The organism is Blastocatellia bacterium, from assembly GCA_025054955.1.
Lineage (GTDB): Bacteria > Acidobacteriota > Blastocatellia > HR10 > J050 > JANWZE01.
Genome location: JANWZE010000025.1, coordinates 1 through 57671, shown reverse-complemented (window position 1 = coordinate 57671; position 57671 = coordinate 1). Strand labels below are relative to the sequence as shown.

At 55.9% G+C, this 57671-nt stretch carries 43 protein-coding genes (1 of these 43 running past the window's edge); 38 read left to right on the top strand and 5 right to left on the bottom strand.

From position 1 onward, the window contains the following. The 8 genes from NZ823_02455 to NZ823_02420 all read left to right on the top strand — a co-directional run. A protein-coding gene (locus NZ823_02455; protein MCS6803989.1) for a pilus assembly protein crosses the window boundary here: on the top strand, window positions 1-373 show its 3' portion. The gene continues 101 nt to the left of window position 1, outside the view; 373 of the gene's 474 nt are visible here — the last part of the coding sequence; the start codon falls outside the window, past its left edge; the stop codon is at window positions 371-373. A 479-nt stretch (window positions 374-852) separates the two neighbouring features. Next, complete coding sequence (locus NZ823_02450) at window positions 853-1272, top strand: pilus assembly protein (protein ID MCS6803988.1); 420 nt, start codon at window positions 853-855, stop codon at window positions 1270-1272. 28 nt (window positions 1273-1300) lie between these two features. After that, the gene (locus NZ823_02445; GenBank protein MCS6803987.1) at window positions 1301-2491 is read left to right on the top strand and encodes a VWA domain-containing protein; all 1191 of its coding nucleotides are present in this window, start codon (window positions 1301-1303) and stop codon (window positions 2489-2491) included. 17 nt (window positions 2492-2508) lie between these two features. Next, window positions 2509-2985, top strand: a complete 477-nt coding sequence (locus NZ823_02440) for a pilus assembly protein (protein MCS6803986.1) — start codon at window positions 2509-2511, stop codon at window positions 2983-2985. Window positions 2986-3047: 62 nt separating this feature from the next. Beyond that, complete coding sequence (locus NZ823_02435) at window positions 3048-3251, top strand: hypothetical protein (protein MCS6803985.1); 204 nt, start codon at window positions 3048-3050, stop codon at window positions 3249-3251. A 422-nt stretch (window positions 3252-3673) separates the two neighbouring features. Next, window positions 3674-4951: a VWA domain-containing protein gene (locus NZ823_02430; GenBank protein MCS6803984.1), complete on the top strand. Its 1278-nt coding sequence runs from the start codon at window positions 3674-3676 to the stop codon at window positions 4949-4951. Window positions 4952-5186: 235 nt separating this feature from the next. Then, the gene (locus tag NZ823_02425; GenBank protein ID MCS6803983.1) at window positions 5187-7559 is read left to right on the top strand and encodes a hypothetical protein; all 2373 of its coding nucleotides are present in this window, start codon (window positions 5187-5189) and stop codon (window positions 7557-7559) included. Window positions 7560-7715: 156 nt separating this feature from the next. Then, a complete protein-coding gene (locus NZ823_02420) occupies window positions 7716-7946 on the top strand; it encodes an Lrp/AsnC ligand binding domain-containing protein (GenBank protein ID MCS6803982.1) in 231 nt (76 codons plus the stop codon). A 241-nt stretch (window positions 7947-8187) separates the two neighbouring features. Here NZ823_02420 and gatA read toward each other — a convergent pair whose 3' ends face one another. The 5 genes from gatA to NZ823_02395 form a co-directional block, all read right to left on the bottom strand. Continuing rightward, window positions 8188-9654 (bottom strand): Asp-tRNA(Asn)/Glu-tRNA(Gln) amidotransferase subunit GatA, encoded by a 1467-nt coding sequence (gatA, locus tag NZ823_02415; GenBank protein ID MCS6803981.1) that lies wholly within the window; start codon window positions 9652-9654, stop codon window positions 8188-8190. 14 nt (window positions 9655-9668) lie between these two features. Then, window positions 9669-9965: an Asp-tRNA(Asn)/Glu-tRNA(Gln) amidotransferase subunit GatC gene (gatC, locus tag NZ823_02410; protein ID MCS6803980.1), complete on the bottom strand. Its 297-nt coding sequence runs from the start codon at window positions 9963-9965 to the stop codon at window positions 9669-9671. Window positions 9966-10052: 87 nt separating this feature from the next. Then, on the bottom strand, window positions 10053-10496 hold the full coding sequence (locus tag NZ823_02405; protein ID MCS6803979.1) for a DUF721 domain-containing protein: 444 nt from the start codon (window positions 10494-10496) through the stop codon (window positions 10053-10055). Window positions 10497-10655: 159 nt separating this feature from the next. Next, a complete protein-coding gene (locus NZ823_02400) occupies window positions 10656-11888 on the bottom strand; it encodes a hypothetical protein (protein ID MCS6803978.1) in 1233 nt (410 codons plus the stop codon). A 374-nt stretch (window positions 11889-12262) separates the two neighbouring features. Then, the gene (locus NZ823_02395) at window positions 12263-13663 is read right to left on the bottom strand and encodes a sigma-54 dependent transcriptional regulator (GenBank protein MCS6803977.1); all 1401 of its coding nucleotides are present in this window, start codon (window positions 13661-13663) and stop codon (window positions 12263-12265) included. Between the two features lie 929 nt (window positions 13664-14592). Between NZ823_02395 and NZ823_02390 the strand changes: the two genes are divergently transcribed. The 30 genes from NZ823_02390 to NZ823_02245 all read left to right on the top strand — a co-directional run bounded on the left by NZ823_02390 (window position 14593) and on the right by NZ823_02245 (window position 57339). Beyond that, window positions 14593-14799, top strand: a complete 207-nt coding sequence (locus tag NZ823_02390) for a hypothetical protein (protein MCS6803976.1) — start codon at window positions 14593-14595, stop codon at window positions 14797-14799. A gap of 68 nt (window positions 14800-14867) precedes the next feature. Then, window positions 14868-15791, top strand: a complete 924-nt coding sequence (locus NZ823_02385; protein MCS6803975.1) for a polysaccharide export protein — start codon at window positions 14868-14870, stop codon at window positions 15789-15791. 140 nt (window positions 15792-15931) lie between these two features. Then, window positions 15932-17449: a GumC family protein gene (locus tag NZ823_02380; protein MCS6803974.1), complete on the top strand. Its 1518-nt coding sequence runs from the start codon at window positions 15932-15934 to the stop codon at window positions 17447-17449. Then, complete coding sequence (locus NZ823_02375; GenBank protein ID MCS6803973.1) at window positions 17439-20021, top strand: AAA family ATPase; 2583 nt, start codon at window positions 17439-17441, stop codon at window positions 20019-20021. Before NZ823_02380 ends, NZ823_02375 begins: the two co-directional genes overlap by 11 nt. Before the next feature lie 125 nt (window positions 20022-20146). Then, window positions 20147-20911, top strand: a complete 765-nt coding sequence (locus NZ823_02370; protein ID MCS6803972.1) for a hypothetical protein — start codon at window positions 20147-20149, stop codon at window positions 20909-20911. Between the two features lie 144 nt (window positions 20912-21055). Further along, a complete protein-coding gene (gene asnB / locus NZ823_02365; GenBank protein ID MCS6803971.1) occupies window positions 21056-23092 on the top strand; it encodes an asparagine synthase (glutamine-hydrolyzing) in 2037 nt (678 codons plus the stop codon). Between the two features lie 41 nt (window positions 23093-23133). Continuing rightward, a complete protein-coding gene (locus NZ823_02360) occupies window positions 23134-23412 on the top strand; it encodes an acyl carrier protein (protein MCS6803970.1) in 279 nt (92 codons plus the stop codon). A 114-nt stretch (window positions 23413-23526) separates the two neighbouring features. Beyond that, window positions 23527-24522, top strand: coding sequence for a hypothetical protein (locus NZ823_02355; protein ID MCS6803969.1), 996 nt, complete (start codon window positions 23527-23529; stop codon window positions 24520-24522). Between the two features lie 88 nt (window positions 24523-24610). Then, a complete protein-coding gene (locus NZ823_02350) occupies window positions 24611-25657 on the top strand; it encodes a hypothetical protein (protein MCS6803968.1) in 1047 nt (348 codons plus the stop codon). A gap of 81 nt (window positions 25658-25738) precedes the next feature. After that, a complete protein-coding gene (locus NZ823_02345) occupies window positions 25739-27349 on the top strand; it encodes an O-antigen ligase family protein (GenBank protein ID MCS6803967.1) in 1611 nt (536 codons plus the stop codon). Between the two features lie 28 nt (window positions 27350-27377). Next, window positions 27378-29039 carry an O-antigen ligase family protein gene (locus NZ823_02340; GenBank protein ID MCS6803966.1) on the top strand — a complete coding sequence of 554 codons (1662 nt, stop codon included), beginning with the start codon at window positions 27378-27380 and terminating at the stop codon, window positions 29037-29039. A 226-nt stretch (window positions 29040-29265) separates the two neighbouring features. Continuing rightward, a complete protein-coding gene (locus NZ823_02335; protein ID MCS6803965.1) occupies window positions 29266-30690 on the top strand; it encodes a flippase in 1425 nt (474 codons plus the stop codon). Then, on the top strand, window positions 30687-31502 hold the full coding sequence (locus tag NZ823_02330; protein MCS6803964.1) for a hypothetical protein: 816 nt from the start codon (window positions 30687-30689) through the stop codon (window positions 31500-31502). The genes NZ823_02335 and NZ823_02330 overlap by 4 nt, the downstream gene beginning before the upstream one ends. A gap of 40 nt (window positions 31503-31542) precedes the next feature. Further along, entirely contained in the window at window positions 31543-32700 is a 1158-nt protein-coding gene (locus NZ823_02325; GenBank protein ID MCS6803963.1) for a glycosyltransferase, read from the top strand. Window positions 32701-32739: 39 nt separating this feature from the next. After that, complete coding sequence (gene wecB / locus NZ823_02320) at window positions 32740-33879, top strand: UDP-N-acetylglucosamine 2-epimerase (non-hydrolyzing) (GenBank protein ID MCS6803962.1); 1140 nt, start codon at window positions 32740-32742, stop codon at window positions 33877-33879. A 34-nt stretch (window positions 33880-33913) separates the two neighbouring features. Then, the gene (locus NZ823_02315) at window positions 33914-35074 is read left to right on the top strand and encodes a glycosyltransferase family 4 protein (protein MCS6803961.1); all 1161 of its coding nucleotides are present in this window, start codon (window positions 33914-33916) and stop codon (window positions 35072-35074) included. Window positions 35075-35258: 184 nt separating this feature from the next. After that, window positions 35259-36425: a glycosyltransferase family 4 protein gene (locus NZ823_02310; protein ID MCS6803960.1), complete on the top strand. Its 1167-nt coding sequence runs from the start codon at window positions 35259-35261 to the stop codon at window positions 36423-36425. A gap of 958 nt (window positions 36426-37383) precedes the next feature. Continuing rightward, the gene (asnB, locus tag NZ823_02305) at window positions 37384-39300 is read left to right on the top strand and encodes an asparagine synthase (glutamine-hydrolyzing) (GenBank protein MCS6803959.1); all 1917 of its coding nucleotides are present in this window, start codon (window positions 37384-37386) and stop codon (window positions 39298-39300) included. A 144-nt stretch (window positions 39301-39444) separates the two neighbouring features. Then, complete coding sequence (locus tag NZ823_02300; protein ID MCS6803958.1) at window positions 39445-40356, top strand: class I SAM-dependent methyltransferase; 912 nt, start codon at window positions 39445-39447, stop codon at window positions 40354-40356. Between the two features lie 109 nt (window positions 40357-40465). After that, the gene (locus tag NZ823_02295; GenBank protein MCS6803957.1) at window positions 40466-41392 is read left to right on the top strand and encodes a class I SAM-dependent methyltransferase; all 927 of its coding nucleotides are present in this window, start codon (window positions 40466-40468) and stop codon (window positions 41390-41392) included. Window positions 41393-41401: 9 nt separating this feature from the next. Continuing rightward, on the top strand, window positions 41402-43453 hold the full coding sequence (locus tag NZ823_02290; GenBank protein MCS6803956.1) for a heparinase II/III family protein: 2052 nt from the start codon (window positions 41402-41404) through the stop codon (window positions 43451-43453). Window positions 43454-43591: 138 nt separating this feature from the next. Beyond that, window positions 43592-44908 (top strand): UDP-glucose/GDP-mannose dehydrogenase family protein, encoded by a 1317-nt coding sequence (locus NZ823_02285; protein MCS6803955.1) that lies wholly within the window; start codon window positions 43592-43594, stop codon window positions 44906-44908. Further along, a complete protein-coding gene (locus tag NZ823_02280) occupies window positions 44892-46208 on the top strand; it encodes a glycosyltransferase family 4 protein (GenBank protein ID MCS6803954.1) in 1317 nt (438 codons plus the stop codon). The genes NZ823_02285 and NZ823_02280 overlap by 17 nt, the downstream gene beginning before the upstream one ends. Window positions 46209-46361: 153 nt before the next feature. Further along, entirely contained in the window at window positions 46362-48011 is a 1650-nt protein-coding gene (locus NZ823_02275) for a right-handed parallel beta-helix repeat-containing protein (protein MCS6803953.1), read from the top strand. Window positions 48012-48118: 107 nt separating this feature from the next. Continuing rightward, complete coding sequence (locus NZ823_02270) at window positions 48119-50329, top strand: ATP-binding protein (GenBank protein ID MCS6803952.1); 2211 nt, start codon at window positions 48119-48121, stop codon at window positions 50327-50329. Window positions 50330-50386: 57 nt separating this feature from the next. Beyond that, on the top strand, window positions 50387-51946 hold the full coding sequence (locus tag NZ823_02265) for a sugar transferase (protein ID MCS6803951.1): 1560 nt from the start codon (window positions 50387-50389) through the stop codon (window positions 51944-51946). A 170-nt stretch (window positions 51947-52116) separates the two neighbouring features. Then, window positions 52117-53172: a polysaccharide deacetylase family protein gene (locus NZ823_02260; protein ID MCS6803950.1), complete on the top strand. Its 1056-nt coding sequence runs from the start codon at window positions 52117-52119 to the stop codon at window positions 53170-53172. Next, on the top strand, window positions 53169-54359 hold the full coding sequence (locus tag NZ823_02255) for a GNAT family N-acetyltransferase (protein MCS6803949.1): 1191 nt from the start codon (window positions 53169-53171) through the stop codon (window positions 54357-54359). Before NZ823_02260 ends, NZ823_02255 begins: the two co-directional genes overlap by 4 nt. 176 nt (window positions 54360-54535) lie before the next feature. Next, window positions 54536-56737: a bi-domain-containing oxidoreductase gene (locus tag NZ823_02250; GenBank protein ID MCS6803948.1), complete on the top strand. Its 2202-nt coding sequence runs from the start codon at window positions 54536-54538 to the stop codon at window positions 56735-56737. Window positions 56738-56847: 110 nt separating this feature from the next. Next, window positions 56848-57339, top strand: coding sequence for a hypothetical protein (locus NZ823_02245; protein MCS6803947.1), 492 nt, complete (start codon window positions 56848-56850; stop codon window positions 57337-57339). The last annotated feature ends 332 nt before the right edge of the window (window positions 57340-57671 follow it).

Genomic DNA, 57671 nt, shown 5'->3' with positions numbered 1-57671 from the left:
CGAATTAGGCCGATTGTTCTTCTGTTACGTGACGATCCAACATGCTGCGCGAGTGGCCACGCGGGTCGCCGTCACAGGCAGAGGCGAGCTGGAAGGCACGCGCTACAATGCCATTGTCAGCGCGGCGCTCTCGCGGGTGCAAAGCTTGAGTCCGGTTCCGCAAGTGATCGTGCAAAGTTGGCCCGGCATGACAGCCACTGGCCCAGGCCGACTGGGCAATCCGGGGCAACCGTGCGAATTGGTGGAGGTCGAGCTTCGGTACAACTATCGGCCCATTCTGCCATTCATCCGGCGTCTGATGCCCAATCAAGGAACGATTCAGTTGCGCGGTCGGGATCGCAAATTGAACGAACCGTGGATTCCCTGTCCATGAGCGCGTGGAGCGTTTTGAAGGGGTGACAACACCGAGCAAGCAGAAGATACGAGACCGCCTCTTGTCATTTCATCGCTCAGCAACGTTGCCACCCCTCACGTCGCTCACATTCACGCTGTTCCCTCAGTAACTCACGCCCTGTCGGTGTAGGCCGGCACACCCTGTGCCCACCACCTTTACCACCATTCTCCCCTCACAATAGCCGCACGTTGCACAAATTCATTCCGGAGTCTTTTAGCAAAAGGGTTACGAAAGGCACGAACAGTGCCAACACACGGCCTCTTCATGTGAACTGGTATTGAAGTCGTTGCTTCCTCCGTAATTCTAAGTTGAGAAGTAGGTAGTCCTGCCGATTGTGAGACCTGGTGCGTTTTGGGACAATCTGGTGTGGATTGTTTGAGCGCGCCAAGGGCATTGGTCATGTAGAGGGCTTGGCCGGTTGAGGCTAAGCAACGATGTCCTAAAAGGCAGGGTGCAATATGCAGGCAACGAATCGCAAGAAATCACAGCAACGGCATGCGGAAACAGGTGGCGCACTGATTGAACTGAGTCTGTTGCTGCCGATCATCCTGATCATATTGGTTGGCTTGGTCGAAGTGGGAAATGGCTTGAATGCTTATTTGACGGTAGCCGAAGCTAGCCGAGACGGAGCCCGGCTGATCGTTCGTGAGGGTCCGACGGCGAACCTGAACGGATTAGTGCAAACATTGGCTGAGCGGCTGCCCACATCCACACTCACTTCTCAAGCAACGTATGGCTTTGATAGTCGAGGCAACCGGACGGTGACAGTAGTGGTGAATTATGATTACAGGTTTATTTTCGGCAATATTCCATTGGTTAGCGAGCTGCTGCCCAATCCGCTCAGGCTTAGGGGCACCTCAACGATGCCTATCCCGTAGCGGGCGCGGTCGGGCCCGTGGTCAAGTTTTGCTGGCCATCGCGGTCGCCTTGCCGGTCGTGTTAGGGATGACGGGATTGGCCGTTGACATGGGACGAATGTATGCCGCCAAGGCCAGATTACAAGCAGCCGTGGATGCGGCGGCGCTGGCTGGTTCGATGTATCTTGGTTCAGACCCACAACTGAGAAACGGCATAGTTGCCAATGTTGTTACTGAATACCTTGTCAACAACTATCCGGGCGCGCTCGTCACAGCGTTGAGCCCGTTAACGCAGGTGCGTGGCGTGTGCGTCTCGGCTCAGACCGATGTGCCCATGACGTTCATGAAAGTGATGGCCCTCAGCTCTCGAAGTGTGAGCGCGCGTTCATGCGCAGGGTTTAATGACCTTGAGGTCGTTCTGGTCGTTGACAATTCTGGCAGTATGAATGGACGGCCCATTGCCGAAGTGAAGCAAGCAGCGATCAAGCTGGTGGACCTGATGATTCCCGACGGCGGCGCTCCTTCAATCAAGGTTGGTCTTGTGCCGTTTCGCGGCAAAATCCGGCTGCCTGATGGCGTGGATGGCAAGCCGGCCGGTTGTCGCAATGCTAATGGCTCGGTTAATAATTCCAACGTCAATCCTCCCGATTATTCCTGCCGGGATGCCGCGTTGCCGCCGGTTTTTGGACTCTCTTACAACAAGTCCAGCATTAAACGCGCGATTCATACGATGAATGCCGGGAACTCACCGAGCGATACGTCGGGCACCATTATTGCCGAAGGGTTAAAATGGGCACGGCATGTATTGACGCCGGAAGCGCCGTTTGTTGAAGGGGGTTCCAAGGACCGATTTCGCAAGGTGATTATCCTGCTCACCGACGGAGATAACGAGGATGGCACATGTTCAGGTCAGTTCGGCGGACGCAGCCCTCGCACAGATCCACAATCAACCTATCGGCGCAATGCCTATTTCCAGATGGGCGTGACCAACTGTGGGTGTAATGATTATGGCTGCCTGGATCAAGCCATGTTGGAGGAGGCGCGGAAAGCGAAGGAGGAGGGTATTGAAATTTTTGCCATTCGCTTCGGCGTGTCCGACGCGGTGGACATCGCGTTGATGAAGGCGGTGGCATCATCGTCACAGGGCACCGATGATCATTACTATGATGCCCCGTCGGTCAATGACATTGGAACAGTGTTTAACAGAATTGGGCGTCAACTTGGATTTCGATTGCTCTAAGCAGGCGAGGGTCGGTTATGGTGAACTATCACGATTATATGCGTAGCAGCCGCGGACAAGCGCTCACGGAGATGGTGCTGGTCACGCCCCTGCTGGTGGTGTGTCTATTTGGCGTCATCGAGATGGGGCGGCTGTTTCATGCTTGGGTCACGGTTCAACATGCAGCCCGCACAGCCGCGCGTGTGGCCGTCACTGGAGAAGGTGAGGAAGACGGCACGCGGTTGAGTCGCATCATCACAGCCGCTCAGAATGCGGTTGCCGGTCTGCCGGGCAATGCGCCGATTATCAGCGTGCGCAGCTATGCCGGTGTGACCACATCCGGCGGCGCCCGCGATAATCATCCGGGAGCGCCCTGTGACTTGGTCGAAGTCATCGTACGGTACACGTATCGGCCGGTGGTTCCCTTGATCAGCCGCATCATGCCCAACAGCGGCCAGATTGAACTGCAAGGCCAGGATCGCAAACTGAACGAACCATGGATTCCTTGCTCTTAGGCGCGGTGCTGACAGCGCCCTTCGCCACTTGAAGCCGAGTCCGGCATGGAAGGCGGTATCCAATGTTGGCAGAACTGTCAAAAACAGGCATGAAACACGCGATCAACGCACTGAAGGAATTTGCTTTTTCATCAATGTCGGAGCAACAACTCTTGCCATCAAGGCGCGCGGCCACAGCTACAGACCTGCCGACTCTTTCTTGTGGTGAGCGCAGCGCCTTGATGGTGGGAGGTGTTTTTGAACGCTTATGCTGGCAGGATGGTTGATGCTGTGACAATCTCATTGCAAGCGTGATCGGCGCTGCTTAACAGGCTTTTTCCTCGCACAATGGTCATCAAGTACCCTGTGATGGCCGCCAAGAGCTGAGTAGAATCCATCCTTGGCGGCCAATTTTTTCAGGCCTCCTGGTTAGCTCATGCTGCAAACGACGCGCCAGCCTGTATTCTTTGAACCTTCCATTCCTGTCTCTCACTCGCGCGTGTCGGAACGAGATACCAACTGTATTCTTTCCCGGCAAATTAAGTAATTCCCTCGATTGTTTGTCGAGCTGTCTTTTGCGACAATGAGCAGGCATCAGGTTGAGCCCCTTTAATGCGGTGGCCATGCCACAATCGGCCACCGCGCTCCACGACATAGTCCCACATGCTGCGGCCGAGAGACGGTCATCAGGTTGCAAGGGAGATGAGATATGGTAAGCGTAAACAATTCAGAGAAGAGCATGATGAAACGATTGGTTGTTTCTTCGACAAGGAGCGGGTCTGAACAGTATCTGGCGCGTCGGCGAGCGCGAGCGCGCGGCCAAGCGTTACTCCTGGTGACGATCACGTTCCCCATCCTTCTTGGCATGGCCGGATTCGCCGTTGATATGGGACGGCTCTATACGGCTCGCGCGCGACTGCAAGCAGCCGTGGATGCAGCGGCGCTGGCCGGGTCAATGTACTTGATGAGCGATCCTGACTGCCAAAATGGCGCCGTGGCCAATGCGGTCAATGATTATCTGAACAGGAATTACTCAGGCGCGACGGTTACCGCTCTTAATCCCGGCACTGGCGTTCGGAGCGTATGTGTGACAGCACAGGTGAATGTGGAAATGACGTTCATGAATGTGCTGGCCATTAGCTCGCGCGATGTCGCGGCGTCCGCTTGCGCCGGCTTCAATGATCTGGAAGTTGCGCTGGTGATAGACAATTCTGGCAGCATGGAGGGTGAGCCAATTGAATCAGTGAAGGCGGCGGCTCATCAGTTTGTTGACATGTTAATTCCCAACGGCACAGCGCCGTCTATCAAAGTCGGATTGGTAGCGTTTCGTGGAAAAGTGCGATTGCCCGCCGATGTGGATGGTCGGCCGGCCGGCTGCCGCAATGCCGATGGGTCGTTCAATCAACCGCTCAACCCGGCAGATCAATCATGCACAAATCCGGCGCTTCCGCCGGTGGCTGGACTCTCTTATAACAAGGGGGCCATTCATGCGGCGATTGCCAGCATGCAGGCGCAGGGCGGTACTCCGTATTCTTCTTGCACGACGATTGCGGAAGGCATCAAATGGGGCCGGCACGTGTTGACCTCCGATGCGCCGTTTACTGAGGCTGGCCCGCGGTCGCGATTCCGAAAGGTTATGATCCTGCTCACCGATGGCGATAACAATATCGGCGATGCGATGACAAATCCCAACAGCACCTGCCGCCGCAATGCCTATTTCGGCATGGGCGTGATGAATTGCGACGATGCTGATTATGGTTGCCTCGACCAAGCGATGCTCGCGCAAGCGCAGGCCGCCAAGGATGAAGGCATCGAAATCTTTTCGATTCGTTATGGGGTTTCCGACGATGTGGACATTGAATTGATGCAACGCGTGGCCTCCTCTAGGCCGGGCACGAATGATCATTACTTTGACGCGCCGTCGCTGGATGATTTACAAACCATTTTCAATCGCATTGGACGTCAGTTAGGATTTCGCCTCCTGTGATCGGCATTGGCTCAAGCGCGTGTCAGTCCCGGCGCGTAATTCCTGTTCATGAAATCCCTGAAAAGGACATTTCATAGATGAACAGCAGTGGGTGAGTAGGGATGGTCACAATGCCACCTCTCGCCCATGATAACTTCTCGGAGAGCAATGCTTATTGCGGATTGCCCCGGTCGTGCGCCCAGCGCGGCCAAGCGGAACGTCACTTGCTTTGTGTTCGAGCGGAGGAACTGTGTGTATGAAGATCAAACAGTGGTTGACTGCCATTTGGCTTCTCGTGTTAGTGGCATCAAGGCCCTGGGTCGTACAGGCGCAATCGTCAGGCACGTTCAAACTGACGCCCATGATCTCGACTGGCACGCCGGTGACAGCACCGGTCAATTTTGCTCAGTTTAATACGGTCGCCATCAACACACATGGTCACGTGGCGTTCATTGCTGGTGAGTACACCGGCTTGTATCTTCAAATCGGCAATAGCATCACTCCGATTGCATCCACGGCTGAGCCTGTGCCGGGGTTGAGTGGCGTCTATTTTGACGAGCTGTTAGGGCTGAGTTTGAATAACAATAGCGATGTTGCCTTCATTGCTACGACGTTTGGCGCGCGCGCTCTTAAAGGCATCTTCTTATATTCGGCGTCCACGCGGACGATTCGTTCAATTGTTTTATCGAGCGACCGTCCGCCGGTGCCCACGTTCTCGAGCTACCAGGATTTTCTCCATGTGTTGCTGAATGACAGTGGCCAGGTGGCCTTTACCGGAAGTTTATTTGCGACGCAGACAGCCGCGTTTCTCTGGGAGCGCGAGCGGGTGCAGGCGATTGCTGCGCCGACGCAGCCGGCTCCTTCGGTAGGAGGCCAATTCACGGCGGTGGCCGTTCGCTCGTTGACCAACAGCGGGAAACTGTTGCTTCAAGCGTCGGTCCGTAATGGCAGCGCCAGTTCGGTCGTTTTCCTCTATAGCGCCGGCACGTTTCGCTTGTTGTTGGCCACTGGTCAAGCTGCTCCTGTGGGCGGCACATTTGAACGGTTCAGTCAGACGGTGTTGATCAGCGAAGAGGGAGACTTAGCGTTCGTCGGCTTTGCCCTCAACGGCTACAGCGCATCAGTGAACCTCTATGCGATGATCGGCGGCAGGCTGGAGACCGTCGCTGTGGGGGGGCAGTCGGTGACGCTGTTAGTAGGCGAGAGATACGAGGACTTTCCCACGATCGTCAGCAATCAGCAGCGGGAGTTCGCTTTTCGCGCCGTGTTTGAGAGCGGACGTCAAGCTGTCCTTGTTTATTCGCGGGGAACCTTGAGTGTTGCTCTTTACTCGCAGAAATCGGTGGTTGGCGGAGTGGCCGACCGATTTGTGCCAACGGGTGACCTGGCCATCAATGCCGACCGGACCATTGCCTTTGTTGGCCACACGGTGAATCCGGGAACAGTTGGCATCTATCTGGTTAATGGATTGAATGTGACGCCGGCAGTCACATCACGCACATCAGTGCCCGGCGCGCGTCATTTGCTGCTGGGCAGCGACCTGGGCTTTAGCCCCAATGGGACCCTAGCGTTCAGCGGGCTAGTGACCGGCAACGGACGTGGCCTACATTTGAGCGATAGCGGAGCGATTCGTCCTTTGCTAGTTCCTGGGCAATCAGTCGCCAATAGCGGCAACGGGATCGTTTCGGAGATTCCCGACTTCGAGCCGAATCGCTTTGGCCTCAGCGACCAGGGAGGAACCGCCATGAGCGTTTCGCTGCTGGGCGGCGTTTCTGAGATTGGTGTCGTGCGCGTGTTAACGCGCGGGCCGGAAGCTATTGCCCTGTTCGGACGCGATGCGCCAGGCTTGCCCAATACGCTATTTGTCAGTTTTGAAGACGTGGTGATGAACCAGTCCGGCATGGTTGTTTTTAATGGGATTATTCGTCAAGGCTCAGGCGAGGATGCCACTGAGAAACAAGCGATCATTCGCTATGCGAACGGCCAGCATCAACTGGTCGCCGTCGAATCACAGCTTGCCCCTGGCGATGCTCGGTTTGTTTCATTCAATAGCAAAGACCTATGGATTAACAATGACGGCGAAATCGCGTTCATCGCCTCGCTCGATGATGGTGACGAAGGTGTGTTTCTGTGGTTGGGTGGACGGCTCACGCTCGTAGCCAAAGGTCAACGACAGGCGCCGGGGCTGGGTGGTCGCGAGTATGGTCAGTTTGAATCGGTCATGCTCAACGATCGCGGTGAAGTAGTCTTTCAGACATACTATGAGGATGATCAAGCCATCTTTCATTGGGCCAGTGGGCGGGCGTCGCTTGTCGCTCATACCGGCATGGAAGTTCCAGGCGATGCCGGCCGGCTGTTTCAATCGCTCGGCCAGGCGGTGATTAACAATGCCGGGCAGATTGCTTTTATCGGCACATGGTTGACGATCCGTCAGGGTGTGTTCATGTTCGACAAAGGGGCGCTCAGACCTGTCGCCACAACGCTGCAATCACTGTCCGGCGGAACAGGCCGATTTAGCCGATTCTACAGCCTCGGATTGAACCGTGAGGGGCACATTGCCTTCACAGCAGCAACAAACGGTTCATCCTTGCCCTCGGCCATCTATGTGGCGACGCCGGCTGGCAATTGAGATCAACTCGTGGCGCCCAGCTCATGATTCGCGCAAGGATTGGCTGTGCGGCGACGCCAGCTAATAACCAAGATTAACTGCGGTGAGTGAACGCATGGTTGGCATTCGTGCTATACTCTGGTGCGAATCAATGCAACAGAGCACGGAGGTCATCCTATGCCATTATCTGCGTACATCTTTCTCGAAACAGAACCCGGCAAAACGCCAACGGTGATCAAACGCGTGGCGCGCATTCCAGGGGTCCGGCAAGCGCACGTGGTGACCGGACCCTATGACATTATCGTGTTTGTCGAAGCCAACGATACGTCCGAGCTGGTCAACATGATTGTTAAAAAGATTCAAGGCATCAGCGGCGTCACCCGAACGCTCACCAGTGTGGTGTTGTAATAGCGACGAACAGCCGGCCAAATGCACTGACATCATCATCGTTGGTTTGACGCTCGTAGTGTGGTGTTGTAATCACGACGAGCAGAGACCCAACAGGGTCATGATTAAAACCCGCGTCGTGGCGTCGCCCCCGCTGTTAGCCGTAGCCGGATGGTCGCTGACCTGATTGATGTCATTCATGGGTGAGGCAGCGGCGGCTTCTGTTGAAACGCAGGGACAACGAAAGCAGCGAGGCCAACATTCATGGGTGAGGCAGCGGCGGCTTCTGTTGAAACGGATAGGCTCGCTCATACGCATGCGCTACACATAGCAGCCGCGCTTCATCAAAGTGGCGACCTAAAAACTGTAGGCCAATGGGCAGCCCGTCGCTCGACAGTCCGCAGGGAATGCTTATTGCGGGAATGCCAGCCAAATTCGCCGTGACTGTGTAAATGTCGGCCAAATACATCTGCAACGGATCATCGGTTCTCTCACCTAAGCGGAACGCGACCGTCGGAGATGTCGGCGCGACGATCAGGTGACATTGCTGGAAAGCGTCACGGAAATCGCGTTCTATAAGCGTTCGCACTTTTTGTGCCTTCAAGTAGTAGGCGTCGTAGTAACCGGCAGACAGAGCATACGTGCCCAGCATGATGCGCCGCTTGACTTCGGCGCCGAATCCTTCCTCGCGTGTGCGTTGATACATCTGGCGCAGGTTGGCGCTGCGGGCGCTGCGGCTTGTGTAGCGCACGCCGTCATACCGAGCCAAATTCGATGACGCTTCCGCCGTGGCGATGATGTAGTAGCAACTGATCGCATATTCGGTGTGGGGCAGCGAAATCTCAACGACATCCGCACCCATCTGGGCCAGCCGAGCGATCGCCGTATCAACTGCCTGTTTGACCTCAGCATCAAGGCCAGCGCCGAAGTACTCCTGGGGCACGCCAAGGCGAATTCCTGTCACCTCACCGGTGAGCGCCGCCCCGTAATCAGGCACAGGACGATTCGAGGACGTCGCATCATGCGGGTCGTGGCCAGCCATGACACTGAGCATTCGCGCGGCATCGCTGACCGATTTAGTCATTGGCCCAATTTGATCCAGCGATGACCCAAAGGCGACAAGCCCGTAACGCGAGATGCGCCCATAGGTCGGCTTGAGTCCAACAATGCCACAGAACGAGGCGGGTTGCCGCACCGAGCCGCCGGTATCAGTTCCCAACGCTGCCATGCACAGATCAGCCGCGACAGCAACGGCCGAGCCGCCCGACGAGCCGCCAGGAACGCGATCGAGGTTCCACGGATTTCGCGCTGGGTAATAACCCGAGTTTTCGTTTGATGAACCCATGGCAAATTCATCGCAGTTGGTTTTGCCAAGGATGATAGCGCCAGCGTCGAGCAATCGCTCGACAGCCGTTGCCTGATAGGGCGGCACATAGTTTTGTAGGATTTTGGACGCGCACGTCGTGCGCAACCCTTGTGTGCAAATAACGTCCTTAATCGCCACCGGAACGCCGGTCAATTTGTTCAGTGGCGCGCCCTGCTGAAGTTGCCGGTCGAGTTGTTCAGCCCGTTGAAACGCCTCGTCGCGATTGAGCGTGAGGAATGCGCCCAGAACGTCGTTGAACCGATCAATCCGCTCAAAGAATTGCTCACAGGTCGCCCGGATGGTCGTCTCACCGCGTTGTAGCGCCTGATGGAATTGGTCAATCGGCAGTTCGACTGGTGACATATATCGGCTTCCACTCATTCAATCACTTTGGGGACACGGAAAAATCCCTGCCAGGGGTCTGGCGCGTTTTGCAGCGCGCCTTGCTGACCCAAACCGGGCAGGACATGATCATCGCGTTGCGCAGCGTCCGGCTCTTGCTCGGCGCCAGCGTGCATCATCGGCGGCACATCAGTTGTCTCCAATTCATTCAGTTTCTCGATGTATTGAACGATTGAAGCCAGTTGGACGGTGAACAACTTCTTTTCCTCAGCGGTGAGTTCCAGATTGGCCAGTTCGGCAATCTTCTCAACATCTTGCTCTGTGATCGGCATTGTTCATCGGCCTCCATGCGAAGCGGGTAGTAAACTGGATGACGTTGAGCCTGTCAAGGTGTTGCGTACACCGAGTCTGGCTCTTCATCAAGAGCGGCGGGCCAAGGATTTGCTGGCAGCTCGCAGAAAGATGTCGCGCAATTCATCATCGGCGATCAGCTCAGCGTCGGCTTGCAATTCTGCGTGCCATTGTTCGAGTCGGTCAAAAACAATCGCCGGCCTCTCCTGCTGTCGTCTGGCCACGTATTGAGGATCAACCCGGTATTCAATGTAGGTGACCAACGGCGCGCCTAAGACGCGGCCGATTTTGAAGATGATTTCACTGGTCATCTTCTGCAATTGCGTTTTCCACGTTTTGTCAGACGTGATGACGATCAGGTGCTTTTCGTGCAGGCGGAACGGGACGCAGCGTGCTGCCACTGCTTTACCAACGACATGATTCCATGCAGCGAATGCCGCTTGCTCACACACATCGGGCTGATAACCGGATCGTTGTAAAATGGATGGCAACAAACTAACCAGCTCGTCCATATTGATCAACGCTCAGTGCTTGTGGTCCGTGATCCGTGATCCGTGGTTCGTGACTCGTGGTTCGTGAATCGTGACACGTGGTCCGTGAACTGTGGTCCGTAATTCGTGCTCTGTGATTCGTGAATCGTGGATCGTAGATCGTGGTTTGCGGTTCAATCATCAATCCTCATTCGTGGCTCGTGGTTCGTGACTCGTGGCCCCGGTCGCCGGTGTTGCGTTTGCCGTTCCCTCTTTGCTCATCTGTTCTCCTGCTTTGTTGATGGCAGCGCGCGCCTCACTGCGTAGTGCGGCAAAACGAGGATCATCCGGCACAACCTGATCCAGCGGAATATAGCGCGCCTTCAGATCAGCAAATCGTCCCTGTGGGTCGGTGTAAATGCGCAGTTCACCCAAGAAACGCCCTTCGTAGATACTGGTAGCCCACAGCTTTTTGCCGTAGCGCCGGATCGGTTGAAGATTCGGCAAGCGAAAGGCCGTCAGTAAGGCATTGTATGGAAGGCCGCTGCCAGCCAATCGCTGGCCGACAGCGCGCGAAAGATACCCCATGACCACAACGATGTCAGCTTTGGCGCTCACTTCCGGGATGACACGGTGCGCAACTTCCAACGGGTCTTCAATGGTGAATGCTTCCAGCGGAAGCGTGCCGACCTCGGTCAGTCCTACCAACGCCACTTTCAGCGGTCGCTTCAACCGTCCGCCACGCAGCGTTTGAATGAGGTAGGGCGGCAACGCCACATGAGCATTCGTCTTGGGTTTGACGTTGGCCGAGACGAATCGGGTCAGCACAGGCAGTTCACGGCGTTGCTTGGCGAAGACATCAGCAGCCAATGTGTGTCTCAGATGCACGAGGTCACGGAATGAGACGTTCACCGCCGATACGTTCAGTTCGTTGTAAGCGCGTAGAACCCACTCATTTCCCACTCTGACCGGCTCCAGCAAATTCATCGTCCCGAATTTGGTGCGCTCGCTCAGGCTGTGACCAAGATCAACATAGAGGTAGGGAATGCCTCGGTAGCGATTCTCAAACTCGTTGAGAAAACCCTTTTGCCGGGCAATGCCCCCCTGTGGATTTTGTGCACAGCCGCACACGTCGAGACTGCCGGTCAGGTCGCTTACAAAGAAAATCGAAGCGGCGAAGCCATCAGATGCGCCAAGCCGATCATCGAGCGTTTCACCTTGACCGAATGACGTTGAATCCGATGACGGTTGCGCTGAAAGCGAATCTGACGTCTCCTGTGCGTTCGTCGCAGTCGTGGATGGAGCATGTGGTTCGGTCGTCGCCGGCAACCTGTCAGAGCTATTGCTGCCGCACGAGCTAAACAAGCATAGACTGAATATCAGAGCAACAGTCGTGCCAACAAACTTGACCCACTGTAACCTCCATGTCCGCATGCCCGGCTATAATAGCGACACGTGGGTTTCACTGACAAGCGGTCGGAGATTGTGCTACAGCCGTTCCTTTGACGGGCGACTGGACACAACGGGCGGGATGGAAAAAGACGCCCTCCGAGAGTGCAGGATCGGGATTCGCAGGGTGACTGGACGCAGTGCACGGGAGGAAAGAGACGCGGTGAAAGAGTAGGGGACCAAGATCTGACGGGCGACTGGACGCAGTGCACGGGAGGGAAAAACATGGTGGGAGAGCGGAAGATCGGGTATGGTCAAAATAAACAGTGCCCGTCGGACATTGCTCATTGGTTCATACACCGCGTTATCCTTCCTGTGTCTCTCCCACCGTTCGAGTGACCACGAATCAAACCACGACCTCACTCGAGTTGACGAAATTGATTGGGGTCTATCCGATAACGTTTAATCTTTTGATAAAGATGACCCTCAAACATGCCGGTTGTTCGCGCCGTCTTGGCTACATTGCCGCGATTGAGCGAGAGATGATGCAGGATGTAACGGCGTTCAAATTCTCCGACGAATTCTTCTTTGGCTAACTTAAACGGCGCATCGAGCTTCTGTGTTGGAAAGCCTCCCGACGAGTCCGGTTGGGCGCTCGCGGTGATATATTCGGGTAGATGCTCAGGGCCGAGCGTATCGCCGTCGCACATAATGACGGCGCGTTCGATCACGTTTTGTAGCTCACGGATATTGCCTGGCCAATCGTGTTGTTGCAGTAGATGCAAGGCCACGGGAGCAATCATGGTCACAGGCTGCCCCAGTTCCTTGGCTGAGTTGTGTAAGAAAAAGTGAGCTAACGCCGGGATGTCATCTTTGCGTTGTCTGAGCGGCGGCAGTTGCAAATGGACGACATTCAGCCGATAAAACAAATCGGCGCGGAACCGTTGTTGCTGAACGGCCTGCATCAAGTCCTGATTAGTCGCAGCCAGGATGCGCACGTCTGTGCGGTAGGTTCGCGTGTCACCGACGCGATTGTATTCCTTCTGTTGAAGAATGCGCAGCAGCTTCAGTTGGAATGAATGGCTGATTTCGCCAATTTCATCGAGGAACACCGTGCCGCCGTTGGCAATTTCAAAATACCCGGCCTTGGCTTGTTCGGCGCCGGTGAACGCGCCGCGCGCGTGGCCGAATAGTTCGGTTTCCAGTAACGTCTCAGAAAGCGTCGCACAATTGACGGTGACAAATGGTTGATCCGCTCGACGACTCAATCGGTGAATTTCGCGGGCGAGTAATTCTTTGCCGGTGCCTGTTTCGCCGGTGATTAACATAGTCGCGTCGGTGCGCGCGGCCCGCGTGGCCATGGCCATGAGGGCTTGAAATTGCGGGTTCTGGGTGATGATGTTGGTCATCATCGGCCCTTGGCGCAGCGGCGTCGGCACTGATGGTGGGATCAGTCGTTCACCCAGCGCACGGGCGAGGCAGCCAAGCAGCTCCGGCTCCTGAAACGGTTTGATCATCAACTGAGAGTTGCCCAGCCGCGTGATCTCGCTCAGCACTCTGACCGGTGTATCTTCAGCCGCGATCACCACGGCGCTCATTTTCAACAGATCGCTACTGCTTTTATCAAGCGATTCAACGGTTGAGATACCGTGCGGCCCGATCTCCGTCATTACTACGTCAACTGGATGCTGTTGAAGCTGCTCCAAAGCCGAGGCTGTCGTATCGGCCAGCAGCAGTCGGTAGCCCCGCACCGATAACGTATTCATCATCACCCTCTCGGTCGAGAGGTCTTTTGTAACCAGTAGTACCGTTCGATTCACCGTGACCCAACCTCCTCTATTATTCACCCTTCTAGTTCCAGACCCTACTACATCTGTTTTTTCTCATCGCCCCTTCACTCATCTGAGGGGAGCGATTCGGTAGGTGGGCGCTCGCCGAAGCGAGATGTGTTGTTGTTGTCAGCCCAACCCGGCTACCCACAACCGTTCTTTTTTAGTGCCGCCCCTATTGTCTCCATAACAGGGGGTGAAAACAATTGGTGGTATCACCTAGCCACCTAGGTATTTTTACTTAGATCGGCGCTGGGAAATTACCTAGAAATGGCCAATCCTCTATTTGAGAAGAGGGCGAGCGTTGTTTTTCTATAGGGCATTTAACTGATTGTTCTCTCGGTCATTGTCTTGCTCAATCTATGAGCGCTTCCAAGGGCGGACTGCAAAAATGTAGAGGCCTCATCCATCTGAGCGAATCATTGAAGCTCATTGCAAATTTCGCAAAAGGGTTTGTTATCAGGTGCTTAAGTGCGCTCGCCTCGGAGTACATTGCGTTGGAACACTCATTGCAAATCAGCCCGGCGTCGTGAAGCAGTTCTTAGGAGGTTCGCTTGGCGGGCTTTGATGGTATCGGGCGATACCAGAAAAGCCCGCTGCCAAACAAGACGATGCACAACACGCGGGAACAGGCAATTTCAGAGGGATTGATGACCATGACAGAAACCTATTTTACATGTCCTCAGTGTGACTATTTTTCCAATGCCAAACTGCAGGAGCATTTCTGCTCCAATTGCGGGTCACGGCTACTGACGGCGTGTAGTGGTTGCCAGAGCGCAATCACCAATCCGTATGCCAAGTTTTGTTCGGTGTGCGGCCAGCGACTGAAGGAGTCTCTGGATACACAACGAAACCAGCGAGCCTATTTCCATTAGCCAGGCAGCGTGGTGATTCATCGGCAGCAACTCGGGCAGCTTACGATGAACCAAGATTTGACGCGGACCGGCAGGCCGTGTGAGCAACGCAATAGTAAACCGGAATCGAACGACGACATGAACCGACAGACCAACAGCAACGACGCCGGCAGCAGCCACCAACAGATCAACCTTGTGAGCTGGCACGCAGTGGGTTGGCGCGCAGGCGTAACTTTCATCGGATCGTTGCTGGGTGATCGTGTCGGTGTGTGAAGTCTGGTTTGATGGGGCTGAGTAGGGCCATCGCAGCCCCTGTAACAATGTGGTTGGAGGAACAGGCCATGAAAGAGAAGACGGTTGAAAAACCGGGATGGCGGCAGCCTGCATCGCTCGAGGGTGTGCAGTTACTGGATGCGCATTCGGAGTTTGGGCGTGTCGGCTTTCAAGCCGCCGCCGGTATGATCGGAAGGCTCGGTCGGCTGTGTCTGACAGGAATCAAGCGGAGGACAGGAATCAAGCGAAAGGTGTTACCCGGTATCGTGCTGATGTTGGGGCTTCAGCTCAGCGTGTCGGCTCAGAGCGCGTCGCCGTCGCTACCCTCATCCTCGACAGCAACGCCTGCGGGAGCCACTGAGCCAGACTCCACCATCGTGCAATTTGCTGGCGGCCCACCTCAACTGCGCACCTCCTCTGGTTATCAACTGCATCAGGGGGATAAACTCGAAGTCAAATTTTTCTATCAACCGGAATTGAATCAAGAAACGATTGTCAAGCCGGATGGTATGATTTCGCTGCCGTTGATTGGGGATGTGCGGGCTGAAGGATTGACGGTGTCAGAGTTGGAACAGAAATTGACCGAGCGATACGCCAAAGAATTGATTGACCCGCTGATTTCCGTCACACTCAAGGAATTCGTCAAGCCACGCATTTTCATCGGCGGCTATGTCGTGAAACCGGGCGCCTACGAATTGCGCGATGGCGACATGCTGGCGCAAGCCGTGTTGCTGGCCGGCGGATTCACGCCGCAAGCGCATCGCAAGCAGGTCATTCATCTTCGTCCTATCGGCGAGGGGCAGATGAGAGTCACCGTCGTTGATATGACCAAAGTTTATTCCAAGCGTCCAGACCCGTTTTTGAACCTCACGCTGCGAGATGGCGATCTGATCTACGTGCCGCAATCCAAACTGAGTCGAATCAATGATGCGCTTCGTGCGTTGCAAATTCAGTCGTTTGGGTTGTACACGGACCCGCTCCGACGGCGGTAACCTCGATGGAATATCGCGTCAACATAGCCCTGTACTGAAGGTCTTTGGAGGTAGGACGCAATGAAAGCTGGGGATGACCATCGGCGACCCTCCTGTGGATGGTTGATCCCCAGCTTGGATCGTTTTCAAGGAGTTCCGTTATGCAACGAGAGCCACTGAGTCTGCGCTATATTTTGACCGTCCTGTTTGCGCGCCGAAAAGTCATCCTGTTGATCACGTTACTGGTCTTGGTCATTTCTGTCGTTGGTTCCCTCTTCATTCCGCCTACCTATGAATCAACTAGTAAGATTTTGCTACGCCGCGGGCGGTCTGAACCAGTAGTCTCATCCGAAGTGGAAACCACGCGGGAATATGTCTCGGCGGAAGTCGGCGAAGTCGAGATGAATTCAGAGATCGAGTTGTTAACCAGCCGTCCCATTCTGGCCAAGGTCGTCGAGCAAACCGGCTTGGCCAAGCAATCCAACTCAGGTGGCGGCCTGCTCAGTCGCTGGTTTGACAGCTCTTATCGAAAAATTCACGATCAGCCCGATAAGGCTGCAGTGGATCGAGCCATACTGAACCTGAAGAAAAATCTGCAAGTTATCCCGATCAAAAAATCGAACGTGGTGCAGGTCAGCTATCGCGCTCGTGACCCGGAACTGGCCGCCAATGTGTTGAACACGCTGTCGCAGGCATACATTGATCGGCATTTGCAACTTCGTCAGGTAAGCAATGCGACGGCGTTTTATGAAGAGCAGACAGAGGCGCTGCGCAAGAAGCTGCAGGAAATTGAAGACCAGTTGAAACGGTTTGAATCCGGTCACGGGCTGGCCACAGCCGAAACGCAAGAACACCTGGCATTACAGAAGCAGGCCGAATTTCAGGCGCAACTAAACGAAGCCAAAGTTGGATTAAAAGCAGCCGAAGAGCAGGCCGCACTGTTAGAACAGTTTTTGGCCACTCAGCCTGAACGGATAACCACTGAAACACGAACAAAATATCAAGAAGGACTTGACACATTACGTGAAAAATTGGGAGAATTGCAACTGCGCCGGACCGAACTGCGGCAAAAGTACCAGCCAGACAGTCGGGTGGTCAAGCAAGTGGAAGAGCAAGTGGCGACTGTGACAGAGTACCTTGACCAACTAGAGAAGAAACCGGCTCAGGAAGTGGCGCAGGGCCTAAACGAGCTGCACATGGCGCTCAAAAGTGATCTGATGCGTGCCCGCGCTGAAGCCTCCATGCAACGAGAACGCATCAAGGCGCTCTCCAGTGTGCTGGGAAGTTATAGCGCCGGCGTGCGCAACATTCGTGAAAACAGCTATGAGCAGCGCAACTTGCGTCGAATGCGGGATGTGGTCGAGCAGACCTACTTAGCTTATGTGAAAAAGACCGAAGAATCGCGCTTGAGCCAGGCGCTGGATCAGCACCGGATCGTCAACGTCAACATTGCTGAGCCGGCGACCCCCAACTATCAGCCGGTCAGTCCCAATGTCATGTTGAATGCCATTTTGGGGTTGGCTGTCGGCCTCTTTTTCAGCATCGCCACCGCTTTTGGCCTGGAATACTTCGAGCATCCCGTGCGAACCGAAGAGATCATCGAGCGACAGCTTTCACTCAATGTGTTGGCCGCGCTCCCTGAAGAGGAGGGTGTAGGAGGATACGCTGATGTACACTGAGCATTTTGGATTCCGTGAAGACCCGTTTGGCGTAAGCCCCGACCCGCGATTTCTGTATTTGGGCCCCGGCCATCAAGAAGCGTTTGCCGCATTGATGTACGGCGTGAAAATGCGTCGAGGCTTTATCTGTCTGACCGGCGAACCTGGCACGGGCAAGACGACGTTGCTCTATGCGTTGTTGGAGCAATTAGAAAATTCTGTCCGAACCGTCTTCCTGCCCGGCACAGACCTGACGTTCAAGCAACGATTGCAATTCATTCTTGAATCGTTGGGCAGCAAACCGCAGGGCGGCACTGTGTTGAGCTTGACCCGACAGCTTCAGGATCTACTGGCTGATCAGTGGCGCTCCGGTAACAATGTTGTGCTGATTTTCGACGAAGCGCAGAATCTTTCCATCCGCGAGATGGAAGATATTCGCCTGTTGACCAATTTTGAGGTTCCGCAGGCGAAGCTGCTGCAAGTGATGTTGGTTGGTCAACCGCAGTTGAAATCCAAGCTGGGATTGTCAGAACTGGCTCAGTTGAAACAACGCATCACCGTCAATGTCAATTTGCGGCCACTGACCATGTCTGAGACAAGCGAGTACATCGAGCATCGGTTGCGGTGCACTGAATGGAATAAGCCGTTGCACTCGCTCATGAGCCGGCCTGTGCTGGCCGCTATTTACGAAGCCTCGCACGGGATTCCTCGATTGATTAACGCTGTCTGTCATAATGCGCTGCTGGTGGCGTATGCGGAGAATAAGTACCGCATCGAGCTGCCGATGGTCAAAGAAGCTGCTCAGGAGTTAGACCTGTTTGAATCAGTGCCGCTGATTGATCCTGTTGCTGCCTCGAAGGCGACTGACCCGGAAATGCAGCAATGGTTGGTGGCCATGTCTGCCGAAGCTGACGATCAGATGTCGTCCGAAGCCGACGCGCAGACAGTGGCTGCGCAGGTGACAAGGCAGCAGGCGGAACTGGTATCAGAAGCCGCACATTCGGGCGCCGCCTCAGCTCAGTCATCACCAATGATTGCGCCGCCCCCGGTGGTAACGCCGAGCGTCGCGCCGTCGGTCGCGTTGGCTGACGTCAGTCACGAATCGTGGTCGCAGCCGACACAACCTGAACCGGCAGATGGCGTCGCTCCACTGGCAACGGTTCCAGCTCAGGCCGCCACGCTCACCCCTGAAGTTGCAGTTGAAACGGCGCCGGTTTCTACACAGGCAGCAGTCGTTAGTTTGAGTGATTCAACAGCGTCGGCGCCGGTCGTATCGGTTGAGCCGGATCAGACATCAGAGCTTAGAAAGGATTTTGCTTCAGAGGCAGCGCCAGCGGTGACCGGGTCTGATGGGAAAACTTCCGATGAGTCCGACAACCAAGCGCCTTCAGCGGCTACCGCGCCGGCAAGCAAGGTTGGTGATGTAGCAGAATCATCCGAGAGCGGCTCCAATGTAACGCCGTTCAAACCAAAAGCCGCTGGCCGATTTCGTCCCGCCTATGGTCGTGTGCCTGGCGTGCCTGCGCCGTTGGTGGGCGCAGAGGCAGAGCGTCGCCCAGCGTTCGTTGGGTTGTCTGCTCCGGCGCGAGCGGTAGAGCCTGCGCTGGATATGCCGCCGGCGCCCGCGCCTGATACCGTGCCGGCTGTCACTCATGATAAGACCAACTCGTCCCCGGTTGAGCGTCCGTTGAACGTTCGGCTGGCGAACGAATATCCAAGCTCGCTGTCACGGCCACGATGGCAGCAAAGTCAACCGGTCGGGCTTTCGATGGATCAATTGTTGGATGAATTGGAAACATTCATTCAGGCGCGGGCAGGACGACCAACCACGGCGCATCAGGATGAACAACTATTGGCAGGCGTGCGCAGCGCGGCATTAGGAAAACTCATGGATGAGTCTGACGCGATGAGATCATTCTGGTCTGAGCCTACAGAAGCAGAGTTTGACAGGAACGTCCAGCCGTCTACTGACTCAGAACCGATTCCGCGTGTCAAACATGACTTTGCCATAGGAGCGACGCCTCAGACGTGGGATCACTCCTGGACGCGACCTGAACCGGTCCGTGTGCCGCTGTCGCGGATCGAAGTGCCGCAACATTGGTCTCGGCCACAATTGTTCGCTGCTGCGTTGTTTTTAGCCTTGTTTGCTCTGTGCGTAGGTTTGGTGGGCGGGTTTGTGATCACCAAATTCTATGGTGGTCAGATCACGGCATGGATGACTCATGGAGTCAGCCGCTGGCCGGTAAAGATGACAGCGGGGCAATTGGCCACGATGCCCGGCAAAACGGAAATCTCCACCTCGCCGCTGATGATCCCCACTGGGCCGCTGGCGCCGGCATCGGTCTCATCCGCACTGCCCGGCGGCGAGGCCAACCCGGCTGAAGCAACGCCTCACATGGTCATTGTCGGTCCAGGCGAGACATTACTGAGCATTATGCGCCGCGAGTATGGCGCTGTCACGCCGCGATTGGTCAACCGCGTGCGCGCCGCAAATCCTCACGTCTACAATTGGGACGAGCTGCCAAGCGGAACAGCGTTACTCTTGCCACCGCTGCCGGAAGCCGATGATGTTGAGCATCGCTCAAGCCAGTAGAGTCATCGCTGATGTCCAACTGCCTGCAATGATGTGACGGTTGGATTGCGACACTTATAAGAGGATGGAAGTCGGCAGTCAGAGAGGAACTGATCTGCGCTTAACCACCCATCATTGAGAGGGTCATGAGCAAATACGCCCGAGTCTTAGAACGCATTAGTGGCTCTGTTTCACGTTCGGCCGATCATGAGGCTAAGCGTGCGCAGCCTGGCGTGAGTGAGCCGGCGGTAACGGACACGGCGACGTCCGTTCCGTCCGGCATTCTGCCCCACACGGGGACGCGACGGCAAGAATTGGAGCGCCTGCGAGGGGCTGTGTTGTTGGCCAATCAAATGCAAGGAGTGCAAATCATCTTGCTGTGTGGCGCGCACGATGATGATGGCGCTGCGGCTGTTTCGGCTGAGCTGGCGTTGATACTAGCGGAATTGGAGCACACGCCGGTTGCCCTGGTGGACGTTTATCAAGGCGGCCCGGACATCACTTCGCATCTGAAGTCGGCGCTGCCGGGGCGGCCCTTGAAGGAAGTCTTTTCCCTGACTAACCAACTAACAGTGCAGCAAACTCGCGTTACTAATTTCTATTTGATTGGCGACGAGCAAGCAAGCATGCCTTTGATGTCGTTGATTCATCCGGCTGATGTATTGCGACGGATGCGCGAACGATTCAAGTATGTCATCGTCCATGCCGGCCCTGTATTGACCCATCCCGATACAGTCTTGCTGGCGACGAAAGTGGATGGTGTGATTATGATCGCTCAGGCCGATAAATCGCGGCTGGAGGAGCTGAGCGCCGCCAAGACCGAGTTTGAGCGCGTTCATGCTCACATCATGGGCGTGGTCTTAAGTCAGCGCAAACAACATCTGCCCAAAGCGCTGGCTGAGCGTGTTTAGTTGTTACTTGTCCTTGTCTGGTTCGTTCTTTTATCTGCATTCCCCTGTCATGGTTCGTTGGTGGTCATAGACTCTCACGCAGGTCAATAGCCGTTGTCCATGACATCCATCACGAGTGCATGAGGCAACAAGTGGAGACTTCTTATGTGTGGAATCGCTGGCATGTTTCATTTCAACGCCGATGAAGCGGTCAATCCTGAACTGCTGGCCGGGATGGTTGCGATGATCCGTCATCGTGGTCCTGATGAAGCTGGCATTTGGATGGATGAAAAAGTCGGTCTGGGCAGCGCGCGGTTGAGCATCATTGATCTAGAGACGGGGCAGCAGCCGATTCACAATGAAGACAAGAGCGTCTGGGTCGTGTTCAACGGCGAAATCTTCAACTACAAAGAGCTTCGCCGACGACTGCTGGCGCAAGGGCATCGGTTTTACACGCAGGCTGATACAGAGGTCATTGTTCACTTGTACGAGCAGGAAGGCGATGCTTTCCTGGAGCATCTGAACGGGCAGTTTGCCATCGCCTTGTGGGACACCGTGCGGCAACGACTCTTGCTGGCGCGCGATCGCATGGGGATTCGTCCGTTATTTTATGTTGAAGCCGAAGGTCGCTTGCGGTTCGCCTCAGAAGTCAAGTCGCTGTTTCTGGACGAGACGATCAAACGTCAAATCAATCTGCACGCCCTGGATCAAATTTTCACCTATTGGGTCACGCTGCCGCCGGAGACGATCTTCGCTGGCGTATCGCAATTGCCGCCGGGGCATTATCTGATTGCCGACCGTCATGGTGTCACCACGCGTCCCTACTGGCATCTGCGATTCCCGGTGGAGGGCGAAGCTCCGGCTCGCACAGAAGCTGAGTGCATCGAGCAACTGCGTGAGCTGGTGATTGACTCAACGCGGTTACAACTTCAAGCCGATGTGCCTGTGGGCGTCTACCTGAGCGGCGGCATTGATTCATCGGTGGTGGCCAGCGTGGTCAAGCACTACAGTGACAATCCGCTGACTACGTTCTCGGTTCGCTTCACCAACGATTTTTACGACGAAAGTCCCTATCAACGGCTCATGGTGGATTATCTGGGCGCCAATCATCAGGCAGTGGATTGTTCCAGCGAGGATATTGGGCGGGTCTTCCCTCAAGTGATTTGGCATACGGAAACGCCGGTGCTGCGCACCGCGCCGGCCCCACTGTTTTTGCTCTCCCGACTCGTGCGCGACAGTGGTGTGAAAGTGGTCTTGAGCGGCGAGGGCGGCGATGAAGCGTTCCTAGGGTACGATCTATTTAAGGAGACGAAGCTGCGGCGATATTGGGCGCAGCACCCGAACACGCGCCGTACCGTGCTCTTCCAGCGGCTCTATCCATATTTGACGCTGGCTCAGGTGCAATCGCCTGAGTACCTCAAAGCGTTTTTTGGCGCTGGCATGATGGACGTAGACGAGCCGCACTATTCGCATATTCCGACGTGGTCCAACACGGCCAAGACGAAGAAATTTTTCGCCGATGAAGTGAAGGCCGCGTTGAACGGGTATGATGCCATTGCTGCCTTCAAGGCGACGTTGCCGGCGGATTTTCATCGGTGGCACTACTTGTCTCGAGCGCAATACATTGACATGAAGATGTTGTTGGCCGGTTACCTGTTGGCTTCGCAAGGTGACCGTCAGGCCATGGCTCATTCGGTTGAAGGGCGGTTCCCGTTCCTCGATCATCGAGTGATCGAATTAGCCGCGGCGATGCCGCCAACGGTGAAATTGCAAGCGATGCGCGAAAAGAGCGTGTTGAAAAAAGCGTTCGCTGATATTGTGCCGCTCAGCATCCGTGAGCGCCCCAAGCAAGCGTATCGCGCGCCGAATATCGAGAGCTTCTTTGCCAACGGTCAGCCGCTGGATTACGTAGCCGATGTATTGAGCCCCAGCCGGTTGAAAGAGGCGGGCTGCTTCAATCCGGCGTTTGTGCAAAAGCTGGTGCAGAAGTTTCAACAGAAAGGCAAGGTGATGGGCGAGGTGGACAATATGGCGATGGTGGGCATCCTCTCACTGCAGCTCGTTTATCATCACTTCATCGCCTCGCGTCCGCGCCTGTCAAGTCGGCCATCCACGTGCCAGAACATCAAGACGTGGGATTTCCGTCAGTCCGCAGCGGCAGAACGACAAGTTCAGGAATTTTCTTTCATCGCCGGCGATTGATCACCGGTTCGATCATGACTCAATCAAGAGGAAAGTTGCTTATGAAGAGCACTCGACAAATCATTCGACAATTCATTTGTGATAATTTCATTGTCAGTGATGATGACTTCACCGATACCGATTCCATGCTGGATAAACAGATCATTGATTCCACAGGAATTTTGGAATTAGTGGCCTTTTTGGAAGAGGAATTTGGGATTCACATCGCCGACGAAGAGATGGTGCCAGAAAACTTGGATACCGTTAGTCGTATCTGCGCGTTTCTAGCTTGCAAATGTCCTGATCGTGTGGATCAACTGGATGTAGTAACTATCGGCTAGCCGCCAACGGCGCAGGCACAGCGCTGGGCAGTGGTACGATTCAGCGTTCATCCCCGCGCGAACTTCCCTCCTACGAACACACTCACGCCACTTCACCGACAGAGAGGGAGTTTTATGAAACGATGCCAAAATTGTATCTTGCCTGAGACGTTTCCCGGTATTCGCTTCAATGAAGCAGGCGTGTGCAACTATTGCCAAGCCTATAAGGGGAACGATTACATGGAAGGGCGCAGGGCAGAGATTCGCGCCGAATTCGAGAGGCTCGCGCAATCGTTTCGCGGTCGCGGCAGTTACGATTGTTTGGTGGCGTACAGTGGCGGCAAAGACAGCACTTATTTGCTGCACATGCTTCGCCGTGAGTATGCCATGCGCGTGTTGGCGCTGACGATGGATAACGGATTCCTCTCACCGCAAGCTGAAATCAATATGCAGCGCGTGACCAAGGCGCTGGGCATTGATTGGGTCGTGGTGCGTCCGCGCTCAGAGATGCTCGAAGCGATCTTCAAGCGTTCGTTGCAAGGGCCGTTGTTTGCCTCCAAGAGCGCGCAACGTGGCAGTTTTATCTGCATGTCGTGTATCGGGCTGATCAAGTTTCTCTCGTTGCGGTATGCCATTGAACTGAACATCCCGTTCCTCGCTTTTGGCTGGTCGCCGGGGCAGTTGGGGTACCGAGCGGCGTTGATGAAAAATACGCCGGCCATGATTCGTTCAATGCAGCGAGCCACGTATGAACCGTTGTATAACGTGGCCGGCGAAGAGGTCCGACCGTTCTTTCTTGAAGAGAGACATTTTCAGGCTGCCGACTCGTTTCCTTATTCGGTCGCGCCGCTGGTCTTCACCGATTACAATGAGCAAGAAATTCTGCCGACGATTGAACGGCTCGGTTGGGAGCGTCCGACCGATACCGATGCCAATTCGAGCAATTGCTTGCTCAACGCATTAGCCAATCAAGCGCACAAACAGCGATTCAATTATCACCCTTACGATTTTGAACTGGCGCAGCTCGTGCGCGAGGGGCGCTTGTCGCGTGACGAAGCGCTGGCCCGTATCATGGCTGAGGAAAACGCTGTTATTGTTCGTCGCGTCGCCGAGCAGTTGCATCTGCCATAGTGGTTTATTGATTTTGGTTGAATCGGTCGTTGGGTCTCACCAAGATGGCGCTCGCTCATGCGCCAATGAAGATGGGTAGTCAGACTGTATGGGATTTGCAATTCGCGCGATGCAGCCGGCTGATCTTGATGCCGTGAGCCGGCTGATGGTCAGAGTTTTTCCTCAGAGTCATTCGCCAGCTCAATGGGCAAAGATCATGGAGTGGATGTATTTCTCACCGAGCCTTGCGGATGGACGACCGCGAGCGTTGGTGATTGCCGACGCGCATTCAATTGTCGGGCATATAGGCTGCACTGTTTCGCCATTCACGGATGGGCGCCGTTATCTTCGGGTGGTGAATCCAGCCAATTGGGTTGTTGATCCTGACTGCAAAGCTGGGTTATTGGCGGTGCGGCTGATACTGGAGATCGGCGCGGCGGGCGACCTCGTGATGGTCATCGGCGGCGGTGAGCAGACCCAGCGCATCATCCCCAAGCTTGGCTACAAGGAATGGTTTCGGGTGGAGCGGTATATCAAGGTGTTGAAGCCGTGGCGATTGCTGGGCAGCGCGCCGACAGGCCGTGCAATGGCGCACAATGCTGTCAAGCTCGGCCTATATTGGACAGGGCGCGTGCAGGCGATGGCGCGTAATCGGCACGGACGCTCTACGCCTGTTTATCAATGGCGTGAGATGGATGAGCCGAAGGCGCCTGAGCCAATAGAGTCGTCAACCACCGTGATGCGAAATGCCCTCGATCCGCAGTTCTTGGCGTGGTTCAAGCAGTGCCCTGAAGGCAGCGTGCATGTGCTCGGTTTGTATGATGGACAACAGTTGATTGGGCACGTATCGGTGCTGATCATGGCGCGCGGTTCGCGGCGTTGGGCCAATCTGCTGGGAGCTGAGACGTGGATTGAGGCACCATCCGTTTGGAGCAGCTTGCTCAATGCGACGGAAGAATTCTTGCAAGGCCAGCAAGTGACCCATATCAACGCCGTAGGCTGTTACGCGCCGTGGTGTGAGGCGTTGCGACGTCATGGTTATACACGACTGAAAAGCAATCCGGTTCGTCTGCGCAGCAAGCCAGGCCAATTGAAGGATGTGGCCGCCTGGCATGTGACGGCGATTGAAGGAGACTTGGGGTATTTGATGGAGTAATTTGATGGAGTCGGCGGCCAGGCAACGCGAGCCTGGGACTTTAATGCGTCTCTGATTTGAAATCTTCGGTAGCAAAAACGTATGGCGACTCGTTCAGCAGCAAAGGTCCGTGTGCTCAATTCCCACTCGGCACTCAGCGAGCAGATGAGCATGTTACGCCACTGGCTCCTGCCCACCATAATGGCCATTGGCATCGGCATTCTGGTGTTGATGATTGGCGGGTTGCCAATGAAGTGGGGATTGCTGGTGATTGTGGGACTGCTGCTGCCAGCCGCGTTGCTGTTTGTCTCTGACCGGCGGCGACTCCTGGAAATCGGATTGATGTTGAGTTTTGGCCTGACGCTGGATGTGCATCTGGGTAATGATCCGACGCATGAAGTTGATCCAGCCGGCGTGCCGGTCTCATTGACGGGCTTGCTTGTCTGTGGGTTGGTTGGGTGGTGGGTTGCGAGTCGTATGGAGGATCAACGGTCTCCGGTGCACTGGGGTGGGTTGGGCTGGCTGATTGGAGGGCTGTGGGCCACGTCCATCTGGTCGGTGATTGGTTCATCTGAGCCGCGGTTTGGCGTCTATGCGCTGATCAACATGGCCTACTTCACGCTGATGTACGCCTATCTGGTCAATAACATCACCTCGCGCGAGCATCTGCGGCTCCTGGTAAACTGCCTGATGATTGCAGTGGTGACCACGAGCATCGTGGCATTGATGCAAGCCGTGTTTGGTCGGCCCGATGAGCTGATGGCGTTGGGCATGGTGGACAAAGATAAACGGCTGGCCATCGAAGATACCGACGTGATGCGCGTTGGTGGATTGATGGGCAGCGCCAATGGATTGGCGACTGTGTTAGTGCAGATGCTGCCATTGCTGTTGGCGTATCTGTTGAGCCCTCCCGCCGGGTATCCGACGTGGCTGATGGCGTCGGGATTTGGTATCGGTCTGGTCGCGCTGGTCGTGACCTATTCGCGGGGCGGCTGGCTCGCTTTTGCCGTCACCCTTGTGGTGATGATTCCAATCATGAGTTTGTCGCGCATCAATATCTTGACACGGAAGACGCTCAAGCAAATCGTTCTGGCCGCCTGCTTGATGGCGCTGCTGGCCGCGCCGTTTTACGGGAACATCGTGGCGCGATTGACAGCAGATGATCGCGGCTCGGCTTATAGTCGGATCATCATGGCCCAGGTCGCTTGGCGGATGATTCGCGACAACCCGGTGTTTGGCGTCGGGCTGGGCAACTACGAGAATGTGATGGATCGGTATGACAGCGGTCCCCAATATGCGCATAAAGATTTTCGTTGGCCGGTGCACAACATCTATCTGAATATCGCTGCGGAAGGCGGGCTCCTGGGCGGCCTCTGTTTTCTGCTGACCTGCATGATGGCTCTGTGGATCGGCTGGCAAGCGACGCGCGTTGAAGACGCCTTTCTGCGCGCCACGGCCGTAGGCTTGCTGGTGGGGTTGATAGGATTTTTGTTAGTGGGCATGAAAGAGCTTGGTCCGCTCGGCTCCGGTATGTATCGCTGGTTTTGGTTGGCTGTCGGATTGCTGGCGGCAATTCGTCGGCTACAACCGGCGGCGACGGCGACGAGTTGTGCGCCGGCAGTTGAGAGCGGTCGGTCGCCAGCAATCCATCAAAGCTGGTTGAGCCAGCGCGCGCGGCTGACTCGCTATAGTTGGCGCGGCCTTCAACGATGAGTGTTCAACGGACTTGCTGATGAGTCGCATGGTGAAAACGCAAACCCATCGCGCGTGGCTCATGGCCGCTGATAAGCTCGAGCGGCTGCGGGGCATTGGGCTACCAGTGATCGTCGCCGTTGGCGTTGGGACAGGCGTGTTGATGGTGGGCGGATTGCCGACGCGGATCGGTTTATTGATCCTTGGCGGATTGTTGTTGCCGGCGGCTGCGCTGTTGATGCCCTCGCCGCGCCGATTCCTGGAAATCGGTTTGATGCTCAGCTTTGGCGTCAACATGGACGTCCATCTGTGGAGCCAACCGCACATCGTTGATCCGATGGGCATCCCCGTTTCGCTCACGGGCTTGTGCACAGTGCTGTTGATCGGTTGGTGGTTCATCGAAGGCATCGGCACATACCAATCGCGAGGACGACTCTTTGGAGGACTAGGCTGGCCGATCCTCGGCTTGTGGGCGATGTCGCTGTGCTCACTGTTTGTGTCAACAGCGCCGCGCTTCGGCCTGTTTGCGTTGATCAATTTGGCCTATTTCACCGCGTTGTTTGTGTATCTGGCCAATGCGATCACCACGCGGGAGCATCTGCGTTCAGTGATCACGTGGTTATTGATTGCTGTTGGTTTGACCAGTGTTGCGGCCATTGCCGAGTACTCATTGGATCGAACCGGCGTGTTATCCATGCTTGGGTTGCTGGCCGAGGAAGATACCATGACGCTGGTCAGCACGGCCGAGGTCAAGCGCGCCGGCGGATTGATCGGCGCTGCCAATGGATTGGCGTCCGTGTTGGCACAACTGCTCCCGCTGATGCTGACGTTGTTCCTGACACCCGTAAGCGGCTTGCGCAAAGCGCCGTTGGCGCTTGGATTGGCTCTGGGCGTGCTGGCTCTGATTGCCACCTATTCGCGAGGCGGCTGGTTAGCGTTTGCCGTCGTCGTTCCAATGGCTATCGGGCTGATGAGCACAGGGCATGTCAGTGACGCGCAAAAAGCGTCGTTGAAAAAAGCCGTGCTCTTGCTGCTTATGCTGGCTGCGTTGGCCGCTCCGCTGTATGGCAACATCTATACGCGATTGACCGAAGATGATCTTGGCTCAGCGCAAAGCCGTTGGCCGATGATGCGCGTGGCCTGGCGGATGATTCAAGACAACCCGTTGTTTGGCGTGGGCCTGAGCAATTACGAAGAAGCGATGTTCCGTTATGATCAAGGCTCTGATCGCATTCATCAATTTTTCCCCTGGCCGGTGCACAACATCTACCTGAATATCACCGCTGAAATCGGGATCATTGGTGGGCTCTGTTTTTTGCTGGTGTGCGGCTTGAGTTTGTGGCAAGGCGTCCGCGCCATGCGCGCGCCAGACCCGTTTTTGCGAGCCACGGCCATCGGCTTGATGACGGGCTTGATCGCTTACTTGCTCATCGGATTGAAAGAACTCGGCCCGCTCGGTTCATCGCGCTACCGTCACTTTTGGCTGGCCGTTGGGCTGTTGGTGGCCACGCGAAAGATTGCTGAAACGCTTGCCCAGAAGCAACAGAGCGTCACGTTCGATCGCCTGACTGCGCAACAGATGAATCGAGCCGCAACAATGGCGGCGGCTGCCGCGATGCCGCCGCCGGTGGCCTCATCAAGGAGTTCCAATCTGAAGCATCAAGTCAGAAACGGCAAGCAGGAGGTATCTGCTCGTGGCCGTGATGAATGAACTCGGCGTGGAAGTTTGTTTGACCTGATCGTCGCAGCCGAACGGCTGGCTCGCGCATGTCATGAGCGACTGGCGCGATCGGTCGGGTGCTTGACGCAAGCATGGAAGTCGCTGTGTTGGACGATTGAATACTGGTCACAAAACTGATGGTCGCCGGACGCACGCTCAATCCAGCGACGATGTTCAAGGCTGGCGACCGATTTGATAATCAAACTGAGCACTCGTGATGATGTCAGTTATTTTGAAGAACACCGGATTCATGATGTGGTCAGGGGCGATGAGCATGATCAACAGCCTGCTGGTGTGGGCGATTGTGGCCCGCTATCTGGGGCCGGCGGCGCTTGGACAGTTCACGCTGATCATGGCCATCTATCTGGTGTTTTTCAATGTGTGTTCGCTTGGCCTTGGCCCATTGATTGTTCGAGAAGTGGCCAGTCGGCGGGGAGCAACCGGCGAGTTCCTCGGCAGCATGACCTCGGTGTTGAGTGTGGGTGGGTTGACCTGTGGCGGCATCATGGTGGGCGTCGGCTGGGTGGTGAGCCAGGACACGCTTGTGGTTCAATCGCTGATGGTATTGAGCCTTTCGGTGTTTGCCACGGCGTTGATCGTCGGTTGTGAATCGTGGTTGATGGCTCATGAGCGCGCCTCGATGATTGCCGCTGTCAATACGAGCGAGAACCTGTTGAAAGCGGTTGTGCCGTGGTTGTTGATTCATCTGGGATTCGGCCTACTGGCCGTCTCAGCGACGCTTGCGTTGTTGCGTGTGGGCGCATTGATTGTCTACGTGATGGCTCTGCGCCGTTCAGCGGTTTTGCTGGCGTCACCTAGCCGTCGTTGCATGCAAGAAATACTGAGGCAGACGCCAGCATTTTTATTCATCAATTTGTTGGCCGGTTTGCACTGGCAGTTAGGCACGTTGTTGCTCGACCGCCATCATGAGGCGACGGATGTGGCCATGTATGGCGTGGCCAGCCGATTGCTCGTGCCCTGGACGTTGATCTGCGTCAGCTATGCTGCGTCCATCAATCCGACAATGTGCCGGCTGGCGTCTCTGTCGTTGGCCGAGCTGGGTCGGTTTAGCCGCAGCAGTATGAGCAATCTGTTGGCATTATTACTGCCGTTGGCAGCGGGAACCTACCTGATGAGCGAGCAGGTGATTGGGCTGCTCTTTGGAGCGGGCTATGAGTCGGCGGCAGCGCCGCTGCGCGTGTTAATCTGGTCGCTCATCCCGCTGGGCATGGTCACGGTGCTGGCGCGCAGCCTGATGGCGACCAACAAGCAGCACGTTGACGCATGGGGCAATGCGCTGGCGGTGGCGGTCAATGTCGCGTTGAATCTGGTTTTGATTCCCAAATTCGGCGCCACGGGTGTGGCCATGGCGCAACTCATCTCGATTACGGCGCTGTGTCTGCTCGAATTTGCTTACGTTTCAGCGACGTTGTATCAGGTGTCGTTACTGCGGCTCTCAGGGCGATTGCTGGTGGCGACGGCTGTCATGGTGGTGATAGTTTATGGCTTGCGCGAGCAAACGATCTGGATGATTGTGCCGTTGAGCGTCGTGTGTTATGCCGCATGTCTCATGGCGCTGGGCTGGCGACCGGCGCTTGGCGACACAAGCGAGCGCGAGCTGAAATCGGAGGTGGCATCGTGAACGGCGCGCAAACAATTGGATTGAGCCGCATCGCTCCTCAGTCATTGACGAGGCTCATTCTTGATCGCGTCGTCAAGCAAACGCTGACGGTGTTGCTGACGACCACAGCCGCGCTCGTGCTGTGTCATGTGATGGCTGCGCTTGTTAACAATATCTATCCTAGCGACGCAACAGCCGTTTTGCGGGACTTCTTCGGGCTGGAACGAGAAGGCAGCGTGACGACGTGGTTTTCCAGTCTCCAATTGGCGTTGATCGGGTTGACATGTGGTGGTCTGTTTATCAGTGAACGGCTGCGAAGCGTGTCGGTCGCGCACGCCGTGGGTTGGTTGGCGTTAGCCGTCGTGTTTCTGTTTTTATCGCTTGACGAAGCTGCTCAAGTGCATGAGCGTTTTGATCAGGTGTTGAGCATGTATTCACGGCAGCTCGGTGTGGCGACGGTCACGGCCATCACGACCGATCACGTGTTCATCCAGGATGTGGGGCTGGCCGCGTATAGCTACATGTTGGTGTATGTACCGGTCTTTGTTGGGGTGCTATATCTGAGCCGACGATTCATCGCCGGACGCGGAGCAAGCCGCGCCACGCAAGCGTTGTGGGTAGCCGGCTTCCTGGGCTTTGCGGTGAAGCTCGGAATGGAGCCGTTTGAAGCCTGGTTGTGGCAGACGGTGTGGCTCGGCCACAACGTCATGGTTGAAGTCGTCATCATCCAGATGGCTGCGTTGTTAGTGGGTGAAGCGTTGATCTTGACCGCTGTGTTAGGTCATCTAGTCGGACAGGTTCGTCCGTCCGTTGGTTTATCTCACGTCGCCTGAGAGGGGTTAAAGGGGGGCGTGTGCGTATCGTGAGATGGATATGAAAGTTCTTTACTTGGTAGATGTCCAGGGCCAACTGGGCGATGCCATCCGCGTTTCCAAGATGTACAAGGCCTTAAAGAGAGCTGGCGCTGATGTGACCGTCGTCAATTTCAAAGAGACGCATCAACCGCGTTGGCGCCTGTTCACCCAGCCGTGGGTCTTGGCGCGATCCTGCGTCCACGCTGTGATGAATTGGCAGCTCAGTAAGCTGGCCATGCAAGCGAAACTGTATGCCTTGGTGGCGGAGAAGAAAATCCGCGCCGTCAAGCCGGACCTGCTGTGGTGTGAAACCGAATTGGTTGGTGGGGTGATGGCTCCACTGGCGCAACGACACGCCATTCCATTGGTCACCGATATTCATGGACTGACGACCGCCGAATATGCTGAAAATCCGTTTCAGAAGATTGTGCCGGCGCATCTGGATTACTTTCGCGCGATTGAACAACAAACCGTTGCCGGCAGTCAGGTGTTGATTACTGTCTCCAAACCGATGAGCGACTATTTCGTCAATCAACATGGGGTCAACGGTGAGCGACTCGTCTGCATTCCCAACGGCTCTGACCCATCGCCGGTGCAAGCGCGTTTTCGTGAGCCGTTGAAAGTCATCTATGGTGGCGCGCTGGTCTTCTGGGAGCATGTGGATGCCTTCCTCGACACGAGCAAGCGCGCCACGCGCCACGAATTCTATCTGGCCGGTTCCGGCTATCTGAAAGATCATCTGATCAACCGCATTGAAACGGAACAGATTCGGATGATTTACCTAGGCAGTGTGCCACGCAACAACATCATGAATGTGTTCGCTCGCATGCAAGTCGGCATGGCGCCTTCAACCGATGGGCTGACGCGCCGTGTGGCTTGTCCCATCAAGGTGTTTGACTATTTGGCCTGCGGGTTGCCCGTCATCACGCCACAGTATGGTGAGTGGGCCGATGTGGTCAAGCAGCATCGTTGCGGGATTGTGACAGAGCGCTCCGACGGGGAGCAGTTTCATCAAGCGCTTGAACAATTGACCGACCGGCCCCTGTGGGAAGAGATGTCAGCCAACGGCGTTCACCTGATTAAAACGGCGTGGAATTGGGACCGATTGACCGAGCCAGTGGCAATGATCTTAAAACGATTCGGCGCGCTGCGCGTCGCGCGTGGCGCTGGTTCGTAAGGCGCTGCAGAAACACATATCAACGCACGGAGGGGGTTCATGAAAGTAGCCGTCATTTTGGGAACGCGACCTGAGATCATCAAGCTATCGCCTATCATTCGTGAGTTGGAGCGTCAGCAGATCACGTTCTTCCTGTTACACACGGGGCAGCATTATTCCTATGCGATGGATCGGATTTTTTTCGACGACCTGAAACTGCCGGCGCCACGCTATAACCTGGAGACTGGCTCCGCCTCGCATGGAACGCAGACCGGGTATATGTTGAGCGCCATCGAGCCGATTCTGGAACGGGAAGAGCCAGACGTAGTCATCGTGCAAGGCGACACCAACAGCGTGCTGGCTGGCGCGCTCGCCGCCGTCAAACTGGGCATTCCGGTCGGGCACGTGGAAGCGGGCCTGCGCTCGTTAGACCGGCGTATGCCAGAAGAATACAATCGCATTCTCACCGATCATCTCAGCCTGTTGCTGTTTGCGCCGACAGAGATCGCCGTGCAGAACCTGCGCGATGAAGGTATCGGCAGCAAGCCGTTTCTCACGACGCGCGGTCGGCAACAAGCGCTCATTTACAACGTCGGCAACAGTGTGGTGGATGCCACGCAACAGAATATCGAAATCGCGCGCCAACGTGAAGCTGACGTGTTGCGCGAGTTTGACCTCGCTGCCAAACAGTATGTGTTATTGACTGCGCATCGCGCCGAAAATGTTGACAATCCGGCGTTCATTGCGCAGTTGAGCAAGCTGTTGGCCTACGTTCGTCAACAGTATCACCTGCCGGTTGTGTGGCCGATCCATCCGCGAACGGCGCACCAACTGGAGCAATTTCGTATCAAGCCGCCGGCGCTGCTCATTGAGCCGCAAGGCTATCTGGAGTTCTTGGCGTTGCAAGCGAACGCTCGGCTGATCATCACCGATTCGGGCGGTGTACAAGAAGAAGCCTGTGTCCTCGGCGTTCCGTGTGTGACGATTCGGAAAACGACGGATCGCCCCGAAACCGTCGCTGTCGGCGCTAGCCGCATAGGCGGCACTGAGCTGCCTGACATGAAGCGCGCGGTTGATCTGATGATGTGCAGCAACGGCCGATGGCCGATTCCCTACGTGTTGAATACGAGCCAAACGATCGTCCATCTCTTACGCCAGATGTTCAGTCAGCAAAGCGTGGAGGCAGCTCAAGCCGTCTGAGTGAGACATCTGGGACCTCGATGAGGAAAACGGTATGAACGTTGTCATGATCGCCAGCGGCGCATTAGAGTACACGGTCGAACTGGCCAACGCCATGAGTGATCATCATCGCGTCAACTTGCTGGTGCCGCGTCATGAATTTGCTCATCTTGAATGGGCGCTTGATCGGCGCGTTAACCTGCATGCATTGTGGTGGCCGCGTCAACGTGATCCGCGAAGCGCCCTGTTTTTGCTGGACACGCACCAGTTGATCGAACGACTCAATCCCGACGTGGTGCACATCTTGAGCTGTCAGACGTGGCTCAACGGATTGATGCCGTTGCTGAGTCACTGCGCGTTGGTTGCCACAACGCATGATGTCGTCCCGCATGTGGGCGATTCGGCATCGCGCAAAATACCGGTCGCGTTGAGTTCCTATTCGTTGCGCCGCGCGCATCGTGTGATCGTCCACGGCGAGAAGCTCAAAGCCGATCTGATCCGGCTCTATCACCTGCCGGCTGATCGCATTGACATCATCCCGCATGGCGTGCTGTCGCTGTATTGTCGGTTGTTGCCCGGCACCAATAGCAACGATCCCGCCTCGCTGCCGGCGGATGATCTGGCCGCCGCGCAACCGCCGACGATTCTGTTTTTCGGTCGCATCTACAAGTACAAAGGACTCGACTACCTGATTGACGCGCAGCCACACATCACACGCGCTGTGCCTGAAGCGCGCATCGTCATTGCCGGTCGCGGCGACGATATGAATCAGTACATCGCTCGATTTCGCCAGCCGGATCGGTTTGATGTCTACAATCAATTCATTGCCAACGAGCAAGTCGCCGAGTTGTTTCAGCGCGCTACTGTGGTGGTGCTGCCCTACATTGATGGCTCGCAAAGCGGCGTGCTGCAAATTGCCTATGCGTTTGGCAAGCCGGTTGTGGCCACGCGCGTCGGCAGCATTCAGGAAGCTGTTGATGACGGCCGGACGGGTCTGCTCGTGCCGCCGTGTGATGCGCGCGCGCTGGCCGATGCCATTATTGAATTATTGCGCGATCCGGCGCGGCGCGCGTTGATGCGTGAGCAGATTGGCCGGCAGGTCGCCACACGGTTTGCCTGGAGCACGATTGCGTTGGCGACGACAGAAACCTATCAACGGGCGCAGCAAGAGCGACGGCGGCTGACGGCGACTTCGTGTGCGGTAACAGAACGGTGACGCCCGGCATGAATCAGTTGGCTGGTCTGCGGTCGGCAAGGAAGCTCGTTGATCAATAATGCCATGGTCTGCTCGTACTTGCAGGATGACCGACAACGGGGGTCGGTTTTGTTCAATCAAGCTAACATGAGCCGTTCTGGGGGTGGAACGATTCCAAAACTGATGTAGGCTGAGTGTAGCGACTATGAAACCATACATTGTGATGATCGGGTCTCATCCACAGAAGGTCGTGGGCGGCATTGCCACGATGATTCAAACCATTCTCACCTCGTCGCTGACAGAGGAATTTGCGATTGAACACATTCCCTCGGTCGTAGATGGCTCGAAGCGGCAAAAGTGGTGGACCGTGACGCAGGCGCTCGCGCGGTTCATCGCGCGTCTTGCAACGCGACGTGTGGCGCTCGTCTACGTGCATATCGGCGGCGATAAAAGCATCTATCGGAAGTCAGCGTTCATCTGGCTGGCTACGTTGTTTGGCCGAAAATTGCTGTTGCACATTCACGGGGGCAATACAGCCCGCTACTACTACCAGCAAAATTGGTTGTGCCGGTGGTATCTGCGCGCAACGCTCCGTCGAGGTGACCGGCTGGTGGTCGTTTCAGAAGCGTTGCAAAGAGAATTATCGGGCTACCTGCCGGAGAAAGAGTTTCATCTGCTGCGCAACGCTGTCCCTGTGCCGGCCTCCGGCCAAGCAGCTCCGCGCGATGGTTCGGTGCGTGTGCTGTATCTCGGTCACTTCCTCAAGCTGAAAGGCATCTACGACCTGGTGAATGCGATTCCTCGGATTTGCGCTGCTGTGCCCAAAGCCAAATTCCTACTCTGTGGTCTTCATGAAATCGAGCAGGTGCGTGATCTCTGTCAACAGCGCGGCGTCATGTCGGCCATTGAGCTTCTTGGCCCGGTTCCATTCGAGCAACGTTGGGACGTGCTGCGACGGGCTGACATTTTCGTGTTGCCGTCTTATGAAGAAGGTTTGCCGGTCACCGTGTTGGAAGCGATGGCTGTCGGATTGCCTGTTGTGACGACGCCCGTCGGCGGCATTCCACAGGTTGTTGAGGATGGCGTTGGTGGATTCTTCATTAAACCGGGTGACGTGGATGCGCTGGTGACGCGCGTCATCCAATTGACTCGTGATGCCACGCTCCGGCAGCGCATGGGTCAAGCCAATCGCGCCCGGATTGCCCAAGAGTTCGACGTGGGAGCGTACATTGAAAAACTGGCCGGCCATCTCCGCAGTCTGACAAGCCGGACGCCTTCCGAAGAACAAACATCTCGTCACACTGGTCCAGCATTCGCGCGCGTCGCTCCACAGGAGGTTGTCTCACCCTCGTTACCGACAAAACGGCGTTGAACCGCTTTGCCGACGACTCGTGGGTGACCGCGCAAAATTACCTAGACTGGCATGTATGATTATCGAGTTTGCGCGAGGAAAACTACTGAGCATGATGCAAACTCTAATCGGGAGAAGGCGAGCCCTCTCATTTTGTAGAGGGCAGGTAGTGATTTGTATCACCAATGGTTAGGATGTTGAGTAAGCTGAGCCACCGTTGAGGGTCTCTAAAAGTTTAGAGGACGCAAGCAGCATGATCCATCGGTGAAGGTCGGACGACTCACACCAACTCTTTGTTTTGGAATAGATAGATGCTTGTACTGATGGGGTCACAAGAGGGGTATGCATCTTGCACTGTGGCGTCCCGTGTGGGACGCCTCGAGCGTCATGCTCACACCACGCGGAAAAGCGCGATGGCGGCAGCTTGTCTGGAGTGCTGCTGTCAGGAGAGGAGGAGGAGATATGATTTTCACGTGTCACGCGGTGAGGAGCAGCCAGCGCCAATGGTTGTTGTCACCGTATCTCCTTAACATCCCCTGTTTGAATCCCTCATTCCGTCTTCATTTTCATCGAACGATGCAGTCGCCCACTGTTCAGTGGGCTGCTGTGTCAACACGCCGTGCAGGTCGTTCATCGGCCGGTCGCTGGCTACGTTTGCCGGGGAGGCTTCTGCGGGCAAGCCAGTGTGTGTCCGGCGAAAGCCTACGGCGTGATGCGCGTCGTCGCACGCGCGATGAGAGGAACGCGCGCCGTGTGGCCTCGCCCAGTGGTGGACTATTTACGGCTTGGAGTAAAGATCACCGCTGCGTTATTCAACCTCAATCGAGCGACTACAGCCTGCGGTCTGCTTGCTCTCCGTCTCTCACACTCCCCCTGAGAGCACAGATTGTGTACCTGAGTGCCCAACTACGCAGGTTGCTCGGATGAGTCAAGAGGCAGCGCGTCGGTCTTTACTCCATCTCGTCAAAGGATACGTGCTATGTGTGGTATCGTCGGTATTCACGGATATGTAGACCCGGCCGTTCTTGAGCGGATGTCCGAAACGCTTCGCCATCGTGGCCCGGATGATTCAGGGATGTATCTGGCGCGGCGGCATGTGAGCTCGCCGGGTTGTGTGGGTATAGCCCATCGGCGACTCAGCATTATTGATTTGTCCGAACGAGGCCGCCAGCCGCTGGCCAACGAAGACGGCACAATACAGGTCATCTGCAACGGCGAGATTTATAACTTCCCGCAATTGCGCCGCTGGCTTGAGCAACGCGGGCATACCTTCCGCTCCAATTCAGACACCGAGGTGATCGTTCACCTCTATGAAGAAAAAGGCCCTGAGATGCTCACCGAATTGAATGGCATGTTCGCCCTGGCGTTATGGGATGATCGGCAGAAGCGACTGTTGATTGCTCGTGACCGCTTCGGCGTCAAGCCGCTTTACTATTATCAGGTCGGCGATGATTTCATGTTTGCTTCGGAGATCAAGGCGCTCTTGAAGCATCCGTTAGTGTCAGCTTCGGTGGACCTGGAAGCGTTGCGTTACTATGTCGCCTTTCGGTACGTGCCTGATCCGCTGACGATGTTCGAGGGCATTTACAAATTGCTGCCGGGGCACTACTGCCAGATTGATCGGCGTGGCGTCAAGTTTGTGCGGTACTGGCAGCCGGAATACATGCCCGACCCGATGATGAACGAGCAGGAATGCATTGAGGAGCTGCGCTTTCGCTTGGCCGAATCGGTGCGCCGTCAACTGATCGCTGACGTGCCGTTAGGCTTGAGCTTCAGCGGCGGCGTGGATTCCGGCGCGGTGCTAGCCATGATGCGTCAGGTGGGCGTGGAGGACATCAAAGCGTACACCATTGGTTATCCCGATCATGAATCGGACGTCGGCGGCGCCAAGAGCGATGTGACCTGGGCGCGACAACTGGGTCGTCAATTTGGCGTGCAATACCGCGAGATCATGTTTGAGCCGCCGATGCTGGCCGAGGTGCTGCCGAAAGTCATCTGGCACATGGATGAGCCGATTGCCGATAGCGGCGCGATTGCCAGCTTTCTGGTGGCACGCCGAGCTAAAGAGGAAGTGACGGTGCTGCTCAGCGGGCAGGGCGGCGATGAAATGTTCGGCGGGTATCCGTGGCATCGCGCGGCGCGACTGGCCGGCTGGCTGCGCCAGAGCCTGATCGGCGCGTCGCTGTTGCGATTGATCGGCCATTCGTTGCAGGCCGCGCCGATGGTGATCGGTGGCCGGCACGTCACGTTGCTGCGCCGATTGAAAAAATTCGCTGAGCATGCTCATAAGAATTTTGCTGAAGGTCACATCGGATTCATCAGCTATGCCAATGGCGAAGACCTACGCGCCTTGCTGGCGCCTCGGCTCAACGGTCGCGCCGATGCGCCGTTTGATATTTTTGTCAGTCACCTGCTTGGGCCCAAGGAGCTGGACCCACTGCATCGGGCGCTGAATCTGGACATGCACGCCTTTTTGCCATCGCACAACCTGCTGTATGGCGACAAAACCGGTATGGCACATTCGTTGGAACTGCGCGTGCCGCTGCTGGACAACGATCTGTTCGATTTCGTGGCCACTATCCCGCCTCATCTGAAAGTCGGCGTGCGTCAGCAAAAGTATGTGCTGAAAAAAGCGTTGGAAGGACTCTTGCCGCACGACGCGCTTTATCGGCGGAAGGCCGCTTTCGGCGTGCCGATACGATTTTGGTTAACGCATTATCTCCGCCCGATGGTTGATGAATTGCTCAGCGAGTCGAGCCTGAAGCAATTAGGCTACTTTGATCCATCGGCCGTTCGGCAGTTGATTAAAGCAAATGAAGCGGGAACGAAAGACGCCGGGCCGGTAGTGTTTTCGCTGCTCACGTTCGCGCTCTGGCATCAGACATTCATCAACTAAGCAGAGTCAGGGAAGAAGTCTATAGAGGGCAGCATCACCGTTGCTGTCGGGCAATCATGACACGGATTGATAACTTCACTTCTCGGAGGAGACAACACAATGGCAACAGCTTCAAATGTCATGAAAGGTTCAGGAGATCCCAACATGCCGCATATCAGCATTAGCGATGTGCAAGCATTCTGGAATGCGAATCCCTGTAATAGCCGCTACTCAAATCAGACAGATCGCAAAGCCTATTTTGATGAGCTTGAACAACGCCGCTACCGCGTCGAATGGCATATCCCGATCGTCGCGCAGTTTGACCGGTTCAAAGATAAAGATGTGCTGGAAATCGGCTGTGGCATGGGATGCGATGGATTGCAGTTTGCCCGGCACGGCGCGCGCTACACTGGGCTGGATTTGACACTGGCTGCCATCGAAATCAGCCGAGAACGGTTTTCACTCTATGGCGTCAGCGGCCATTTCAAAAATGGCAATGCTGAAGAGATGCCGTTTGAGGATAACAGTTTTGATCACATCTATAGCTTCGGCGTCATTCATGTGTCACCAGACACGCCGGCCATTGTCAAGCAGATGTATCGCGTGTTGCGGCCTGGCGGCACATTCACGGTAATGGTCTACAACAAGACCTCAATCAATTACTACATCGAGATCATGTTTTTGCGGAAGCTCTTCCGTTGGCTGTTGTATCCGGCGTTCATGCCCAGATTGTTGTCGAAGGTGTTTGGACTCGATTACTATGCCTTGAAGGGACACCACGAATTGCTGCGCACGCATCCGAAGATGAGCAATGCCGAGTGGCTCAGCCGTAACACCGATGGTCCGTATTGTCCCTATGCCAAGGTTTATGACGAGAAAGGGGTGCTCGAGTTGTTCAAAGATTTTGAAGATGTGCGAACAGACGTCTGGTATTTCGAGCCATCGCACTGGTCATTCATTGGGAAGATGATGCCGATGCGACTGGTCAAATTTCTTGGGCGTCATTGGGGATGGCATCGCATGGTCTACGGCCGCAAACCGTTGAATAGGCCGCAGACTTCAGACCTTCAGTCTTAGACGTCGGACCACAGACCTCGATTTCAAACATCAGACCCCGAACTATGAACGGGAGTCTGACGACTGATGCCTGATGTCTGAGCGCGATGTCCAATAGGGGGGTACAGCTATGGGGGTACAGATTGCCGATGTGCGAGCGTTTTGGGAGGCTCATCCATGCAACAGTTCATATTCAAACCGAACGGATCGTCGAGCCTATTTTGAAGAGATCGAGCGCCGGCGGTTTGAAACGGAGCCACATATCCCGATTGTGGCTCAATTCGACCAGTTCAAGGACAAAGATGTGCTGGAAGTGGGATGTGGGATTGGAACTGATGGGTTCCAATTTGCCCGGCACGGCGCGCGATATACCGGCATTGATCTGGCGCCGACAGCCGTGGCCATTACGCGGGAGCGATTTGAGCTGTTCGGTATTCCAGGGCGATTTGAAGTAGCCAATGCAGAGGAACGCATTCCATTTGCCGACGCCAGTTTCGATCATGTCTATAGTTGCGGTGTCATTCACCATTCGCCGGATACCGAGGCGATTGTGCGAGAGATGTACCGCGTGTTGCGACCCGGCGGCACACTCTGCGTGATGATCTACAACAAGACCTCGATCAACTATTACCTGCAAATCATGTTTCTGCGAAAGCTCTTTCGTTGGCTGTTGTATCCATCGTTCATGCCGGCGTTGGTGGCCAAGCTGACTGGTTTTGAGCGATGGAAGCTGGAACGGCATCGTGAAATCATGTTGACGCGTGGTCGGCTCAGCAAGCAGGAATGGATCAGTATGAACACCGACGGGCCGGATTGTCCGCTGGCCAAAGTCTACACGGCCGCCGAGGCATTGGCTTTGTTTAAGGATTTCACCGATGTGCGGACCGAGGTGTGGCACTTCAACCGGCTGCACTGGCCATTGATCGGGCGATTGTTGCCGGAGCGTCTCGTTCAGTTTCTCGGTCGGCGTTGGGGCTGGCACCGGTTTGTCTTTGGCCGCAAGCCACTGCGGGCGGCATCGCATGGTGACGTTAACAGGCTGGCGTCGGAAGTCTGAGGTTTGGACATGTCATCGTTGAATTGGTACTTGAGACGGTTGTCGCTGATGTCGTTGGAGGAGATCGGCCATCGCGCGCGGACGGCTGCCCGTCAGTGGCTGCAATGGCCCAAGCATGCGTTTAATCACAAGACCAAGCCGCTCAGCGATTACTTCCAGCTCACTGAACGCGAACTGAATGAGTATCTGGCGCGACCGCGTCCAACCCGTTTTCTGGAATTGCGCACGGCGCCGCCGCCAATGGCCATTTCGCGGGAATCGGCCATTGCACTGGCTGAGGACCTGCTGGAGCATCGGTTCACCTTCTTTGCGTTGCATCGAGCGCCACTGGGCGATCCGATTCTGTGGAACTACAACTACTATCATCATCGCATGTGCCCGCTCATCTATGCGCCGCGCGTAGATTATCGCGACGAACGGTTGGTCGGCGATGTGAAATACATCTGGGAGCTGAATCGGCATCAGCATTTCGTCCCGTTAGCCAAGGCCTATCATCTGACCGGCGATGAACGCTACGCTGCGGAAATTGTCAGCCAGATTCAAAGTTGGATCGAACAGTGCCCGTATATGATGGGCGTCAATTGGACGACTGCCGAGCAAGCGGCCATTCGATTGATCAGTTGGATTTGGGCGTATGAGTGGATTCAGCCGGCTTCGTGCGTCACTCCTGCATTCACCAGTCAATTGCTGCACAGCATCTATCAGCATCTGGAATTGATCACGCAGAATTATTCGCGTCATTCTTCAGCCAATAATCACCTGATTGCCGAGGCGACAGGCGTGTTCGTGACAACCGTCTATTTCCCTGAATTGAAACATGCGGCCGTATGGCGCGATGAGAGCCATCGGATTCTCGTGCGCGAAGCGTTGCTGCAAAATCATCCGGACGGCGTCAATGCCGAGCAAGCGACGGCGTACCATTGTCTCGTGCTGGAATACTTGCTGCTGGCCGGATTGCTCGGCGAGCAGAACGGGTTCCCGTTCCCGGAGCAATACTGGCAGCGGCTGGAGAAGATGATGGAGTTCATCGCGGCGTTGATGGATTGTCGCGGGCGGCTGCCTCATATCGGGGATGACGACAATGGACTGTTAGTGCAACTGGGCGAGTCGTCGGTCAGTCGCGCACGTTCGCTGCTGGCCACCGGCGCCACGTTATTTGGTCGCGCCGATTTTGCCGCCATGGCGCCTGAGTTTGACGAACGCACCTACTGGCTGCTTGGCGGCAGCCCGACGCGACGTCGCAGCAAATCGCAGCCGGCAGTGTGGAAAGAGTCGCGCGCGTTTGAGAGCGGTTATTACATCATGCGGGCTGGCGCAACGGCTGATGACGAAGTGGTCGCGGTGTTTGATTGTGGGCCGCTGGGGTATGGCTCCCTGGCGGCTCATGGTCATGCGGATGCGTTGAGTTTAACGCTGACAGTAGCCGGACGCGAAATCCTCATTGATCCTGGCACCTACTGCTATCACAGCGAAAAAGTATGGCGCGATTATTTCCGCAGCACTGCTGCGCACAATACGATTCGCATTGATCAGGTGGATCAGTCGGTCATCACCGGCAACTTCATGTGGTCGGAGAAGGCGGATGCCTTCTTGCAGGGGTGGGAGTCGAACGCGGAAGCCGACGTGGTCAAAGGCTATCATACAGGGTATCTGCGGCTCGCTGATCCGGTGACCCATCAACGCGAAGTCGCCTTCGATAAAAAACGGCACGTGTTCCGCATCACTGACCGAATTGAAGCGGCGGGCGAGCATCTGGTGGAGCAGTTCTTTCACTTTTCTGAAGCGTGCCAGGTGCGTCGCAGTCATGAGGCATGGGAAATTGAAAATGATGGCGTGCGCGTCCGGTTGCACCTAGATGAGCAACTTGAGCAGATGCTGGTTCAAGGTCAAGAAACGCCGCCGCTGGGCTGGCGGTCTTACACGCTTGGACAGAAGCATCCCATTCCCACCGTAGTCGGCCGGCGGCGCATCACGGGGCCATGCCAGTTTATCACCACCATCACGATACAACCTTCGGCATTTCGTCGAATCGTTCGGGAAGGATCGAGTGCCTCACGGTGAACGAGGAACAGCTACGCAAGGAAGAGTTATTCATCATGCTAACAGTTGATTTCCGTTGACAAGCCACAACATCGCGCGGCGTAAAGCGCAACAGCTGTCACGGTAAGAGTTGATTTCTGATAAGAGGGGGTAGTCATCATGGACGTAAGCGTACTTGGATTAGGTTACGTAGGCTGTGTCTCGGCAGCGTGTTTGGCTCACGTTGGGCATCGCGTGATCGGCGTTGACATCAATCCGACCAAAGTTGATCTGGTCAATGAGGGGCGGTCGCCGATTGTCGAAGGGGGCTTGGAAGAATTGCTCAGCGAGAACGTCAGGCGCGGTCGGCTCTCTGCCACGACCGATGTCGCCCGCGCGATTCAGCAGACGGAACTCTCATTGGTGTGTGTCGGCACGCCGAGCAATGGCAATGGCAGCCTCGACCTGAAATACGTGCGCAACGTAGCGCGGCAAATCGGCCTGGCCTTAGCCGACAAGCCGGCCAAGCATACCATTGTCATTCGCAGCACGATGTTGCCGGGCAGCACACATAACGAAATCCTACCAGTGCTCGAAGCGGCCTCTGGCAAGCCGTTTGGCGAAGGCTTTGAGCTATGCGTCAATCCTGAGTTTCTGCGCGAAGGGACCGCTGTTGAGGATTTCTTTCAGCCGCCCAAGATCGTCGTCGGCGCTGATCATCCAGAGAGCGCCTGGAAGGCGATGGCGCTCTATACCGATATTGACGCGCCGCGTTTCATCACCGACGTGCGCGTCGCCGAAATGATCAAGTACGCCGACAACGTATTTCACGCGCTGAAAGTGACGTTTGCCAATGAAATCGGCATCATCTGTCAGAAGCTGGGCGTGGATAGTCATGAAGTCATGCACATTTTCTGCGCGGACACGAAATTGAATCTATCGCCCTACTACCTCAAGCCGGGATTCGCCTTTGGCGGCTCGTGCTTGCCCAAAGATGTCAGCGCGCTGGTGCAGCGGGCGCGTTCGCTTGAACTGTCGTTGCCGATGCTGGAATCGCTGCTGCCCAGCAACGATATGCAGATTCGGCGAGCTGTCGAGTTGATTATGAAGACGGGACGCAAGCGGATCGGCTTCCTTGGCTTCAGCTTCAAAGCCGGCACCGATGATCTGCGCAACAGCCCGGTTGTCGAAGTGATCGAGCGCCTGCTGGGCAAAGGGTACACGCTGAAAATTTTCGATGAAAATGTTTCTCTGGCGCGCTTGTGCGGAGCGAATCGGGAATTTATCGAGCGCGAGATTCCACACGTCTCTTCGTTAATGTGCCAATCGCTCGATGAAGTGATTGACTCCTGTGACGTGCTTGTCATTGGCACACGCTCGCCGCTGTTTGCGGACGCGCTCCATCGAGTCAATGGACATCACACCATCATTGATCTGGTTCGGTTGGTGGATCCAAAACCATTTAAGGAGAGGGATTATTATGGCATCTGCTGGTAACAAAGTCCTGATCATCGTTCATAACCTGCCCGTTCCGTTTGATCGTCGCGTCTGGTTGGAAGCCAATGCCTTGCGCGAGGCAGGCTACGAGGTCAGCATCATCTGTCCGCAGGGCGAGCCGAATGCCAACTTTGGCAAGCGCTATGGCTCGTATGATTGTCTGAACGGGATTCACATCTACCGCTATAAAGCGCCCACGCAAGCTGACGGATTGTTGGGCTATGTCGTCGAATTCGCCTATGGTTGGTTGATGACGCTGCTGCTCTCACTGAAAGTCTGGTACAAGCACGGGTTCGACATCATTCAGGCGTGCAATCCCCCGGACACCTATTGGCTGCTGGCCAGGTTCTATAAGCTCTGGGGCAAGCGGTTCATCTTCGATCACCATGATCTGTGCCCGGAGTTGTATCTGGCGAAGTATCGCAATCGCCAACCTGACCGCCTCTATCGTTGGCTGTTGTTTCTGGAACGACAGACATTCCGCACGGCTGACGTTGTGATCGCCACCAATGAGTCGTATCGTCGGATCGCGCTGTTGCGCGGGCAGGTGCCGCCGGATCGGGTCTTCATTGTGCGCAACGGACCAGATTTCGATCGGCTCCGGCCGCTGCCGCCAGAGCCGGCACTCAAGCAAGGTCGCCGACATTTGATCTGTTATCTGGGCATGCTCTGCAATCACGACGGGGTTGATTACCTGATCCGCGCCATGCATCACATGGTTTATCAAGTCGGTTATCGTGATGTGCTGTGCGCCATCATCGGGTCAGGGCCGGAGTTCAATCAGTTGAAAGCGCTCAGTGAACAGCTTGGTCTCAGTGACTACGTTCTGTTTACCGGGCGACTCTCCGATCACGATGTCTGTCGCTATTTATCCACCGCCGATGTGTGTGTGGACCCGCTGCCGCGCAATGCCTTTTCTGACAAATCTACCATGAACAAAATTGGTGAATACATGGCCTTCGGCAAGCCGATCGTGGCATTTGACCTGACCGAGACGCGCGCCACGGCGCAAGATGCCGCGCTCTATGCCAAGCCCAACGAAGAGGCCGACTTCGTCCAGTGCTTGTTGGAATTGTTGCGCGATGAGCGGAAACGCGAGCAGATGGGGCGCTCCGGGCGTCGGCGTGTGGAAACGCAGTTGCTGTGGTCGCATTCTGTTCCGCAGTTACTGGCCGCTTATCGGCTGGCGTCGCGCCGTGACCAGCCAATTTCCTATGAGCCTGAGCCAAGCAGCGTCAATCAGCCGCAGCTTCGCATGGCGTCGGTTGAGGTCAATAGAGCCCGGTCGGGACGACCGTAAGGCAACGCAGAGACCAATTTCCACGTCGTTTCGGATTTCGTGCTTGGGGTTTCGGATTTTGAACTTGTTTCGGGTTTCGTGCTTGGGATTTCGGATTCTTCCCTTTCGCATCGTTAGCGTGCTTCGTGGACTATTTTTCGGGGGAGAGCGCGCGTGTTGGGCCGCACATTGATGATTTTTTGGGTTGGTGGATTGATGATCATCTCTGGATGGATCAAGCCAACTGTGGCGCATGAGCCGGTCATCTACCATGTAAGCGCCGCTGCGGGCAATGACAACAACGACGGCCTGACGCCGACAACACCGTGGCGCACACTGGCCAAAGCCAATGCGCTCGTGCAGCCCGGCGATTGCGTGCTCCTGTATCAAGGTATATATCGTGAACCGATTGCGCCGCGGCGCTCAGGCGCAGAGCAACAACGCATCAGCTACCGAGCCGTTGACGCCCAAGAGGTGATCATTGAAGGCGCGCGTCAGCTCATCCAGCTTTACGAAAAGTCCTACATCACCATCGAAGGGCTCATCTTTCGCAATCCCATCAAAGGCTGGGGAGAAATTCGCGCCGGCCACTACAACGAGATCATCAACAACACATTCATCGGCAACGGGCGCAGCGCCGAGACGTTGTTTTCCGGGCTGAATCTCTTCAGCGGCTCCTCATTCAATCGTCTTGTGGGGAATCTCTTTTATCACTGGGGAGAGCCGGCCAGCCAATGGGGCGACGCCGTGCGCTTGAGCGAACATGCCGACCACAACCTGATCGAGGGCAACCTGTTCATCAATGCGGGTCATTCGTTGCTGGGCATTGATACATCGTTCAACATCGTTCGGCGGAATTATTTTGCGAACAATTGGCAAAAAGGGATTGATCTGGTTTGGCGCGTCAATCCGTCGTTTGCCCTCGGCCAGCAGTTTGTGGCGCGACGCAATGTTATTGAGGAAAACCTCTTCGTCGGTGGTCGGCCAAGGGGGATGAGTGATCGAGTTGGTCCAGCCATTCAACTGGCGGCTGCCGAGACTATCATTCGTCGCAATCTGATTGTCGGGCAGGATCGCGGCGGCCTCTATATCAACGGCTGGAGCGAAGCGCCCCATGTCTATGGCAATCGCATTTATCATAACACGATCATCAACAACGGAGGCATTGGGATAGCTTGTTTGAACTTCGGCGTTGCCGGCGTGGACCTGAGCAAGAACGAGTTCAAGAACAATCTCGTCTGCGGCAATAGCTGGCAGAGCGACGCCGTGCAAGTGCGCATTGACCTGCTGCCGCGGGCCAGCTTTGGGCCGGAGTTTTTCGCGGGGTATGCCTTTGCCGGCAATGGTCTGAGCCGCGCGCCACTGCTGGATATTACCAGCTTGGCTGGCCAACAATCGCTGGCCGTTTATCAGCAACGCTATCCGCAATGGATGATGAATAACTTCAGCGCCGAGCCGCAGTTTGTGAACGCTGCGGCGGGCGATTATCGTTTGGCCAGCGGCTCTCCTGGCATTGATGCCGCTGTGCCGTTGACGGCGACGGTGGCGGCCGGTTCCGGTACGGTCGTTCCTGTGGTGGATGTTTCGTACTTCACCGATGGGCATGGTCTGAAGCGCGGCGATCGTATACGCATCGGCAGCAATCCGCCGGCCACCATTCTCAGAATTCACGAGCTGCGCCAGACGCTAGTGACCGACACGACGCTCGTGTGGGAAGCTGGCGACGGCGTCTACCTGGAGGAGTTCGATGGTCAGCGCCCGGACGTTGGCGCGTTCGAGAGCCAGTTTAGGACATCAGATGTCAATCGAGTAGGGAGAGAGTAAGAACGATCAGATGGAAGGGGGGCCGTTAGCATCCGAGCGGTCACTGCGTTTTGCAGGATGAGTTCAGTGGCTGCGCGACGGTGAATTTCACAAGGGGATCATCGTTCATGAACAATTCATCCGCAACGCAACAAAGCAATGGATCAACACAAGGGTCTCGACAACAAACGTTGTGGCTGGAAACGGTTGCTGGGTTAGCTCGTCGCTTGAGTTTGACGACGGAGCAGGTCGAGATCATTCGCACTGCTACCAAGATGGTGGGCGAGGCATTCGATATAGAGAAATGCGTCATTCTGCGCTATGACGAGCCGCGACAGATGTTGCTCGGTCAGGCGCCGGCGTATGGGCTGGATCCGATGGCGGTTGACGCCATTCAGTTTTCGGTGAAAGAGGGAACGCTGCTGCGCGCTTTGTGGGAGCGTGGCGAACCTTGCATCGTTGATGACATGGCGACCGATCCGCGATTTGAGAAATACCGCGACATGGCGCAGACAGTGGGCTTGCAGACGCTGCTGATGGGCGCTTTGCGCGTCGGCCCGACGCGGTTGGGGGCGCTGCTCTGGGCCAACAAGCGTTCCGGCGAACGATTCAATCAAACGGATAAACAGTGGTTCCGCGTGCTGGCCGATCAAATCAGCATCGGACTGCATCATGCCGAAGTGGTCAGCGCGCAAGCGCGTGAGATCAAGCGCAAGAGCACATTGGCAGAGATCGCCGGATTGCTCCACACGACGCTCAATCGGCGTGAGGTCATGCGTATGGCCACCAGCATGATGGTGGGCGCAGCGGGCGCCGACCGGGGCCACCTGTTCTTGATCGCGGAGAAGGAACCCGTGCCTGCTTTATCCGTAGCGCGAACGGAGACCGGCACGCCCCGGTGGCGCGTGTCCGACACGGTTGATGCGGAACGAGCGCGATGGTTTCACGAACACTGGCATCTGTTTGACCGTGATCAAATCACAATCATCGAAGACACATTCTACAGCCCACTGATCCCGTCCAGTTGGACAACGCAGTTGAGGATCAAATCGCTGTTGCTCGTCCCGTTGTTGGCCAAAGGGATGCTGATCGGCTTCATAATGCTCGAAGATGTTGATGACATTCGTCAGATCATCAACGGCGAGTTGGCGTTCCTTGAGGCGGTGGCGCACCATAGCGCGATGGCGCTGGTCAACGCTGAGCAGTATCAGTCGCTGCAACAGGAGCTGGAACCGCTGCGAGCGAACACGATGACCTACGTGCCGCTGGCGCAAGGCAGCGGCGCTGCCATCCTGGTCATTCAGGAAGGACGCTACGGGTATGCCACCGGAGCGGCCATGGAGCTGCTGGGCTACACGCTTGATGAGCTGGTGCAGATGAACGTGGGCGATTTGTTTATGCCTGAGAGCCGAGAAGCAGTGGTGAAAACCTACGAGTGGATCCGCGCGGGCAAGCGGGTGCCCAGCCTGGATGCATGGGCGCTCGCCAAGGACGGTCGAGAAGTCTTGTTGACGCTGATTGGCTCGTTGATTGATTTTGAAGGAGCCCCAGCCGTTGAATTGGTGGCCACCGATACAACAGAACAACAAATGGCTCGCGACCGTCAACTGCAGGCGAGCAAGCTCGAAGCGGTCACGCGGTTGATTGGCAATCTGGTCGGCGAAGTGCGCAACGCGCTAACGCCTGTGGTCGGCTATACCGAATTGACATTGGAACTGCCTGATCTTTCGCCCGAGCTGAAGAGCAACCTGGAGATCATCGCGCATGGCGCGGAACGGGCCAAGCGCACATTTGATACGCTGGCCACCTGGGCCGAGATTCGTCAGCCCGCGATCACACAAACCAACATCAATCAGTTGCTCGAACAGATGATGGCGTTACGCCAGTATGAGCTGCAAGGCTACCACATCCAGGTCACGATGGATTTGGATGAGTCATTGAATAAACTCAGCGTTCTGGCCGACCCGCAACAACTTCAAGTGGCCTTCCTGGCAATTGTGGATAACGCCAAAGACGCCTTGCTGGACGTGGCCCATGACCGTCAGTTGACGATTCAAACGCGCCGTCAAACGCGCGGTGTGTGGATGGCCACCGACGTGATCGTCGTATCGTTCCAGGACAACGGTCCGGGCATCGCGCGAGAGCATCTAACGCGCGTGTTCGATCCGTTCTTCTCCACCAAACCGCCCACGCAGGCATTGGGCTTAGGCTTATGGATTGCCTATCAAATCATCAAAAATCACGATGGTGAAATCTACGTCCGCAGCCGGGAACACCAGGGGGCCAACTTCATCGTTGAGTTGCCGCTGCCGGGTGCGCAAGAGCTGCTGGGTGAGTGAAACCGGCTATCAGCGTGCGCCGTCATGCTGATGGCGATTGGCGAGGGGGTGTTTTCTATGAGTCAAATGGTTCACGTATCAGACTTGCCCTGGCAACACGAGCAAGTGGCCAAGGCAGGATCATCTTTGGCGCAGGTGTTGATTGGCGCGATGATCGCGCTGGATCTGCTCATTTGTGGGGGCAGTCTGCTGCTCGCCCACCGGGTGTTCACGCAGTGGCCGTTGTTTGCTTGGTCAAGCTGGGCAGAATGGTCAACAGCCATGACAGCGTCATTTCAGCTTATGTGGCCGCTCGTTTGGTCGGCTCCGTTCATTCGATTGGGGGCGATATGGTATTTCGGTCTCTATCGCGTGTACGGTGAATTTCCCCTGATGCGTGATCTGTGGAATATCATCAAAGCAACCACCGTCGGCAGCGTCATTTTGATGTTGATCGCGTTTCTGTCTTCGAGCGCGCAAGATGCGCATCAGTTGTCGCTGTTGCGGCATGTGTTGCTGCTGGATGGTCTGTTTGTGTTATACGGCTTGCTGGTGGTGCGTCTCGGCATCCGCATGATTCAAATTGCCGCGCGACGCAAGGGGCTGAACATTATTCCGGCAATTATTATCGGTGATGGTGAGATGGCTCAGGTTTGCCTGGAAGAGATCGTCAGCAAGCCGCGGCTTGGATACCACGTTGTTGGCGTCGTGACATCAGCCGACCGATTCAGCCTCAGCGAGCCGTCGCCGCTGCCGATCATCGGCACGGTCGCAGAGTTGCCCCAACTGATTCGCCGCTACGCCGTCCGAGAGGTGTTGATTACAGACAGCAAGCTTGATCCCCAAGTGCTGTTTGAAACGATCATGCGCTCCGGTCACTCGCAGCAGGTGCGGTATCATGTCATTCCCAATTTGTTCAATTGCCTGCCGCAGAAGACCGACTTTGCCCAGATTGGCGTGTTGCCGATGGTCAAGTTGTTCGAGGAGCCGATCACCGGGCTGAATCGCTACTTGAAACGCGCCATTGATGTGGTGGCCTCCAGCTTGCTCATGGCGCTGACCAGTCCGTTGTGGTTAATCATTGCCGTGTGGATTAAGCGCGAGTCGCCAGGGCCGGTCTTCTACAAACAAGAGCGTGTCGGCATGGATGGGCGCGTCTTTGTCGTCAACAAGTTCCGCTCCATGCGCGCCGATAGCGATGATCGCGCGCATCGGGAAGCCGTCCGACAGATGCTTGCCAACAACGGTCATGGCGGCAATCAAGGCAGCCAAGACAAGCCGCTCTACGGCAAAGTCAGTAACGATGATCGTATCACCAAAGTGGGACGTTTCATCCGGCGCTTCAGTCTGGATGAGCTGCCGCAATTGATCAACGTGCTGCGTGGCGAGATGAGTTTGGTAGGACCGCGTCCGCTGCCGGTATATCAAGTGGAAGGTACGAATGCTTATCAACGCGCTCGGCACCACATCAAACCGGGATTGACCGGGCTGTGGCAAGTGAGCGGACGCAATCGCTTACCCTTCGAGGAGATGATCCGATTGGATATTTTCTACATCGAGAATTGGTCGCTCTGGCTAGACCTGAAGATCATTTTGAAAACGCCGGCTGTCATGTTGTTCGGTCAGACGGAAGAGTAGGAAGGGCCTGACCAGCCCGTCTGCTCAGTGGCGCGAGGCATGGCCTGCTGCTGAGCCTGCGCCGCGAAGCCGCGTGACGACGTGACGTGACGAGAGCGTGTTTACTCAGCAGAGGAGCAAGTCATCAGCATAGCTATCGGGCGACGTCACCAAAGGAGGTAAACGTTGTGATGAAGAATCTGGGTTTGAAAGCAATCGGAGCCGCGATGATGCAAGCGCTCGGCCTGCACTATGTGCTGCGCTATATCAATCGCGACAAGGCCGCCGTGCTGTTATATCACAGTGTAGCGCGCGATGACGTTGAGCCGCTGCCGCCATGGGCGATTCGCCAGAGTGAGTTCCGCTGGCAGATGAGCTATCTGGCGCGGCATCATCGGGTGCTGCCGTTGCCGTATTATGTCGAGTTGCTGTTGAAACGACAGCCGATTCCACCTCATTCTGTGGTCATCACGTTTGATGATGGATTCCGCGATAACTACACCGTCGCCTATCCGATTTTGAAGGAGTTCGGCTTGCCGGCAACGATTTTCCTGGTGACGGGCTATCTCGATACCGAGCAGGCATTGTGGCCGGACGTGTTGTTTCAAGCTATCTATCGCACCAACGTTCAATGGTTGGATTTGCGACACCTCGGCGACGGGACACATTGGCTGCGCAGCCTGACCGAACGGCAGCGCGCCTTCACCCGATTGATCGAGTACATGAAGACGTTGCCAGTGGATCAAAAGAATCGCTGGTTGAGTGAAATTGCCCGACGGCTCAACGTTGATCTGAGCGCGCTCTCGGACGCGGATGCGCCCTATGCCATGTTGCGCAAGCATGAAATCCAGCAGATGGCGCAGGAGGGCTTGATCACCTTTGGCGTTCATACTGAATCGCATGAAATCCTGACCCGCTTTCCGTTTGAACGAGCCAAGCAAGAGATTCAAATCTCGAAACAGAAACTGGAAGCCTTGCTCGGCCAACCGGCCCGCTTCTTCGCCTATCCCAACGGCACTGAAGCAGACTTCAATGAAGCGCTCAAGCGGGAACTGCGAGCCCAAGGATTCACCTGTGCGTTCGCTTCTGTTGGAGGCTTCGTTTCCCCTCAGTATGATCGCTTCGCCCTACAACGGGTGGGAATCGGCCCAGAATCGAGTCGCGCCTATTTCAAGATGAAATTAGCAGGAGCCATGCAGCCATGGTATCAGTTAAGAAGACTGCTTCGCAGGACGTGGCAAACATGAGCACAGTCATGCGCCAGACGCTGCCGGCGTTTTCTCCGGTTTCCTCGCCTCCGATTCGGGTCACGTTGGTCAATGACCTGAACGCGCTGGCGGCGCGCCGTCTGCAATGGAATGAGCTGGCCGAGCGCAGCCAGACCTCTACGATTTTTCAAACCTATGAGTGGCATGTCAGTTGGTGGAAGACGCTCAGGGGCAATGCTCGTCCGCTGATATTGCTCGCCGAAGCTGGCGACGAGCTGGTGGGCATCGCTCCGTTGATGGTGTCGGAACGACGACGCTTTGGACAAACCCGACGGGTCGTTCAGTTGATCGGGCTGGGGGCCTCCGACTTTTGCGACTTGATCGTAGACCGTGCGCGGCCAGATGTATTGCCTAAGTTTGCCGAGTGGCTAATGGATTACTCGCAATTGTGGGATGTGATTCATTTGCATGACGTGCCTAATACATCCAGCACGCTGGATCATTTATCGCAGTGCTTCCGTCAACGCGGCTATCGGACCGACATCCGGTTTTTGTATGAAGCGCCTACGCGATTGCTTGGCGATCCGGTGGAAGATGCTCAGGTCATCCGAAAGAAAAGCCTGCGGCGTCATGTCAACTACTTTCAGCGCAACGGTCGCTTGCAGTTCAAAAACTGCCACAGCGTTGATGAGATCATCGGTTATCTCGATCTCTTTTTTGAGCAGCACATCGAGCGCCGCGCATTGACTGATACGCCGAGCCAGTTTCTGGATAAGCAGCAGCGTTCGTTCTATCGCGAGTTAGTCTATCGGTTGGCGCCGACCGGCTGGTTGTTGTTTTCGGTGGTGTTATTCAATGATGAACCAATCGCCTTTCACTTCGGCTTTGAATATGACGGCCGCCTGATGTGGTACAAGCCCACCTTCAATGTGCGATACGCCCAGCATTCGCCAGGCGAAGTGCTGATTAAGTATTTGCTCGAATATGCTATTGAGCAGGGCGTCGCAGAGTTCGATTTCACAATCGGCGAAGAGCCATTCAAATATCGTTTCGCCAATCATTGCCGGTCTAATTACGCGCTTCGCGTCTTTCGTCGGCCCGTGGATTATCAGGTTCATCGAGCGTGGTGTGAAACCAAAGCATGGGTGAAGAAATCGCCACGCCTCGCCCAGTGGGGACGTACGTTGCTCGGAATGTTTCAGACGTCCCACCGGGCCCGAGCTTAGAGTGGAGCACCAGAGAGCGCGAAATGGAATTTGGACCCCCCTAGCCGCTTCGCGCTCCGCCTCCACTCTAAGGTCTCGCCTATCGGTTTAACGACGTGCGCCGTTAGGGTTGATTGGTCCGCTCGGCCGGCGGTGAAGATCGAACGGCCGGTGATGCATAACGAGGAAAAGCGACAATGAAACAGATATTGCAATACTACGGAGACGGTCGGTTGGAATGTCAAGACGTGCCCGTGCCGATGATTCGCGCCGGTGAGGTGTTGGTTCAGACCCACTATTCATTCGTCAGCGTCGGCACCGAGAAAATGAAAGTTTCGCAAGCGCGTATGAACATGCTGGAGAAAGCCAAAGAACGGCCTGATCAAGTCCGACTGGTCTTTCAGACGCTGCGCGAACAAGGGGTGATGCCAACCATCCGCAAAGTCCAGGAGCGATTAAAAGCGCCGACAACGCTCGGCTACAGTTGCGCCGGTGTGATCGTCGAAGTGGGAGCGAAAGTTGAAGGATTCCGCGTTGGCGACCGTGTCGCCTGCATTGGTGACGAGGGCATGGCCACTCATGCTGAATTCAATGCCGTGCCGCACTCGCTGCTGGCTCACGTCCCATCCGGCGTCAGTTTGGAAGCGGCCAGCGCCACCGCGGTCGGCACCATTGCGTTGCAGGCCGTGCGTCAAGCGCGATTGGAATTGGGCGAGTCGGTGGCCGTGATCGGCCTGGGCATGCTTGGCCAGTTCTTGGTGCAACTGTGCCGCGCCAACGGCTGCCGTGTGGTGGGCATTGATGTGGACCCATTCAAATGTGAACTGGCTCGACAAAACGGCGCTGATGCGGCCTGTACGAATTCGCTTGATGAGGCCCTCTATCACGCCGTGCAGGTCAGTCACGCACAAGGCGTGGATGCTGTCTTCCTGACCACCTCGACGGACAGTAACGAGCCGATCGAGATGGCTGCCGCGCTGGTTCGTGATCGTGGTCGTGTCATCTGTCTGGGCAATACGCATATCGAGCTGCCCTGGCGTGATTATTACAAGAAGGAAATTGATTTTCGCTTCAGCCGCGCTATGGGCGCCGGCATTCACGATCCGCACTACATTCATCGCGGGCAGGATTATCCCATCGGCTATGTGCGATGGACAGCGCAACGAAATATGCAAGCGTTTCTCCAGTTGCTGGCGCATGGCAAAGTGGACGTAACACGACTGATCACCCATCGGTTTCCGTTCGACCAAGCTGAAGCGGCCTTTGATGGCATCGCCAACGGTACGTTGAAACAGGCTGTCGGCATTGTCTTCCAATTTCCTCAATCGGAAACGACGCCGGCGCCGAGCCAGCTTCGCACCTTCCAGTATGTCGGCCATCGCGCGCCGGCTGCCGTTCGGCTTGGGCTTATTGGCGCAGGGAACTACTGCAAGTCAATGCTGCTGCCATTCCTGCCCAAACTCCCGAATGTGAGCCTCGAAGCCATTTGTACCACCAAAGGCGCCAATGCCGATCATCTGGCGCAACGATATGGCTTTCGCATGGCAACAACCGAAGCGGATGAGCTGTTCAACAACCCGCATGTCAACGCCGTCATGATCGCCACGCGACATGACAGTCACGCCCAGTTGGCGGCGCGCTCGTTACAAGCAGGCAAGCACACGTTCGTTGAGAAGCCGCTGGTCATGAACGAAGAAGAGCTACAGCCGATCATTGAGCTGCTCGAGCAACGCCAGCGGCATCATCCAACGCTGTGGATCGGTCATAATCGTCGCTTTAGTCCGCTGCTTCAGCAACTGCGAAACCATTTCGCCGGCATTGACGTGCGACAGATTCACTGTCAGGTCTACGCGGCTGCGCCGGCTGCCGAGAGCTGGTATCAAGACAGCGCCGAAGGCGGCGGGATGTTGTTTGGCGATGCCTGTCACTTCATTGATCTGGCCATCGTCTTAGCCGAGAGCATCCCGACGGATATTCACGCGCTGGAGACGAAAGACCCTGCTCATCGCTACGATAGTTGGGCCATCCAGATGCAATTTGCCAATGGCAGCGTCGCTTCGATTCGCTACATCAGCGGCAGTCAATTGCCATACGCGCGCGAGACGATTGATGTCAGCGGCGGCGGTCGCTCGGCGCATCTTGTGGGATTTCATAAGCTCACCTTATATGCCGGCTCGCGTAAAAAGACGACGCGACTGCTGCAACCAGACCTTGGACAGGAAGCCATGTTGAAAGCCATGATGGCGCAATTCCAAGGAGTGACCGGCGCCGAGGACTTGACCGAGAGTTTTGTGCTCTCCACACAAGCTCTGTTGGCCGTCCAGCGCTCGATTCGCAACCGGTGCGTTGTACGGCTGGAGCCGCAGTTTCCATTCCGGTTCGTCGGCTCAGGAAAATGATCGCGGCTTCACCTAGTGGCCGAGAGCGACTGCAAAGCCTCGTCGAGGAGCTGATCTCGCCACCGTCGCCATCATTCGGATTTTTATTTTGTAGAAGGAGGAAGAAACAGATGCAGATTCATGCTCGCACGCTCATCAATCATCTTGCCCGACTGACGCTGGCTATTGGCGTTGTTGCCATGCTGGTGATGCTGGTGAGTAAAACAAGTCCAACAACCAGTGGACAAGATGCGCAAACGGCGCCGACTCATCTGGGCGTCGCCACGACAAACATATTGCACCTCGGACCGATTGCAATTGACCCGGGCGATTCAGTCACAGCGCTGAGGGTGCCTGCTGGTAGAACGTTTGTGTTGACCGACATTGTCACCTACATGGATCGCACCGCAACCACACAAGGGTTTCATGCCGATTACAGCCTGATGGAAAACGATCAACTGAAGTTCCGCTGCCGGATTCCTGAAGGCGGCCATGGGAATTGGAGTCAGCATTTCACCGGTGGGCTCGTCTTTGCTCCGGGCAGCGCCATCGCCATTGAGACAGCCAGCTTGCGCACGGCTGGGCGGTTCTATGTGCAATTGCTCGGATACTACGCACAGTAACCGCGCGAGCGGCGCCATCGCTCACGAATGGAGAGGGCCTCACGAACATGGGCAGACCGAGCTTGGCGTAGCAGCCGGTGAGCGCGACCACCGTGTGATTCATCTGTCGCTCGCGCAATGCAGGACTGTAGGCGGCCACCGTCAGCAGCCCATGAATGACCAGCCTCATTCAACCGTCCCTACGGGACGAATAAGAAATTGCTTCGGTAGCCGTTGCGCAGACGCGGCTACTGACACCGGTTCCCCACCAAACGTTTAGAGGTAGCCGCCGCCTGCCGGGCACGGGTCGGGCTGCCTCTAAACGGGGGGAAGGCAAACCGGCTGTCAGACGT

Bases quoted from the DNA above. Each gene is read 5' to 3' on its own strand.
- NZ823_02255 (MCS6803949.1), top strand. From the start codon at position 53,169: ATGAGCACAGTCATGCGCCAGACGCTGCCGGCGTTTTCTCCGGTTTCC.
- asnB (MCS6803959.1), top strand. From the start codon at position 37,384: ATGTGTGGTATCGTCGGTATTCACGGATATGTAGACCCGGCCGTTCTT.
- gatA (MCS6803981.1), bottom strand. From the start codon at position 9,654: ATGTCACCAGTCGAACTGCCGATTGACCAATTCCATCAGGCGCTACAA.
- NZ823_02315 (MCS6803961.1), top strand. From the start codon at position 33,914: ATGAACGTTGTCATGATCGCCAGCGGCGCATTAGAGTACACGGTCGAA.
- NZ823_02435 (MCS6803985.1), top strand. From the start codon at position 3,048: ATGTTGGCAGAACTGTCAAAAACAGGCATGAAACACGCGATCAACGCA.
- NZ823_02405 (MCS6803979.1), bottom strand. From the start codon at position 10,496: ATGGACGAGCTGGTTAGTTTGTTGCCATCCATTTTACAACGATCCGGT.
- NZ823_02420 (MCS6803982.1), top strand. From the start codon at position 7,716: ATGCCATTATCTGCGTACATCTTTCTCGAAACAGAACCCGGCAAAACG.
- NZ823_02450 (MCS6803988.1), top strand. From the start codon at position 853: ATGCAGGCAACGAATCGCAAGAAATCACAGCAACGGCATGCGGAAACA.
- NZ823_02300 (MCS6803958.1), top strand. From the start codon at position 39,445: ATGCCGCATATCAGCATTAGCGATGTGCAAGCATTCTGGAATGCGAAT.
- NZ823_02440 (MCS6803986.1), top strand. From the start codon at position 2,509: ATGGTGAACTATCACGATTATATGCGTAGCAGCCGCGGACAAGCGCTC.
- NZ823_02370 (MCS6803972.1), top strand. From the start codon at position 20,147: ATGAGCAAATACGCCCGAGTCTTAGAACGCATTAGTGGCTCTGTTTCA.
- NZ823_02390 (MCS6803976.1), top strand. From the start codon at position 14,593: ATGAACCAAGATTTGACGCGGACCGGCAGGCCGTGTGAGCAACGCAAT.
- NZ823_02245 (MCS6803947.1), top strand. From the start codon at position 56,848: ATGCAGATTCATGCTCGCACGCTCATCAATCATCTTGCCCGACTGACG.
- NZ823_02250 (MCS6803948.1), top strand. From the start codon at position 54,536: ATGAAACAGATATTGCAATACTACGGAGACGGTCGGTTGGAATGTCAA.
- NZ823_02345 (MCS6803967.1), top strand. From the start codon at position 25,739: ATGGCGACTCGTTCAGCAGCAAAGGTCCGTGTGCTCAATTCCCACTCG.
- NZ823_02290 (MCS6803956.1), top strand. From the start codon at position 41,402: ATGTCATCGTTGAATTGGTACTTGAGACGGTTGTCGCTGATGTCGTTG.
- NZ823_02310 (MCS6803960.1), top strand. From the start codon at position 35,259: ATGAAACCATACATTGTGATGATCGGGTCTCATCCACAGAAGGTCGTG.
- NZ823_02425 (MCS6803983.1), top strand. From the start codon at position 5,187: ATGAAGATCAAACAGTGGTTGACTGCCATTTGGCTTCTCGTGTTAGTG.
- NZ823_02325 (MCS6803963.1), top strand. From the start codon at position 31,543: ATGAAAGTTCTTTACTTGGTAGATGTCCAGGGCCAACTGGGCGATGCC.
- NZ823_02280 (MCS6803954.1), top strand. From the start codon at position 44,892: ATGGCATCTGCTGGTAACAAAGTCCTGATCATCGTTCATAACCTGCCC.
- NZ823_02285 (MCS6803955.1), top strand. From the start codon at position 43,592: ATGGACGTAAGCGTACTTGGATTAGGTTACGTAGGCTGTGTCTCGGCA.
- NZ823_02260 (MCS6803950.1), top strand. From the start codon at position 52,117: ATGAAGAATCTGGGTTTGAAAGCAATCGGAGCCGCGATGATGCAAGCG.
- NZ823_02430 (MCS6803984.1), top strand. From the start codon at position 3,674: ATGGTAAGCGTAAACAATTCAGAGAAGAGCATGATGAAACGATTGGTT.
- gatC (MCS6803980.1), bottom strand. From the start codon at position 9,965: ATGCCGATCACAGAGCAAGATGTTGAGAAGATTGCCGAACTGGCCAAT.
- NZ823_02375 (MCS6803973.1), top strand. From the start codon at position 17,439: ATGTACACTGAGCATTTTGGATTCCGTGAAGACCCGTTTGGCGTAAGC.
- NZ823_02385 (MCS6803975.1), top strand. From the start codon at position 14,868: ATGAAAGAGAAGACGGTTGAAAAACCGGGATGGCGGCAGCCTGCATCG.
- NZ823_02350 (MCS6803968.1), top strand. From the start codon at position 24,611: ATGGGATTTGCAATTCGCGCGATGCAGCCGGCTGATCTTGATGCCGTG.
- NZ823_02355 (MCS6803969.1), top strand. From the start codon at position 23,527: ATGAAACGATGCCAAAATTGTATCTTGCCTGAGACGTTTCCCGGTATT.
- NZ823_02400 (MCS6803978.1), bottom strand. From the start codon at position 11,888: ATGCGGACATGGAGGTTACAGTGGGTCAAGTTTGTTGGCACGACTGTT.
- NZ823_02335 (MCS6803965.1), top strand. From the start codon at position 29,266: ATGATGTCAGTTATTTTGAAGAACACCGGATTCATGATGTGGTCAGGG.
- NZ823_02340 (MCS6803966.1), top strand. From the start codon at position 27,378: ATGGTGAAAACGCAAACCCATCGCGCGTGGCTCATGGCCGCTGATAAG.
- NZ823_02360 (MCS6803970.1), top strand. From the start codon at position 23,134: ATGAAGAGCACTCGACAAATCATTCGACAATTCATTTGTGATAATTTC.
- NZ823_02270 (MCS6803952.1), top strand. From the start codon at position 48,119: ATGAACAATTCATCCGCAACGCAACAAAGCAATGGATCAACACAAGGG.
- asnB (MCS6803971.1), top strand. From the start codon at position 21,056: ATGTGTGGAATCGCTGGCATGTTTCATTTCAACGCCGATGAAGCGGTC.
- NZ823_02265 (MCS6803951.1), top strand. From the start codon at position 50,387: ATGAGTCAAATGGTTCACGTATCAGACTTGCCCTGGCAACACGAGCAA.
- NZ823_02295 (MCS6803957.1), top strand. From the start codon at position 40,466: ATGGGGGTACAGATTGCCGATGTGCGAGCGTTTTGGGAGGCTCATCCA.
- wecB (MCS6803962.1), top strand. From the start codon at position 32,740: ATGAAAGTAGCCGTCATTTTGGGAACGCGACCTGAGATCATCAAGCTA.
- NZ823_02380 (MCS6803974.1), top strand. From the start codon at position 15,932: ATGCAACGAGAGCCACTGAGTCTGCGCTATATTTTGACCGTCCTGTTT.